Genomic DNA, 57,671 nt, shown 5'->3' on the forward strand with positions numbered 1-57,671 from the left:
ATTTGCCTACAAAGGCATCACCGCAGCCGGTACGGCCGCCACGCTCTACAACAGCGCCATCACGGCGTCGCACGATCAGTATAAACTCACCGTCTCACCGGCTTACCTGACGGCCAATGCGATGAAGAACGGTGCTGAGGGCTACACCCAGTTGATGGAACAGAAGTGGATTGCGCTCTATGGTCAGGGCCTGGAAGCCTGGTCGGAATACCGCCGGACGGGCATCCCGACGCTGACTGCTCCCGCCCTGAACACCAACAACGGGGTGATTCCCACCCGCTTACCCTATCCCGGCTCGGAGGAGTCATTGAACTTCAATAATTTCAATGCTGCGCTGAAAAGTCAGGGAGGACAAAACGACAAGAAACTTAAACTCTGGTTTGCGAAATGAAAAACTGGCTATTCCCAACCCTCCTTGCCTGTCTGGCAACCGGCGCGCTGCCGGCATCGGCCACCGACGATGACAAAGCCCTGCTGAAAAAAGCGAAGAAAATCCACGAAAAAGCGTTCACCGTGGATACACACGCCGACACACCGATGCTGCTGTCGCGCGGGGGATTCGACGTCACGAAGGAAAACGACCCCCGCACGACCAACAGCAAAGTGGATTATCCGCGCATGAAAAAAGGCGGTTTGGATGCCATTTTCTGGGCGGTTTACCTCGGACAGGGGCCGCGCACGCCGGAAGGCCACGAAGCTGCCAAACAGAAAGCCCTCGGCATTTTTGATGCGGTTCATGCGACGCTCAAAAGCACGGCTTCGGAAGCCGAACTGGCGACGACGCCCCAGGATGCCCTCCGAATCGGAAAAACCGGGAAGCGGGTCATTTTTATCGGGGTGGAAAACGGCTATCCGATGGGGCATGACGTGTCGATGCTGAAGAAGTTTTACGACCTCGGTGCCCGCTACATGACGCTTTGCCATTCGAGCAACAACGACATCTGCGACTCGTCGACCGATCCGAAAGGAGCCGAATACCAGGGACTTAGCCCGTTGGGCGAACAGGTGGTTGCCGAAATGAACCGGCTGGGCATGATGATCGACGTTTCGCACGTTTCCGATTCGACCTTTTACGATGTCGTCCGGCTATCGAAAGTCCCCATCATTGCCTCCCACTCGGGTGCCAAAGCCGTTTGCGATCATCCCCGCAACCTGACCGACGACATGCTGAAAGCCCTGGCCAAAAACGGGGGCGTGGTGCAGTTGAACCTCTTGAGCGATTACGTAAAAACCATTCCGCCCAGTCCGGAGCGGGAAGCGGCCCAGAAAGCCATGCTGGAAAAATGGGGTGTCAAAGACCGGCGGTCGATGATGGGTGCCATGAGCAAACTGTCGGAGGAGGATCAGAAGAAAATCCGCGCCGATTTCATGGAACTCAACAAAAAATACCCGGTGCAACTCGCCACGGTGAAAGACGCCGTCGATCACATCGACCACATCGTTAAACTGATCGGCATCGACCACGTGGGCATGGGAGCCGACTTCGACGGCGGTGGCGCCCTGGCCGACTGTTTCGATGTCAGCCAGTACGAAAACTTCACGATCGAGTTTGTGCGTCGCGGGTATTCCAAAAAAGACATTGAGAAAATCTGGAGCGGCAATTTCTTTCGGGTCATGAAAGCTGTTGAAAAAACGGCCCCGACAGAAATGATTGGAAAATAAACGGGGCTCCTTCTTTGGAACAAACCGTCTTTCTTAACCTAAACATCCGAAATGCCCCGCTGCAAAGTGGGGTATTTTTTATGGCGCATTCGCCCGAAATGTCCGCAATTTTGGTTAAGCTTGCCGTGGCACAACTTCCTTACCCATGAAAAAAATCCTTAGTCTACTGACCACCCTCCTGCTGCCTGCTTTCGTTTGGGCGCAACAGGGAACCGTCGAATACAAAATGACCATGTCGCAGGGCGCTCAGTCCCGAACGACCACCAGCACGATGTATTTTTCCAACGGCAACGTCCGGACCGACGTCAGCATTCCGTTTCCGGGCGCAGCAAAACCGATGAAACAGACGATCCTGATGTTGGCGAAAACGCCCAACGTGACCTACATGCTGAACGAGTCGAGCAAGACGTACACGGAAAACCGCCCCAATCCGTCGAAAAACACCCCGGCCATGAAGGCTACGGTCAAGGTGGTCGGAAAAGAGAAAATTCAGAACCTGAACTGCACCCACGCGCTGGTCACGTTTGATAAAGGCTCTATGGAAATCTGGACCAGCAAAGACATTCCGGGCTACGAAAAACTGCTGTCGTACTGGCGTTCCAACCAGGATTTTGGCGGAGAGAATCTCTATACCGAACTAAAAAAGAGCGGTGCTGACGGTTTTTTCGTGCGCATGAAAAACGCGGGCATGACGATGGATCTGGTTCGCTATGACACCAAACCGGTGTCGGCTTCGCTGTTCGACATTCCGAAAGACTACAAAAAAGGGGCGGCATTCGACCCGGCGGGCTTCCAGAACATGACCCCGGCCCAACGGCAAAAAATGATCGAAGCGTTCAAAAAACAACCGAAGCCATGATGACCCCGGAAAAACCAGGACGACGCGAATTTGTCGACACGCTCACCAAAGCATCACTACTGTTGACCCTACCGGGAATCACCCCCACAGCCGCCTTTTGGCAACCCGCCGAACCCGTTACGGTGGGTCAGGTGATGGACCTCATTCTGAAAACCATTCCGAACGCTCCGTTTCCGAAAACCGTCGATACGCTGAAATCCGGCACGGCGGATCAGAAAGTGACCGGCATCGTTTCCACGATGTTTGCCACCATGGACGTCATCGAGCAAACCGCCCGGCTGGGAGCCAACTTTATCATCGTTCACGAACCGACATTTTACAACCACGCCGACGAAACCGACTGGCTAGACAAAGACGAGGTGTTCAAGCGGAAGCATGATCTGCTGGCGAAACACGGCATTGCCGTCTGGCGGTTTCACGACTACTGGCATTCGCACCGCCCCGACGGCATCCGGATGGGTGTGGTGACGGCCCTCGGCTGGGAGAAATACATGGATTCAACGAATCCGCGGATCATCACCCTTCCCGCGCCCCTGCCGTTGAAGCAGATTATTACCCACGCGAAGGAGAAACTGGGCATCGCGATGATGCGGGTGGTGGGTGATCCGGCGCAGTCGTGTCGGCGGATTTTGCTCATGCCGGGTGCGTCGGGTGGCCGAAGCCACATCCTGGCGATTCAGCAGGACAAACCGGATGTGATTCTGTGCGGGGAAATCAGCGAGTGGGAAACCGCCGAATATGTCCGGGATGCGCGCCAGCAGGGCCAGAAACTCTCCCTCGGTATTTTGGGGCACATCATGAGCGAGGCACCGGGTATGCAGTGGCTGGTGCCCTGGCTGCAACCGAAACTGCCCGGAATGAAGATCACGTACATCGATTCCAAAAATCCGTTTATGTATCTATGAACGGAATGTAAAATAATAACGGTTCATTTTGCTACACAAGGTTAAAGATCCGGCGCAACGCCTATGGTACATTGAGCAATGGTTACACGGAAGGTGGGGTCCAAATGTGGTGCGCCATACAGATGCTTTCTTTTTCAAGCCTGCAAAACCGAACTAGTTTTTATAAATAAAATGCGTTAAAATTGTACGAATTTAGCAGATCTATGCATCGAAAGACCCACAGCGAAAAACGGACGGAAGAGGATTTGCTTCTCTGGACGGCTTTACGCGCCAGTGACCGCAACGCACTGGGAAAATTGTTCGATGCCTATGTGCGCGATTTGCTGACGTATGGCTACCGTTTTTGCCAGGATATGGCCTTGACGAAAGACGCCGTTCAGGATGTCTTTGTCGATCTTTGGGCTTACCGCGAAACGCTTTCCCCAACCGTCGAAGTCCGGTTTTATCTGTATAGCTGCCTGCGAAGAACCCTGCTCAAACTGTTGAAAGACCGACAGCATCTATCCTCCGATTGGGCCGAAGCCGAAATGACCAGTCCGGCGGAGGACTCCGCCGAAACCCAGTGGATGGAGTCGGAAACGGGGGACCAGCAACAGGCCCGGATTTCCAACGGGCTACAGACCTTATCAAAACGGGAATACGAGGTCGTTTCGCTGAAATACTACACCGGCCTGAAAATCCGCCAGATCGCTACGCTGCTTGACCTGAAGGAACAAACCGTTGCCAATACCCTGCAAAATGCCCTGCTGAAGCTGCGCAAGCACCTCGTCCATCTTCTCTTTTTGTACCTGCTGTTTTAAATTTATTTTCGAAAATTATGACTTCTGCTTTGGTAGTAAACTGAAAATAGGCTCTCTGTACTTAAAATAGGATAATTATTTCCTGACTAAGTATCAATGAGCGACTATTTGCAGTATACACCGGAGGAATTTGCAACGGACGACTTTTTCATCCATTGGGTTCTGTCGACCGACCTGGAAGCCGAAACTTTCTGGCAAAACTGGCTGGAGGTTTATCCCTTCAAGCGCAACGATGTCGAAATCGCCCGCCAACTGGTTTTGGTTGCTAACCTCCTACCGGTACCCGTTGTTCCCGAATCAGAAATCGCGGTGTTAAAACAGTCGGTCTTCGACCGCATCGAGGCCGATGAACCGACTCAAACCGTTAGTCGTCCCCTGTTTGCCAGGTGGTACTGGGCAGCCGCCTTTGTGGCCGGTTTGGTCAGCTTGGGAAGCTGGTACTTTGTGATGCATGAACGCGGAAACAAAGCCGGATACGCCCAATTGGTGAAGCAGGCTACCGAAAAATACGATCTGGTCGAAGTGGAGAACCAGACCAAACCAACCCGTTTGATTGTTCTTCCGGATGGAAGTTCCGTCTTACTGAAAAAAGGCAGCAAACTCTCCTATCCTGCGTATTTCAGCCGGAACGTCCGGGAAATTTACCTGTCGGGCGAAGCGTTCTTCGAAATTGCCAAAGATCCCAATCGTCCTCTCTACGTATTTGCCAACGAAATCGTTACGAAGGTACTGGGGACAAGCTTTAATGTAATGGCTTTCCCCAATGACAAACGTATACAGGTTACCGTTAAAACCGGAAAGGTGTCCGTGTATGAAGCTAAAAGCCCGAAAGCCGCCCAACACGCCCAAACCCCTCAACTGGAAGGGCTAATTCTGAATCCCGGACAAGAGGTGGTTTTTTCCAAAGACGCCAATCCGATGGAAACCCGGCTGGTGAAGCATACCGTGACTCCGGTTGCTTCTTCGCAGTCCGGAACCATTCAGGAAATGGTTTTTGAATACGATGAAACGCCGGTCAGCCAGATTTTTAGCCAACTGGAAAAGACGTATAACATTCGAATTGCTTACGACCAGGCCCTGCTTGGAAATTGCCCGGTGACGGCCTCCCTCACGGATGAACCGCTGTACGAAAAACTGAAACTGACGTGCCGGGCCATTCGGGCACACTACGAGATCGTGAACGGCGAAGTCGTTGTAACCGGAAAAGGCTGCAACTAACCCATTCATTCATAACCCTTTGTCTATCCTAAACCCTTATTCTTAAACCCTTATGAAGTAGCGTGCCGCATTGAAGAAGGGCGTTGAAAGTGCCGTTTCAACGCCCTGATAAATCCCAACTCATCGTGCCGGATGAGCCGGATTTGTATTGTCAAAATATCTGGATTTTAACAATCAAAAGTATGAAGAAGAAACTACAACTTCAGCATTGGTGTACCAAAATGCTCAAACTAACCCTGTACCAACTCCTCCTGCTGGGACTGTGCATCAACCTCGCTTCGGCCCACATCATCCGGGCGCAGAACGTGCTGGATCAGGTCGTGAGCCTGAAAATCGTTGACCGGAAGTTTAAAGACGTTCTGCAACTGCTGGAAAAAAAAACGACGGTGAAATTCGTCTACAGTTCCCGGGTGATCGACGTCAACCAGCCGGTGACGCTGATCGTGACGAACAGCACCATGCAGGAAACGCTGGAAAAACTGTTCCGGCCGCTGCGGATTAAATACGAGTTATCGGGCCGACAGATTATCCTGGATCGCATTGAAACCGGTTTTTTGCCTGAAAATACGGCTCCCCTTGAGAAAAAACAGACGGATAATACCGTTACCGGAAAGGTAACCGATGAAAAGGGCGATGGCTTGCCGGGCGTCAGCGTGCTGGTGAAAAACACGACCCAGGGCACAGTGACCGACGCCCGTGGGCAGTTCCGAATCCAGGTCCCCAACCCATCGGCCACGCTGGTTTTCTCGTTTCTGGGCTACGAAACCAGGGAGGTTGTCGCGGGCAATCAAACCAACGTGACGGTTCAGCTCGTGCCCGGCTCCCGGTCGTTGAATGAAGTGGTGGTAGTCGGTTACGGTACCCAGACGAAGCGGGAAGTAACAAGTGCCATTTCCAAAGTCAATACCAAAGAATTGAACGAGTTGCCGGTGGCTGAAGTCGGGCAGGCCTTGCAGGGCCGCGTGCCGGGGCTAACCGTCACCAACGTCAGTTCGCCGGGAACCTCCCCCAATATCCGCATCCGGGGGGTTAGTTCGGTGAGTTTTTCGACCGATCCGCTGTATGTGGTTGACGGTTTTCCAACGACGAATCTGGCGAGTTTCGATAACAAGGATGTCGAATCGGTGGAAGTCCTGAAAGACGCCAGTGCTGCGGCTATTTACGGGTCACGGGCCACCAACGGCGTGATTCTGCTGACCACCAAAAAAGGCCAGAAAGACAGCAAACTTCGGGTCAGCCTCGATTCGTACGCGGGCGTCGAATCGGCCTGGCGGCTGCTCGACCCGATGAATACCGGCCAACGCAACCGTTTCATGGACAGCATGTATTCGGGCGATAACCTCGAAAATGCTCCGGCCCGACCAAGTCGCTATACGCCCACCGAAATGAACAAATACCCGTATCCGGGCGCGACGCAAACTTACGGCCAGACCAACACCAACTGGCAGGATTTGTACTTTAAAACCGGTTTTCTGACGAACAACAATGTGTCGGTTTCGGGCGGAAGCAAAACATCGACGTTTTACAGCTCGGCGGGGTATATGAAACAGGACGGCATTCTCAAAGGCGTCGGTTTTGAGCGGTATAACTTTCGGGTCAATTCGACGCACGACTTGGGTTCCCGGTTTACGTTCGGGCAGAATCTGTTGGTAGCCTACACCTCGCAACTTTACAACAACGCCGACGGCCAGACCGGCGATCAGGGCACGCCCCTTTCGTTGCTGCAATTTGCGCTACCGCACTTGCCGGTTAAAGACCCGAACACCGGTATCTGGATCAAAGCCGGGGGCGACGCGATCGACGGACACCCGTTTCCGAACCTGATTGCCGACATTGAAAACATTGTCTTCAAGCGGAAAACCGTCAAGATTCTGGGCAGCGCCTTCCTGGATGTGAAACTGCTGGAATCGCTGAAATTCCGGAGCACCTTCGGGGTGGACTACGCCAACGGGCTGGAAGACGGTATCGATCAGAGTTATATGGTCAACGACGGACAGAATATCTTCAAAACCAACGATGGGCTTTCCAGCATCACCAACAACCGGAACGCCTATTCATCCCTCCTGTTTTCGGAACAACTGACCTACGACAAGACGTTTTCGTCAGCTCACCATCTGAACGCAGTCGTCGTTTTTGAAGGTCAAAAAACCAATATTCGCACCGAACTGATGACCGGAAAGCAATCGAACCCGGCCATTAAAACGCTCAATGGGGCTACAAATGTCAGCGCACTCAACACCATCGAGGAGAACATGCTGCTGTCGTATGTCGCCCGGGTCGGGTACGCCTACAAGGGAAAATACATCCTGAATGCCAGCATCCGGCGCGACGGTTCGTCGGTCTGGGCACCGCGCAACAAATACGCCAACTTCCCGGCGGCTTCCATCGGCTGGAACGTGGGTGACGAGCCTTTCTTCCGGAAAGCAGCGGTTTTCTCCGACCTGAAACTGCGGGCCAGTTACGGCGTCACGGGCCTGAATCCGTCGGCACTGAGCAACTATCCCTGGCAATCGCTGATTTACAATTCGTCGTATCCGTTCAACAACAACCCGGTTGTCAATACGGCTTTTTACAACAAACTGGCCAACCAGAACCTGGAGTGGGAAAAAACGAACCAGTTCAACGTCGGGCTGGATGCCAGTTTATTCAACAACACGGTTTCGCTCACCGTCGAGTATTTCGACCGGGTGACCGACAACCTGATTCTGAAAGCGCCCACCCCGCCCTCGTTCGGCTACGTGCAGTTTACGGACGTCAACATCGGGAAAATGCAGAACAAAGGCTGGGAATTGCAATTGGGTTACCGCGCACCCCGCAAACGGGAATTTAGCTGGGGCATCAGCGGGAACATCAGCCGGGTACGCAACAAAGTCCTGCGGCTCGATTCGCCGAGCGGGGCCATATTCGGGGGCGATGGCAATTACTTCTCAAGCTGGGGCGTTCCCGTGACCCGAACCGTCGCGGGCGATCCGATTCAGTCGTTCTACGGCTGGGATTTGGACCGGATTTATCAGACTCAGGCTGAGGTCGATGCCGACAATGCGGCCGCCCGTTCGAAAACCGGCAATGCAACGGCCTATTACCAAAACCAGGCCACGGCCCCCGGCGATGTGCGGTTTCGCGACCTGAACGGTGACGGTTTTGTGGACGACAAAGATCGCAAAGTGATCGGTTCCTTCCTGCCCAACTTTACGTATGGAATGAACCTGACGGCTTCCTACAAGCATTTCGACTTGTCGATTCTGTTTCAGGGGGTGCAGGGGGGTGAAATCTACAGTGGGATTGGGGTGTATGCCGGGGCCTTCCGCTGGCCGTTGGGAGGGAGTCTTTCGGCCTACGAAAATGCGTGGACGAAAGAGAATCCGAGCACGACCAATCCGCGCATCAAGTGGAGCGACCCGAACGACAATTCCCGGGTATCGACTCGCTGGTTGCAGGATGCGTCGTACCTGCGGTTGAAAAACATCAACATCGGTTACGAATTACCGGCGGATATCCTCGCGGCCAAAACGAACGGAGCGATTTCGAAATTTCGGATCTACGTGGCCTCGCAGAATTTGCTCACGTTTACCGGCTACGACCTGGGCTACGACCCGGAAATCGGGATGAAGATCGGCAGTAACCGGGGTGCGGGTAACCTGACCAACGGCATCGACTACGGACAGTATCCGGCCGCCCGTTCCTTCTCACTGGGGTTGCAAATCGGTTTTTAACTTCCAACGACATCACTTCCATGAAAAAACAGACACTACTCATCGGACTGATCGGCTGGTTTATCGGGCTGAGCAGTTGTGAAAATAGCCTGGACAAGGTCAATCCGAACGCGGTCACGGCGGAAACGTATTTTAAATCCAGCGCTGAATTGCTAAAGGGCGTCAATGGGGCCTACACCACCCTGAACGGCAGTTATTTAGTCGGTAACGCCTACATCTGGCTGCACGACCTGCGGTCGGATGATTTTGTGGGCACGACCCTGGCCGACGATCGGGGCGAGATTCTGCGCGGGACGCTGGGCGTCAACAACGCCTACACCGAACGGGTTTGGAAAGGCTTTTACATTGTGATTCACCGCTGCAACGTGGTGATTAACAATACCGTTACCAGCGACCCGGATGATCCGTCGGGTCAGATCAAAAACCGGGTAGTGGCCGAAGCCAGGTTTCTGCGGGGATTGGCGTATTTTGAACTCGCCAGCCTGTGGGGCGGGGTTCCTTTGATAACGAAACCCGTGACCGATTTTGGCGGTTTTGTGCCCCGTTCGACGCAGAAAGCCGTTTATGAAGCGGCCATTCAGGATTTGAAAGACGCGGCAGCCACCCTGCCCCCAACCTACGAAGCGGCCGATAACGGCCGAGCCACCAGCGGAGCGGCCAACACCCTGCTGGGCCGGGCGTATATGCAGATGAACGATTACGCCAACGCCAAAACCGTGCTCGAAAAGGTTCGAAGTTCGGGTTTGTACGCGCTTTCTCCGACCAGCACGGAGAATTTTCAGGAAGAAACCGAATTCAACAAAGAGTCGGTTTTCGAGTACGTTTTTGCACCTTCGCCCTCGGCGGCTGAAGACGAAGGCGACGACTACGCCCAGGGCCAATACCGCGAATCGACCAACGGAACCCGGCAATACGACATGAACACCGGCAACGGGATCGTTCTCCCTTCGCCGGGACTCAAAAGCGAATTTGAACCCGGCGATCCGCGCAAAAAAACGACGATTTATGAAGTCGGCGATCAGTGGGCCGGGGGCGTGATGACCCAGGAATCCTGGAAAAAATACACCCTGAGTTACAAGAATCCAACGCCCGGTAACGTCACCAGCGCCATGAACCGCCGGATTCGCTACGCCGAAGTGCTGCTGATGCTGGCCGAGTGCGAGAACGAAACCGGTACGGCCCAGGCCGCCATCGCCCGACTGAACGACATCCGAAACCGTGCCGAGCTAAAAACCGCCGGTTTGCCGACGTATCCGAATACGAAGTTTCCGTGCAATACCAAGGATGAAATCCTGAAGGCCGTCATGCACGAGAAGCGGGTGGAACTGGCGGGAGAGCAGGTACGGAACCGCGACCTGCTGCGTTGGCGGGCGGCTGGCAAACTGGCGTTGCTGGGCGGAGAACCCATTCCCTATTTTCAGGCCAATAAACACGAGTTATTGCCGATTCCCCAATCCGAAATTGACCGAAATACCGCTCTGGGTTCAGGGGGTGTAACGGCACAAAATCCGGGCTATTGATTTGATCCACACCACTAGTAAACCGCCTTTGAGCAGGCCGAAACCTTTCGGCGGCTGGCTTGTTCAAAGGGGCTTTTCTTTCATCCCATGAAACGTACGCTGGTAAGTTTTTTTCTGGTTGGCTTTTTCTATTGCTGGTTTTTCGAAGCCTGCTTCGCCCAAAATGCGATTATCCGCGAATTTAACTCCCCCGACCGATCGCTGAAAGTGGTTCTCAACCTGGCCTCCACGATCACATACCAGGTTTACTACCAGAACCGGCTGATTGTCGCACCATCCGAAATCGATCTGGTTTTGCAGGATGGAAAAAAGCTGTCAGCCCGCTCCGGAAATCCGAGGTTTACAAACCGACAGAACCGAGGGACGATCGTTTCGCCCATTCCGGAAAAAAGGAGAATCATCCCGGATGTCTATCAGGAACTGACGGTTGACCTCCGCAATTCGTTTGGCTTGGTTTTTCGGGCGTACAACGACGGAATTGCCTACCAAATCACATCGACGTTGAAAGACAGTATTATCGTAAAAAGCGAAACGGCCCGGTTTCAGTTTCCCGAAAACCACCGCCTGTATTTTCCGGAAGTTGTCAAACGGCCAGACCAGGATCGTTACCACACCAGTTTTGAAGAAACGTATACCGTCAAACCGCTGGATAGTCTGACCAGCCGGAACCTGTTTTTTACGCCGGTTTTGGTGGCGCCGACGACCACGCCCAAAATCGCCATTACCGAATCCGATCTGGAAGATTATCCGGGGATGTTTTTGACCGGAACCGGTTCCCAGGCTTTGCAGGGCGATTTTGCACCCTATCCGTTGGACGAAGCCGTAACGGGTGGTGAATATTCCCAAAAGTACGTGACCAAACGGGCCGACTTCATCGCCAAAACCGCCGGAACACGAAGGTTTCCCTGGCGCGTGCTGATCGTGGCCCCAAGTGATAAAGATTTACCCGGCAATGATCTGGTGTACCGGCTGGCGTCACCTTCGCGTGTGGCCGACGTTTCGTGGGTAAAACCGGGAAAAGCGACCGACGAATGGATTATTTCCTCGAATCTGTTCAATGTGCCCTTCAAAAGCGGCATCAACACCGAGACCTATAAGTTTTACATCGACTTCGCCAAACGATTTGGTTTCGAGCGGATTATGATGGACGCGGGCTGGAGTGATACGCAGGATTTGTTCAAAATCCGGCCGGAAATTAACATGGACGACATCATGGCCCATGCCAAAAAGCAAGGCATCGGCGTCAGCATGTGGACCCTGGCGATGACCCTCGACCGTCAATTAGAACCCGCCCTGGAGCAATTCAACCGCTGGGGGATTGATTTCATCATGACGGATTTCTTCGATCGCGACGACCAGAAAACCGTCCGCCTGATCCAGAAAATGGCCGAAGCCTGCGCGCGGCATAAGCTCATGATTATGTTTCACGGGGCTTACAAACCCGCCGGTTTCAACCGCACCTACCCGCACGCCATAGCCCGCGAAGCGGTATTGGGTTCGGAGTTCAACATCTGGAGCGACAAACCCTCGCCCGACCACAATCTGTTGCTGCCGTTCATCCGGATGCTCAGCGGGCCGATGGATTACGAACCGGGTTTGCTCGCGAATGCGACGCCCAGGACCTTCCGGCCCATTGGCGAAAACGTGATGTCAATGACCACGCGTTGCCAGCAATTAGCAATGTTTATCGTCTACGAAAGTCCGATTCAGTTTTTCTCCGGCAATCCATCACAGGGCCTGACCGAACCGGCTTTTATGGAATTGATGGGCAGCATTCCGACAACCTGGGATACGACCCGGGTGCTGGACGCCCGCCTGGGCGACTACCTCGTGACGGCTCGTAAAAAAAATCAGGATTGGTTCGTGGGCGCAATGACGGATTCAACGGCTCGGGATCTGACGTTCCCCCTAGATTTTCTGGATATGGGAACCTACGAAGCCACCATTTGCGAAGACGGTGTGAATGCTGACCGTTACGCTTCCGATTATAAATTATCGACAAAAACCGTCACCAAAAATACCGTGCTACCAGTCCACCTGGCACCGGGGGGCGGTTACGTAATCCGATTGCGAAAGAAATAATTCCGTTCGAAACCCTATTTCCAATGACCCGCCTGATCCGCTGCCTGCTTGCCTTTTTTACGTTCACCTCCGTTTACGCCCAGACCGACCAACCCGTTTATCCCGGAGCCGACGAAAAAACACCTTCGATGGCCATGTATTTCGACTGGATCAACCGGAATTGGAATGGCTCCAACGAGCATAAAACCCTGCGAAACCTTGACTTCTTCGGCTGGATGAAGCGGCAGTATGGGATGCAACTCGACGTGTTTCTGCTCGACGCGGGCGTGTTCGACAACGGGCCAAACTGCTCGTCGACGCCGAAAGAAATGGCGTATGGCAACCTGAACTCGCCCTGGTTCCGAAAAGCGTTTCCCAACGGCTTCAGGACCATTGCCCAACGCGCCGACAGCATCGGAACGCGCCTGGGCTTGTGGATTGGTCCCGACGGATACGGCAACACGCCCCAGGAGGCTCAACAGCGCGTGGATCTGCTCGCCAATCTTTGCCGGGACTACCGGTTCAAAATCTTCAAAATGGACGCCTGTTGCAGCGATTTACGTCCTGAAAAAGAACCGTACTTCATTCAGGCGATGCAAAAAGCCCGGCAGTATTCGCCCGATCTGATCGTACTGAACCACCGCATTTCACTGAGTGAAGCGGCTAAAAAATATACCACGACCTTTTTGTGGGAAGGCAAGGAAACCTACATCGATGTCAATAATTTCAATGATGCGACGGCCATTCATCACCGGCAGGGGAACATGAAACGGGCGTACCCGCCCAACCTGCTGCGCCTGACCGAAGACCACGGTATTTGCCTTTCCTCCGCGCTTGATTTCTGGGAAGACGACCTCATTCTGCAGGCTTTTAACCGCAGCCTGATCATGGCGCCGGAGATTTACGGCAATCCGTGGCTGTTGCGCGACGACGAATTTCCAACGCTGGCCCGCATCTACAACCTGCACCGGCAATACCGGTCTATTCTTACGCAAGCCATGCCGTTACCCGAAACAGATTACGGTTACAAGGCGGTTTCCCGCGGAAATGCCACCACGCGGTTTATTACGTTACGAAATCTGGGCTGGACCAGTGAAACTCGTGCCATCCCGTGTGACCGTTCCATCGGCTTGGAACCAGCACCACGTTACACCGTCAAACAGATTCATCCCACCGAAAAAGTCATTGGCGTTTTCGAGTACGGCAAACCGGTGCCGGTCGAGGTTCAACCGTTTCGGTCGGCTTTGTTCATGATAACCGCCGAGGATACCGATTTTTCGGTCACCGGAATCGAATATAAAATCATCAATGACCAACCCGGCAAACCACTGGTGATGCAGCTACTGGGGAAACCGGGGACAACGCATACCGTCCGGATCAAGGCCGGAAACCGTGCGTTCACCAAAGCGACGCTGCATGGAAAAACCACCAACGCTGTTGGTTCAGAAATGAAGGTGTCATTTCCCGGAAAGATGCAAAAGGCGGCTTCCCATCGCTTCATTGGCACGCTTTCGCCAATACCGGTGCCGTCCTCGTATCCGTCGATGTACGAAACAATGTGTTTTGCCAACGACAACAATGCGCTGGAAGTACGCAGTCTGGCGCGTGCGGGAAAAACGCAACACCCGGAAGTCCAGGCTGCCCGCGACGCTTTTTTCAACGATACGACCTTTGTTCAAACCGGTTCGTGGGATCGTTACGCCTTTGATGGCGATACTGGTACGGCCTTTAACGCCTACGCCAGTACCTACACAAAAGGTGTCATCCAACCCGGTGCGCTGCGGATCGATTTGCAAAATCCGACGCGAATCGATCAACTTGTTCTCCGCCGGATTCCCGCTGACTACCAACCCGGTTCCGTTGCTTTTTCCAATGATCTGGTTCGCTGGCAGTCGGCAACGGTGAAACGAACCGGGGACGATTTGCACCTGACAGTTCCGGGGGGTGGATCTTATCGGTATGTAAAAATTGCCAATGCTCCGCTGTCGGTTCGGGAAATCGAAGGGTTTTATCAGGGCCGGAAACTTCCAGCCCGCTCGTGGAAAGCCAGCAATTTATTCGAAAAAGAGAAAGAAGCGAAGCTGGCCTGGGCGCATTCTTTTTCAATCGCGGAGGCCGATTCAGGCAGCTATCTGGCCCTGGCCGTACCAGGAAATTACAAAACTGAGGGGTTGTTTGCAGCCATTCGTTTCGGAAATGAGGTGATCGCTCCCAACGATCGGAGCCCTTCGTTTCCGTACAACAACTGGGAACACATCGATACGGTCGATGGCAATGTGACCTTTTACTTCCCGCTTAAAAACCACCTGCTGAACCAGGCATTAACGATTTCGTTATTTTCAACGGATGGTACATTGACAACGCTTCAACCTGCCCTTTGGCTAACGACGCACCCAAACTCGTTTCTGAAAAAAGAATTAATTCTTGAATAAACGTCTGCGCAATGGAGTATTCCATGCGTTGGTAATCTTGGTTTCTTACCAGTTCTCAAACCCAAAGGGCGTCCCCGTTAAAATTTTACATTCACCTATTCTCTTTCAAATAAAGCTATCGTCAAACTCGTCAACAATGGTCAGGTCATTGACATCGAACCATTCTTCCGAATCGTCATCCAGTCGGCAGAGGATCTGCGTTTCTTCTTCATTCAGGCTCGAAACCGTCAATGTATGGCCGTTGTTGACGCTCGCATCTGCGTGTTTTACTGTATCTCCGTAGTGCATAAATTGTGAATGTTGCCAGCTATTGAATGGCCTCAAGTCTGTCCAGATATACCTTAACCAACTTATTTTGTTTGCTTAATTCACAAACAGCAGGCCAACAGGCCATAATACGTTCATGGAAATGGCGCATTTTAAGGTTCCCAAAACCAATCCAAATAATACGTGGTGGCGGTTCTTTGAATAAAATACGATTGAAAAAATCAGTATCCTTCGTAATAATTGTCAACGAATTGGTTTTAGCATATTCCCAAATTTCAGTGTCTGACATTTCGTCGTCAATATCTCTCTGATGGGTATATAATTCGTTCCTCCAAAGCGAAAAATAATAGGGATGATTGACATCGAGCAAATACGTCGGCATATCCTCAGGCAGCCTGTAGCGGGCGAATCGTATAGTGCCGGTTCATTAACTCAGCGGCAAATCGTACGCAAGCTGTGATATCATCCGGTTCCAGTGAGGGGTATTGGTATAGAATTTCTTCGGCACTTTCGCCCGCACCCAGAAATTCCAGAATAGTCTGTACGGCAATCCTTTTCCCCCGGATGGTTGGTTTTCCGTTACACAAATCGGGGTCGATCGTAATCCGTTCTGCAATGTATTCCATAACTAAATATACTGAAATTTTTAAAAACCGCCTTCCTGACTATACTGAAAGTTCCCGTTCTTAGGGCTTCGGAGTAGAAATTAACCCCAAATCCCACGCATCCGTTCGGAACGGGATCACCGGCAGTCCTTCCTTGCTGAAGAGATTCGGCACCGGAGCATCGCGGAACGCAAATCGCACTGCCACCGGATTTTTGATGTTCTCGGCCCAAACCTCCAGCGTGTTTCCTTTGATGCGGGCCTGCGCTTTGGAAAATACTTTGTCGGCTTCCGCAATTTCCAGCTCGGCAATGTCTGCTCCTTTGGCGATCAAGCCGTTGGGCGCGTTGTCGAATGTAATCCGGATTTTATTGCCGTCCACCTGCATTGAGCGGTATTGCGGGCTTTTGTACAGTCCTACATTCTGGCCGTAGGTTTCCGCCAGGGCCCAGTTCGCCAGCCGGTTACCCACTTCTTTTTTATAAGCCGGGTGAATATCCTTCAGGTTGTCTACCAGATCCGTCGTCACGATCATCCCGGATTTCGGAATGTCCATCGCTTTCGTCTGGCTTTCCCGCGTGGCTGCGGTCTGGTACTTATCCCCGTAGGTATAGGGGGCAATCTGGACGTAATAAAACGGAAAATCCTTCTGCCAGACGCCCCGCCAGGCGTCAACCAGCGCGTGCGTCAGTTTGTGGTAGGCCGGTGCATCGTGGCGGTTGGCTTCACCCTGGTACCAGATTACGCCGGCAATCGGAAACGAGGTGATCGGTGCGGCCATGCCGTTGTAAAGCACGCCCGGTTTATTGGGGGCCCAGGGCGCTTTCGGCATCGTTTGGGCCGACCGGCGGGTTTCCGGGTAAAGCATCGCGATGGGTTCCGGCACCCAGGAATCCATGAACGAACCACCCCACGACATATCGATCAATCCGATGGGAACGTTGAGGGTGTTCTGTAGTTTTTTTCCGAAAAAATAACCGACCGCGCTGAAATACTTCATCGTCAGCGAATCGCAAACCGCCCAGTTGCCCCGAACATCGACCTGGGGTGAATCCGCGGCCCGTTTCGGAATTTTGAAAAACCTCATGTTGGCGTTGAACGCCGTCGGCGATTCGGCGCGGGCATCTTTTGCACCCCCGCTCGCCGTCATTTCCATGTTCGACTGCCCGGAACACAGCCACACCTCGCCAATCAGGATGTTGGTCAATTCGACTTTATTATACCCATTGATCGTGATCGTGTAGGGTCCACCGGCTTTGGGAGTTCGGAGGCTCACCTTCCAGATGGCATTGTCGGCGCAGGTGGTGCTCACCGGCTGGCTTTCCCAACTGGCCGAAACCGTCACTTTCTCCGTCGGATCAGCCCAGCCCCAGATCATGATTTCGGTCTGCTGTTGCAGCACCATGTTGGAATTTAACACAGACGGCAAGGTGACATTAGCCCAGGCGGTCGTAGCCAGCAATACCAGCGCGAGTATCTTTTTCATACAGTTCATCGAAGACGGTTCAGGAAGTTCCTGACAGGATCGCAAAGTAAGCGGTATTCCGTCATAAAACCGTCTATTTCTCCACGATGGCATCCAGCAAGGGCGCTACCGGCACCACTCCCGCCCGGTGTTTTTCAAACGCCTTTTTTAACTCCTCCAGAATTTCGGGGTGTTTGCGGCCCACCTCATACCGCTCGCCGGGATCAACTTCCAGGTTATACAACCAGGCCGGGTCGTGCGGCACCGGAGCTTCCGGCGAATACGACGGATGGGTTGTAAAATGCGCTTTCCAGGGGCCTTTTCGAATGGCGTACAAACGGTCGGAATCGTAGTAATACACCAGATCGGTCACCTTGTCCTTTTGGCCGGTCAACAGGTCTTTGATGTTCTGCCCATCCAGCGCCTGATCGTTCGGCAGTGGCACCTTCGCCAGATTCAGAATGGTTGGAAACAGATCCATCGACGTCGCCACGGCGGACGACACCGTATTGGCTTTCACCAGGCCGGGTGCCCAGATAATAGCCGGGACGCGCATCCCGCCTTCGTAGGTTGACCCTTTCGCTTCAAACAACGGCCCCGCCGAACCGCCGTTTTCTTCCAGCCGGTTTTTGATCAGCCACGGGCCGTTATCGCTCAGAAAGACGACATACGTATTTTTATCCAGCTTCAAATCCTTCAGTTTTTTCAAAATCTGCCCCACGCTCCAATCCAGTTCCTCGACCACATCGCCATATAAACCGCGTTTGCTCTTGCCCCTAAAATCGTCCGAAGCATACAAGGGAACGTGCGGAAACGGGCTGGCGTAGTACATAAAGAACGGTTTTCCCTGGTTCTTCGAAATGAAGTTCAGCACCTCGTCGGTATACCGTTTGGTTAGTAATCGTTGATCAGGTTCAGTTTCGATCACGGTATTATCCCGGTACAAAGGTAGGAGCGGATTGTTGTTCGGGGGAGCGGTCTGCGTCGGAAAGGAACCTACCTTTCCCATGTCGTTTGAATACGGAAGTCCGAAATACGAATCAAAACCGTACTGCAAAGGCAGAAACTCCGGTTTCGAACCCAAATGCCATTTCCCGACGATGCCCGTTCGATACCCCTTGCTTTTCAGGGCTTTCGCAATCGTCATTTCGCTGTGCGGTAACCCGTTGGCCGAGTTGGGAAAAAAGACCGCCCGCTTGCCGAAAATGCCGTTCCGAATCGGCAACCGCCCCGTCAGCAGAGCCGCCCGGCTGGGTGTGCAGACGTTGGCGGCCACATAAAACTGGGTAAAGCGGGTTCCTTCGGCGGCCATCCGATCCAGGTGGGGCGTTCGAATGGTCGGGTGGCCGTAGCAACTCAGATCACCGTAGCCTAAATCATCCGCCAGAATGATGATAAAGTTGGGTAGTTTGGCCGATTGCGCCCTAGCAATACAGATAGACGATAGAATCAGTAGAGAAATTAACCAGGCGGTTTTGTAAAAATGATTCATGAGTGTTTGGTCGTTAATCCAAACGCAAATAAACGGTTTTAAACGTGATTAGTCCACGGGAAACCGCATCTTATTTTGTCTCCATGCCAAAAACATTTACTTTAGCACAACCCTAAATTCAACCTGAAATGCGATCTTCGTTTGCCGCTCTTTCGTTGCTCTCTCTCCTTTCCCTGCGCGTGGTTGCCCAACCGAATCCCGACCGGCCCGAGTTGCGGCAGGGGGCCTACTATAGCGAACCCGACGGCGCAAAAGCCCTCCAGAATTGCGCCATTGCCTACTCTGACCGGGCTTCCTGGGAAAAACGGGCTGCCCAGATCCGGCAAGGCATCCGCGAGGGGTTGAAACTTCCGGAAAAACCGGCCTTCGCTCCGCTCAACCCCATTCGGCACAGTCTTCGGAAAATGGACGGTTATACCGTTGAGAACGTTGCATTTGAAAGTTTACCCGGTTTTTACATAACCGGAAATCTGTACAAACCGGCCGGCATTTCCGGAAAAACAGCCGCCGTTCTATGCCCCCACGGTCACACGGCCAACGCCGACGCCCGGTTTGTGGAGCAGACCCAGCAACGCTGCATCACGATGGCAAAAATGGGTGCCGTGGTGTTCGTGTATGATATGCTGGGCTACGGCGATTCGAAACAATGTAGCCACAAACTCCCGGAAGCCGCCAAATTGCAGACCTTGAACAGCATCCGGGCGCTGGATTTTCTGACCGGTTTGCCGGAAGTCGATCCTGAACGGGTTGCGGTTTCGGGCGAATCCGGCGGAGGCACGCAGACCTTTCTGCTGACGGCGCTGGATTCGCGCGTGAAAGTTTCGGTGCCAGTTGTCATGGTTTCGGCGCACTTCTTCGGTGGTTGTGTTTGCGAAAGTGGCATGCCCATTCACAAACGCCCGACCCACGAAACCAACAACGTTGAGATTGCCGCCCTGGCCGCTCCCCGCCCTATGATCATGATTTCGGACGGCGGTGACTGGACCAAAAACACGCCGAATGTCGAATTTCCGCATGTCCAGCGGATCTACGGGTTTTACAACGCCAAAAACCGGGTCGAGAATGTTCACCTGCCGAACGAAAAGCACGACTTCGGCCCTTCCAAACGGACGGCGGCCTACCGCTTTCTGGCCCTGCATCTCAAGCTCGACCTGAATAAAGTGATGAAAGACGGCCACATTGACGAAAGTCCGAACGTGTTGTTAAAACCGGCTGATTTACAGGTATTTACGGATGCTAACCCGCGCCCGGCCAACGCTGTTGTCGGTGATGATGCCGTGATGGCGTTGTTGAAGTAAATAGTCAAATTCAAAAAATAAATAGGACATATCCCCTATAATACCGAAAGTATATTTTGATAGTTCGAAATTTATAGTAGATTTATTCCGGCCGCTTCATTCCCTTTTCCGATAGCCTGCTCTGGCTATTGACCCGTTTCGTCATCACCCAACCAAACTAAAAACCGGTCGAATCGTCCGGTCTGCGACTATGAACCGTCGACATTTTCTTCACACGGCCAGTCTGAGCTCGCTCGCCCTGGCTTCCGGCGTCTCATCCTGCGCCCCCCGCCTGAGCACCCTGTCAAACCAGCCCCTGCACCGCGTTCCGAAACTGAAACTCTCACTGGACCGGATTGTAAAAGAAACCGTGGGACTACGCCCCTTCCGGGCATCCGGTCCACGCATCGCCAGGGAAACACTGGGCAGCAAAACCCTGGTTCACAACTACGGCCACGGCGGCAGCGGCTGGTCGCTGTCGTGGGGAACCGGCAATCTGGCCCGCGAACTCGTCCTGTCGACCGGCCAGAAAAAAGTGGCGGTTTTGGGATCAGGAACGGTGGGACTGGCTACGGCCCGCTTGCTGCAGGAAAAGGGCTGTGAAGTAACCATTTACACCAAAGACCTGCCGCCCAATGTAACGAGCAATCTGGCAACCGGCACCTGGTCGCCCGCTTCCCGCGTGTGTGACCCCAAAGTAGCCACGCCCGAATTTCACGCTTTGTGGGAAAACGCCACGCGGTTTTCGTTCCGGCGGTTTCAATTTATGCTCGGATTAGACGATATTGTGTCGTGGGTCGATGAATACGGGGTCAGCAACGAACCGTTCCGGCAACAAACGGACCCGGCCATCGGGGGCGAAGTCTACCATCTGGCCGGCTTGATTCCCGAGCGGAAAGAGCTAACACCGAAAGAGCATTCCTTTGGTGCCAAATACGTTTCCTGGCGGTCGAGCATGATGTTCAATATTCCGAGTTACCTCCACCACCAACTCAGTACGTTCATCATGCTGGGAGGAAAGCTCAAGGTGCAGGAGATCAAAAAACTGGAAGATATCGACGCCCTGCCCGAAATGTGCGTTGTCAACTGCATGGGGCTGGGTGCCAAGGAAATCTTTAATGACGAAGAATTGACGCCGATTTCCGGGCAGCTCGCCTGCCTGATTCCGCAGAACGAGGTGACCTACAAGCTCAACGCCCGGGGTGCCAGCATCATTTCGCGAAAAGACGGGATTTACCTGGGGGGCAACGGGCTGGTCGGCAACTGGGATACGACACCGAAGCGGGAAGTAACCGAGAAATTTGTCGATACCATCCAGCAGGTCATGAAGGAAATGAGAAGCTAATAATATCTTTATTATTAACCGGTTATCTACTTTCTATTCACCATAAACTTTACCCTTTGTGAAAAAAATCTGTACGGCTTTTGTTCTCGGTCTATCCATTGTGTCGGGTGTTGCGTTCGGTCAATCGGTCGAAGCCAAATTAAAAGAGCAGGGTATCGAACTGGCTAAACCAACCGCTTCTCTAGCGAATTATGTCAAAGCCGTCCGCACCGGTAACTTGATTTTTCTGTCGGGCCACGTCTCCAACCGGGCCGATGGAACCGGCATCAAGGGTAAACTGGGCAAAGAACTGACAGTTGAGCAGGGCTACGAAGCGGCCAAATTATCGGCCATCGGCCTGCTATCCTCCCTGAAAGCCGAAATTGGCGACCTCAACAAGGTGAAACGCATCGTCAAGGTTTTGGGAATGGTCAATTCCACGCCCGAATTCGCCGATCACCCCAAAGTGGTCAATGGCTGTTCTGATTTATTCGTTAAAGTGTTCGGCGACAAAGGCAAACACGCCCGCTCGGCCGTCGGGGTGGCCGCACTGCCATCAGATTACGCGGTTGAGGTGGAGATGATCGTTGAAGTGGAGTAAGTTGGCTTCCTGTACCGTTTCTTTTGTTAGCTTTGCGGCCTATACTTCGTGCTATCATGAGAAACTTTTGCATTTTCCTAACCTTTATTTGCCTCAACGCTGTTGCCAACCCGAAAGCCCCCGGTGACACCCAAATTGCCATCGAAACCCAAAAGACCGCGCTGGTCATCCGGGTCGATAAAGCGGGCGACCCTACGGTTATCCACCTCGGAAAGCGGTTGCAAAACCCCGCCGAATACGGCCTTTTATCAGACAATGGAAAGCGCGGAGAGGATTATACCCAACTCTACAATTCGGCCTATACCCCAGCGGGGGCGCGCAATTTGCTCGAACCGGCGCTTCAAGTTGCCCATGCCGACGGCAATCCTTCCTCAGACCTCAAATACGTCCGGCACGAAACGCAGACGGTTTCCGACGGCGTTGTTCTGACCACGGTTTTCCTGAAAGATCCCCAGTATCCGTTCGAAGTAAAGCTGTTTTACAAAGCTTATCAGCAGGAAGATGTGATCGAACAATGGTCCAGTATTCGGCATACGGAGAAAAAAACCGTTCGTTTGCAGAAATATGCGTCGGCCAATCTCTACATTCCCGCAAAGAACTATTACCTGACCCACTTCCACGGTGACTGGGCGAAGGAGATGAATCCCGAAGAAATCCCATTGACGGCGGGACTGAAAGTACTCGATTCGAAGCTCGGAACCCGCGCCCATTTGTTCCAGCCGCCCTCGTTTCTACTCTCGCTGAACAAACCGGCGGAGGAAGAAACCGGTGAGGTCATCGCCGGAACACTGGCCTGGTCGGGCAATTATCAGATTCAATTCGAGGTTGATCCGCTGCGAAATCTGCGGCTGATTGCGGGCATTAATCCGTATGCTTCGGAGTATATGCTGGCCCCGGATAAGGAGTTTGTCACCCCGGCTTTTTTGTATACGTATTCGGATTCGGGCAAAGGACAGGCCAGCCGGAATATGCACCGCTGGGCGCGGAAATACCGCATTCCGCAGGGAGAAGGCAACCGGTTAACACTGTTAAATAACTGGGAAGCGACCTATTTCGACTTCAACGAGGAAAAACTGACGGCTTTATTCAAAGACGGCAAGAAACTGGGCGTTGACTTATTCCTGCTGGATGATGGCTGGTTTGCCAACAAATATCCCCGCAACGACGACCATACCGGCCTCGGCGACTGGCAGGAAAACAAGCAGAAACTCCCGCACGGATTGGGCTATCTGGTGAAGGAAGCTGAAAGCGCGGGCATCAAATTCGGGATCTGGCTGGAGCCGGAAATGGTTAGCCCGAAAAGCGAACTCTACGAAAAACATCCCGACTGGGTGATCAAATTGCCAAACCGCCCGGAATATTATTTCCGGAATCAGTTGGTCCTGGATTTGTCCAATCCGAAGGTGCAGGATTTTGTCTACGGCGTCGTCGACGGTATTCTGACCAAAAATCCGACGCTGGGCTACATCAAATGGGACTGTAATGCGGTGATTTACAACGCCTATTCAGCCACCAATCCCAACCCGTCACACCTGTATGTGGAGTACGTGCAGGGTCTTTACAAAGTGCTGGAAAAGCTGCGCGTCAAATACCCGACGCTGCCACTGATGTTGTGCTCGGGCGGAGGTGGCCGGGTCGATTACGGGGCCTTGAAATACTTCACCGAGTTCTGGCCGAGCGACAACACCGACGGCCTGGAGCGCATTTTCATCCAGTGGAATTACTCCTATTTCTTCCCCGCCATCGCGATGTGTAACCACATCACCGACTGGGGCAAACAACCAATCAAATTCCGCACCGATGTCGCGATGATGGGTAAAATGGGGTACGATATTGTGGTCAGTAAACTGGACGAAAAAGAGCTGGCCTTCAGCCAGGACGCGCTGAAAACCTACAGCCGGGTGAAGGATGTGATCTGGAAAGGCGATCTGTTCCGGCTGGTATCCCCGCAGACTTCCGACATGGCTTCGTTGCTGTACGTGAGCGAAAAACAGGATAAAGCCATGTGGTTCAATTATCTGGTCGGAAACCGCTACCGGGAAGGCAGCCAGGGAGCGATTCGGTTGAGCGGTTTGAGTCCGGCGAAGAAATACCGGATTCAGGAAGTGAATGTTTATCCGGGCACCACTTCGCCCATTAACGGCAATCAGGTGGTTTATTCGGGCGATTATTTGATGACCGTCGGCTTCAATCCGGCGGTCGATGCGCGCCGGGCCAGCGTGGTGCTGGAGATCACGGAAGCAAACTGAGTTCGGCTGTCGTTTCACCGGTTCGAACTTCCATTTCACCACCGGTTTTTGTCAGTTAATACCGGATTCGGATGAATTCGGGAAGGTTTGCCTACACATTTGAGAAAGTAAACAACCGACTTTCTCATGAAACCAACCCTTCTCGCGCTGCTGACCGTCGCATCGCTCAGCCTTTCCTCGTGTTCCAAAACCAAAGACCCCGTTGAACCGGGGGATACGCAGGCCGGTTTCGTGTCCGGCAAAGTGGTCGATTCGCAGGGAAAACCCATTGCCAAAGCCGACATTGTGGCCGATGATACCCGGTATTACAACAGCAACGTGCTGGGGCAAACCGATGCCAAAGGCAACTACAAACTGGAGGTCGGCAATGGTTCGTTTTATGTCCGGGGAACCGTCAAAATGAAGTATGAAGGCCAGAATTACGTGCTGGATCTGTTCGTGGAAGACGACGGTGCTTTTGATGGCTCCGAGGGTGCCGTTAAAAATATGACATTGAAACTGTCGGGCGAGCGAACCGGAAATTTTGGCGACGACGGCGTTTACGGCGGCAAAATCGAGGTGTTTACGCCCATCGGTTTTTACGATACCGAGAATGTGGAATTAACACTGGAACCCGTCGCCCCACTCATCGACGGCACCACCGGGAAGAAGATCGTACAGAAACCGGATTACCTGTACATTGACGACGTTCCCCTTGGAAAGTACAAAATAACGGCCCGGTATGTCCCCGAAAACAAACCCATGAAAGTCCGCGTCCGCAATGTCGGGAGTTTCCAGAATTCCCTCACGACGCTGTTCGTACCGGCCTATGCTGGCGCCACCGGTCGGTATAAAATGGACATCGAGGTTTCCGAGCCGGAATAGGCCTACCGCTTATCGTTCAATTTTCACATCGAACGTAAACGAAGACGATCCGCCCGCTTTATTCACCTGTCCCTGTGTAAAACGGATCAGACCTTTTTTGCCCTGCTGGGTGCGAAACGACCACAAATACGGTGTGAGTGGAGCCGACGTGCTGAGATCCGTCAGTCCTTTGACGAGTTCCGTTTTCTCGTCGGCTCCCGCATCGAACGTCCAGGCTTTGCGCAGGGCCGCAGCATCGCTGAATGTCTCCCACTGGTTGGCCGGAATGGTGGTGTAGCGCAGGAAGGTGTTCGCGAAAAACGGCCATTTTTGCTGGTCGATCAGCGGCCAGATGGTGTAGGCTCCGCAGGAAACCCCGCAGTTTTGGACCGCCCGCGGACCCGCAAACCAGGGACCGGAATAGTAATCAAATACCACATCGACTTCGTAGGCGACTTTTGCACCATCGGCAAACCGGTAGAACGTGCCGTTGTCGAGATCCAGTAAATTCCGGGTTTGCGGGTCGTTCGACTGCCCTTCTTTCAGGTCCAGTTTCAGGTTGGTGAATACCCGGACGTCGGGGCTGGCCGGAAATTCCTGCTGACCCAAAACCGCCGACCGCGCCAGCCGTTCGTCGCCCGTAACCGCCACGTCAAAAATGCAGTGGCCGAGTTCGGGCTGGCGGTTGACGCCCGCAGCCTGACACACGCCTTCCGCCCATTTGTATTTTTCGGGGTCAATCACCGGAAACGTTTTGGGAAAGGCCCGATCGGTATACGAGTCTGTATTTTTCCCGTTTTCGTACACAAAAAGCGAGTTGGGGCCGGAAATGCGCCAGCTATCGGCAAAGGTGGTGTGGATCGTCGGAAAGCTTCGTTCGATGGCGGTTCCATTGGCCAGTTTAAAATCATTTTGGTCATCCCCGTCGAAATTGCCCATCAAGCCGGTCACATTTCCCTTGCGGGCATCGCCGAGCATGACGGCATAGTCGAGGTAGGGCGTATTCCAGCGAATCGTGACGCCCTCGCCCTCGGCATTCGTAAAAACCAGCTTTTCTTTTGCGGCTACCCGCAGTTGGTTTCCGTTGGCGAGCGTCAATGGGGTAAAGGAGGACAGCGCGGTTTCTTTCTTGTTGACAAAAAGCCGGGGCGCATCGAGCGAAGCGGGGTTTACCAGAAAACAGATTTCATCGGTGCCGATGCGGGCCGCAACGCCCGTCGTAACGGTTGCCCGGTTGGTCTTGTAAGCATCTTCCTGCCGGGCCTGAATTTCAATCTTCTCGCCTTTGGTGGCCACAAACTCCCCTACGGCCTGAAAACCGTAATCCAGTCCATCGTGCGTAATGACATGAGGGTCACCCATAGCCCGGCCTGCCGCAGCCGCAGCATTGCCCAAAGCATCCCCCAATCGATCAAAAATACCGTTGAAGGCATCGCTGACACTCCTCGGACCGCGGTTGGTGCGTCCGGCCTGGGCGGCTGCCCGGGCGGCTTCTTCGCGGGCGGCTTGCTCGGCGGGTGTTTCCCCCCGCGAGTTTCGTTGCACCGGGGTGGCATCGGAAGGCATTTTTGCCTGCGGAACCGGATTGACAAACCGGTATTCGGGCAAGGACGAACCGGGCTGGGGTGGTGGCGAGTAGAAGTATCCACTGTGGTAGTTGACACCCTGATTTCGTCCCAGCGTCTGTGCCCGGGCGGGTGTTGCCAGCAGGGCAACCAGAAATTCCTCCAGATCGAACAGGCTGGACTTCCGGTGCAGATCGGCCAGTACGGTTTCTTCATTCGCCAGAATGCCCCAGATGGTGTTTTCGCTCAAATTGGATTTGGTAGTGCTGTAATCAGCGACTTTCGTGAGTCGGCTGACGATGAAATCAGTCATGGTTGAGAAGCTTTTGACTTCGGCAGCTTTAGCGGCAATGTCGGCATTGGCCGTTTGAATGGCCGCATCGATGGCGGTAAAGCGGGTGGTTTTGTAGGCCAGGTATTGCGCCGACATATAACCGGCCACTTCCTGATTCGCATACACATCAAACCGAAAATCCAGGATGGCCACGCCCTTGTTTTGGGTCGTTGCTTCTGTACACTCGATGATAAGCTGGTGATACCGGATTCCTTTGGGGCCGTCGGAAGTGAGAGCCGGATCGGAGTCCTTCTGTTTACAGGATTGCGGGAGGAGCAACAGGAACAGTACGGCCGCCCCGAGCCCGTGTCGCAAACCCATTTGCCCGGTTTTTTTCTGGAAAGTAAGACCCATCATATTTTACAAATTCTACGGTTAAATGACGCCCATCCAGACACTTACTCAATCGCTTAAATCACCCAAAACAGACTCAAAGCAAAACGTTTTTTCATGATTTTACCCGTGAAAAATGAACAGTAACTTTTTTATCAAACCGTGGGTCGGCACTGCTCGAATAGCCCGAACCGGTGGCCGTCGTGTACGTAAAAGCGAGCGTGAGCGTCAGGCTGTCGTTTTGCCATCGACCGCCGTCGACCGCCGACAGGACATTGAAATTTTTGCGTAGTTGCTGTTTTTCATCCAAAGCCCGAAAATGAATCGTGTTGAGCCGACTTCCGCTTTTGTCTTTAACCGCCCCGTAAAATTCATACTCCTCAATGCCCAGTTTGCTGGTGACGGTCGCAAACCCGTCGAACCGCTGTTGATCGGACCGGGAACCCAACCCTTTCCGGCGCCGGGTTCGGCGGCTGGCTTTTTTGGCCCGGTCGTCTTCCGTCATCGGCACCAGAATCTTGAGCCGGATGGTTTTTCGCACGCCGTCGGGGTCCAGAAATTCGCCCTGCCATTCGCCCACCAGCAAGTTCGCAGCCTTGTCCTCGCTGTAGGCCCACGGACGATCCGCCAGATCCCGCCGGTAGCTGACATAGTAGTTGCATTCGTACACCCCCCAGCTCAAACCCGCCAGAACAGCCAGCAACAGAACGATCGTTTTGCCCTTCGTCATAGACTGTCAGATTCTTTTTCACCCCACAAGCGGTTTGGTCAATATGACCCCAAGGTGGGCGCGGACTTGCTTAAAATCCAATGCGTTGAGGAAACGGATGCCGCGATTGAGGAAACGGCACAGCCGGGCGTTGACAACGTAGAAATCCGGGCGTACCTTGTGGGCGAAAGCCTTTCCGGATATGAAGCGCGTTGCCCGGCTGTTGATGGGGTTGATGATGAGCCTGTTGCCCTTCCTTTCGCAGGGACAGACGGAGTCGTTTGTGATCGAAACCATCGGGTTGCGTCAGGGTTTGCCGACCTCCGATATTCACGCCTTGTTCCGGGATGCTAACGGCTACCTCTGGCTGGGCACCGACATCGGGCTGGTTCGCTACGACGGCTACGGTTTTGAAACCATCAGCGTGGCGCAGGAAGGTCGCTGGCTGGGCCTCGTCAATGCCATCACCGAAGACCGCAACGGGCAGTTGTGGGTGGGGACGGAAGACGGTTTGTTTGTGGTTCAACACGGCATCGCTCATGCGGTTCGGAGCCTGCAAACCGGTCGTTTCGTGCGTATGAATCACCTGCTCTTCGATCATAGGCAAAACCTCTGGTGCGCCACCAGCAGCGGGGCTTACCGGATCGATCAGGCGGATCTGCAAACCCTCACCGCCAATCCAGCCGCGACCATTCAACCCAAAGCCTTGCCGGATTACGAAAAATGGGTTCCGAAATTGGCGGACCGGCGGGTGTTTTCGCTGGCTTTCGACGAGCAAAACCGGCTCTACATCGGCGGGAAGTTCGATTTATTCCGCTACCAACCGGAAAAACCGCTGGAACGAATCTGGCAAAGTCCGGGAACCAAAGTGGAGATTCAATCGCTGGCCGTGCGATCTTCCAACGACCTGATGTTCACCACCCTCGGCCTGTCCTGTGTGATTCGGCTCCGGAACGGCCGGGAAGAACGGCTGTTGACCGACCGGATTTCCAGCGATGTCATCTGGCAAAATAACCAGTTCTGGCACCTCTCCTACGGACTTTACCGCCAGGGCGCCGACGATGCGCGGCCCATTCAGGAAATCAATTTATACCGAAAAACCAGCGGCAGCTTCACCAAATTACTGCTCGATCAGGAAGGTATTTTCTGGATTGCCACCAACGAAGGGCTGCTCAAACTCCGGCGTTCGGGCTTCGAACGGTTTCCCCTCCCGATCTCGGTGGCTGGCAACGAAATCAGCGGTTTTGGCCGGTTCAGGGGTCAACTGCTGGTCGGTGCGCCCCACGGACGGTTGTTTGTCCGAAAAGGCCATCAGCTTCAAAAAATAGGCCGGGATCTGACAACGATTGCCGGCATTAGCGCCATTCGGGAGGATGCGCAGGGGACGCTTTGGCTGGCCACTACCTACCAGGGCCTGTTTTCGTTCGACGGCAAAACCGCCAGACCGTACACTTCCGCCGACGGGCTGGGCGACGAAGGATTCAACGATATCTTCCCCGACCAAACAGGTAATCTATGGGCCGTGGGCGATGTCGGCATCACCCAAATTTTGGCTGACAGCGTAGCAGACCGCCGGTATCGGCTGCGGTTTTACGAACCAGTCACCAACCGCTACAAGTTCACCATTTTTTATTCGGGACTGGCCGCACCGGACGGCACACTCTGGCTCGCCAGCGACTACGGTCTGGTTTCTTTTCGACACGGTAAATTTACGCACCACCGCCTGACCATCGGGCCGGTGACGGTTCGCTCCATCCGCAAAATTGCCCTCGACAAGCTGGGTCGGGTTTGGCTGGCGACCGAAGGACAGGGGCTGCTACAGGGTCAGTTTGTGGGCGGCCTTTTTCGACCCGTCCGCCAATACACCACCCGCGACGGCTTGCCTTCCAATACATTCAACGACGTATTGGTGGACAGCAAAGGGCGAATCTGGGCGGGTGGTTCAACGGCCCTAACCTGTTTGACTTCAGACACAGCCGCCACCCAAATCCGCAATTTTGACTACAAGGACGGTTTTTTCGGCGAGTCGTTCCAAAACCCGCATCTGTTTGAGTATCCGAACGATACACTCTGGATCAGCAGTTCGGAAGGACTCCTGCGCTTCCCGCTCCGGCAACTCGACCCAATCCGGAAAGCCCCGTCCAGTCTGATTACGCGGGTTCGGCTGCGCGACGGGAAAGACGCCATTTTTCAGTATGCCGAAAGCCGGGACGCCCGCAGCGGTTTGCCCGTTCGTTGCCAGTTACCGGCTTCCCTGAACGCCCTGACGTTCGGTTTTGCTTTGCCGAGTCTGGTCAATCCGTCGTTCAACCGCTACCGGTTTCGGCTCGACGGCAGTGGCGAAAGCTGGCGGCAGGCAGCGGGCAGTGATCGGTCTGTGACCTACGCGGGTCTGAAACCAGGTTCTTATACCTTCCGGATGGTGGGGGCTTCGGCCAATGGAATCTGGCGTTCTGCCGTTTCGTTTCCGTTCGAGATTTTACCGCCCCTCTGGCAACGAACGTGGTTTATCGCGCTGGTGCTCGCCGGGCTGAGTCTCGGAATTTGGGGATTGATCCGCTACCGCGAACAGCAAATCAAGCGCCGGGAAGTGGAGAAAAACCGCCTGGCCCAGTTGATTGCCGACCTGGAAACCCGGGCCATTCGGGCGCAGATGAACCCGCACTTCATTTTTAATTGTCTCAATTCGATTCAGGAATGCATTCTGGCCGATCATACCGATGCGGCTTACCGGTATTTATCGAAGTTTTCGCGGCTCTTGCGCATGGTTCTGGAAGAATCCGCCCGGAATTTTCACGCCATCCAACATGAACTGGAACTGATTCGGCTTTATCTGGAACTGGAATCCATGCGCTTCGACCAACCGATGCACTACAGCATTGACGTCGATCCCGCCATCGATACGCAAAACTGGCAAATACCGTCGCTCCTGCTGCAACCACTGGTCGAGAATGCCATCTGGCACGGCCTCATCCACCAGTCGGAACCGCGCCAGCTTCGGCTGGAAATCCGGCAAAATGACGACCAGACGTTGACCTGTACCCTCGAAGACAACGGCGTCGGTCGCCAGCGCGCGGCTGCGCTTTCGGCCCAAAAACTGGTAACCCGCACCACCCGCGGACTCGCGCTGGTCACGGAACGTTTGCAATTGCTCGAACCGGCGGGTCACGGGCGCGGCACCTTGCAGATCGAAGACCTTGTCGACGCTGAGGGACATCCCGCCGGAACCTGCGTCCGGGTTCAACTGCCGATCATCACCCAGATTGCCGTCCGGGCCAGCCCCCTCTATCCTCCTGCTTATGTATCGCGCCCTGGTCATTGATGACGAACCCCGAGCCTGCCACGTCCTCGAAATTCTGGTCGGAAAATACCTGCCCGAAATCACGGCCTTCAAAACCGCCTTAAGTCCCCAGGAAGGCATTTCTCTCGTTCATTCCTTCAAACCCCACCTGGTTTTCCTGGACGTCGAAATGCCGGTTCTGAACGGTTTTGACGTATTGAATGCCATTGATACCTGGAATTTCGACGTAATATTTACCACAGCCTACCACCAGTTTGCCTTGCAGGCCATCAAAGTGAGTGCGCTGGATTATTTGCTAAAACCGATCGATATTGATGAATTGCGGATTGCCTTTGACAAGTTTCTGCGCCGACAACCGCAACCGATTCCGCCCGGTGTTCTGATCAAAAACCTGGTTCATAACCTCAAAACACCCAACCCGAGTCAGCACAAACTCCCCATTCCGACCACGGAAGGCATTCACCTTCTGACCATTGCCGACATCATCCGCTGCGAAGCCGACAACAACTATACGTTCTTTTACCTGACCGGAAACCGCCGGTTTTGTGCCTCCAAAACCCTGAAAGAATTCGAAACCATGCTGCGGGAACACGATTTCGTGCGGGTTCATAAATCCCACCTCGTCAACCTGCAGTTTGTCGAACAGATCGACCGGGATGGAACGGTTCAGCTAACGAACGGCACCGCCATCATGATGTACCGGCGCGTCCGGCAATCTTTTTTCTCCAAACCGGGCTAACCCTTCGGCTACCATCGGCGGTTATTCGCAAAACCGAACCTCGCCACACCGACAGAAAAGCCCAACGGGCTGACCATCACTAGCCCCGGATAAAAGCCGGGGGACAATGACAAACCTCATCCCACACCGACAGAAAAGCCCAACGGGCTGACCATCACTAGCCCCGGATGTAATCCGGGGATTTGGAACGCGTCACCCCAAACCGTGTATAAACCCTGAAAGGGTTGAATCCCTCCTACCATGACCGTATTTAACCCATTCAGGGTTGGGACTGTTACGATGCCTATTTTGTCCCCCGGCTTTTATCCGGGGCTAGTGATGGTCAGCCCGTTGGGCTTTTCTGTCGGCGGAGTTGGGGTTCGTCTGCGTCATTGTCCCCCGGCTTTTATCCGGGGCTAGTGATGGTCAGCCCGTTGGGCTTTATCCATTGTCCAAATTATTTTACATACATATACTGAATTAATAGTTTCATTTTACATACATTTGGTGAATTAATATAAACCGCTTAACGAACGAGCCCATGAAGGGGACGAATCTCGGAGAATTTGAAGAACTGGTGCTGCTGACCATTGCCGCCCTCATCAGCGATGCCTATAGCGTGGCCATTTGCGACGAATTGGAAAAATACACCGGAAGAGCCGCCAAGTTGGGGGTTGTTCATGCCGTCCTGAACCGCCTGGAAGAGAAAGGCCTGGTGAAAAGCCGGATGGGCGAAGCGACCAACACCCGGGGTGGCAAACGCAAACGGTATTACGAAGTTACCCACGCCGGAAAAGTCGCCCTAACGCGTTCCAAGGAGGTTCGTGAAGCCCTTTGGCGCATTATTCCCGGTTTTAATCTGGAGGGTTCCGTATGAAAACGACTGCCCAAAAACCGCCTGAACCACCGCGCTGGGCCCGAAATTTGCTCCGCTGGTATTGCCGACCCGACTTGCTCGAAGATCTGGAAGGCGACATGAACGAATACTTTGAACGCAACCTGAAAACCAAAAGCGTTCGGCGCGCCCGGTGGATTTATATCCTCGATGCCCTCAAATTTTTCCGTCCCTATACCATCCGCAAACCCGAATTCCTCAACTTTTTCATTCATTGGCTCATGCTTGGCAGCTATTTCAAAACCTCCCGGCGCAGTCTGGTGCGCAACAAATTATTCTCCTTCATCAACATCATCGGGCTGGCCGTCAGCATGTCCGTTGGTTTGCTGGTGATCGCGTTTCTGGCCGACCTGTTTTCCTACGACCAGTTTCAGGAAAAAAGGCATCGGACATACCGTATTCTGACCCGAAACGAATCGGCTGACAAATCTGTCATGGAACTGGCGTCCACCTCCCTAAAAGCGGGTTTCAAAATCCGGGAAACGATTCCGGGCGTTGAAGACGTAACGCTGATCCGCCGGGGGTTTTACAGCGACGCGAAAGTCAGCGACGAAACCATCATTCCGCTGGAGGCAACCTGGGCCGATCCGTCGTTTTTCAAGGTGTTTACGTTCCCGCTGCTCAAAGGGAATCCGGCTACCGCTCTGAAAGAACCCTATTCGCTGGTGATTACCGAAAAAACCGCCCGGAAGTTATTCGGCGAAACCGAACCCATGGGAAAAACCGTGCGGTTCGATACGTTGAATTACACGGTGACCGGCATTTTGAAAGAACTTCCCAAACTGTCGCACATCCGGTTTGAAGCCCTGATTTCACTGGCGTCGACGCTCGGCCAGAAAGCCGATTCTGATGGAGGGATCATGGACTGGAATAACATTTTCCAAAATTACGTGTATCTGACGGTTCCTGAAAACGCGAATCTTCAGGCCATTCAGGCCGGTCTCGATAAACTGAGTGCTGCCGAAAACACCAGGCTTGACCGCCAGAAAATTACGCTTTCCCTCCAACCGATGGACAAAATTGTCCTGGGGGGGCGGTTTTCCAACGAGATTGGTGTCAATATTCCCAAAGCCGTGGTCTGGACGCTGGTTGGGCTGGCACTTGTTGTGATCCTGTCGGCTTGTTTCAATTATACCAACCTGTCGATTGCCCGGTCGATGCGTCGGTCGCGCGAGGTGGGCATTCGCAAAATCGTTGGCGCGCTGAGAGGCCACGTGCTGGGACAGTTTCTGGCCGAATCGGTCATTATTTCCGTGATGGCGCTGGTCTTTTCTTTTCTCCTCTTTCTGGTCCTGCGTACTCAATTTCTCGCGCTCGCTCCTCCCTTAGCAGAGGTGGTTTCGCTTGAACTATCACCCCGTTTAATCCTTTATTTTTTGCTTCTGGCCGTTGTCGTTGGGCTTGCCGCTGGCTTTTTGCCCTCCCTGTTTTTCTCGCGCATCCAGGCGGTTCAGGTGCTGAAAGATGCCTCCTCCCTCAAGGTATTCCGGCACGTCAACCTGCGCAAGGCGCTGATTGTGATCCAGTATACATTTTCGCTGATCTTTATTACAGCTACCCTGATCGGCTACAAACAGTACCGGGGGTTTCTGTCGTTCGATCTGGGCTTTACCACCGAAAACATCCTGAACATCCGGATGCAGGGGAATAAATCTTCGCTCTTGAAAAAGGAACTGGCCGAAATACCGGCGGTGAACCAGATCGCCACCTCAAGCATGATCACGAGCCTCGGGAGCCTGTACGGAACCCAGATGAAATACCAGGACAAAGGCGCGCAGGATTCGGCGATGGTGTGGCAAAACTTTGTCGATGAAAATTACATTCCGCTCCATCGACACCAGTTTGTTGCCGGTACTAATTTCAAAAACCACCCGACCAGCGACAACGAAACGAAAGTCGTTGTAAACGAGCAGGTTTTGAAACGATTTCACATCATCAAAAGCCAACCGGCCGAAGCAATCGGCAAGCAGGTGACGATCGACAACAAGACGATGACGATTGTGGGAGTTTTAAAAGACTTTCACTACGGCACGATGGATCAGAAAATTGAGCCAACCGTTTTCCGGTATTCTGCCGACCAACCCGGTGGTTATCTGAACGTTGGTATCAAATCCGAAGACTACCCGGCGGCTCTGTCCAGCATCGAAGAGGCCTGGCGCAAAATCGACAAAGTGCATCCGCTGAAAGCCGTCTTCTACGATGAGCAGCTTGAAGAAGCCTACAAGCAATTCGAGGTGATGGTGAAAGTGATCGGTTTCATTACCTTCCTGGCCATCTGCATCGCGTCGATGGGATTGTTTGGAATGGTGGTGTTCACGACGGAAACCCGGCTGAAAGAGATCAGCATCCGCAAGGTGCTGGGTGCCAGCGAAAGGGGGCTGATTTTTCACCTGAGCAAAGGCTTTTTGGTGCTGCTGCTCATTGCCACACTGATCGCGTTGCCAGTTACGTACCTTTTCTTCGACCAGTTTGTCCTGACGAAATTCGTTTATCACCAGCCGATCGGGTTGAGTGAATTGCTGATGAGCGTGCTGGTCGTCATGGCACTGGCTTTCCTGCTCATCGGCTCCCAAACCTTGAAAGCGGCAAGGAGCAACCCGGCGAAGGTTTTGAAAAGTGAGTAAAAAGAGTTGTATCGCGGAGTTGAGCGGAGAAAAAGGGAGTTACGCGGAGAGATTATAAAAAAACTCTGCTTAACTCCTTTTTTCTCCGCTCAACTCTGCGAAATAACTCTTTTTCACTTCTTATACGTACACTTCGCATTATCCGCCACCCGGTAATACGACTTGTAGTTCAACGCCTTCTTCACCATGCAACCCTTCAGATTCAACACTTCGATGTTCCGGAAGTCGATGGCGTGGCTTTCACTTTGCAGGGCGATGTAGCCGCCCGTCAACAACGTATTGTCTTTTTTGAGCCAATAGTCCGGGTTTCCCACGTGACCGGAGGCAAAGTCATTCTGTTTGCTGATGTACCCACCGCCCACTTTCGGTTTTTCGTAGGTCAACACCGTGTCGCCTTCGATGATGTGGTGAATGATTTCTCCGCCCAGCACCACCGCCGTTACGCTGACCCACTGATCGCCGTCGTAGGTTTTGGATTGCGAGTCGATGCAGTGATCGGGAATCACTTTGCCGCCCATCTCGACAATGGTTCCCGGTGTACAGAGGTTGGCCGTGTGCCGAACGCCCTTACCCAAACCGCCCAGCGTCTGAATCTCCAGTGAAATCGGAAAATCCTGGTCTTTGGTCAGGCTTTTCGCCGACTGTGAGTGAATCATCACCCCGCTGTTGCGCACATTCCAGTTGGCACCGCCCGGCACCTGGTCGCCCAGAAACCGGTAGTCAAACTTGAGGATGTAATAGGAAAAGGGCTCTTTGTAATAAATGTGGCCGTATTTGTTGTCGAAGGTCTTGTATTGGTCATACATGATCCGCATCATGCCGTTTTCGGCCCGAAACGTATTCTTGTAGTTGACATTCAGGTCTTCCCCGGCAATCTTTATATCCCAGCCGCTCAGGTCTTTGCCGTTGAACAGTTGAATCCATTCCTCCTTTTTCGGGTCGTTCTTCTGGGAGAAAGCGGGTTGGAAGAAAAGAAGGAAAAGGCTGTATCGCAGAGTTGAGCGGAGATGAGCAGAGTTAAGCAGAGAAACTCCGCTCAACTCATTTTTTCTCTGCTTAACTCTGCGAAATAACATTTGGAAGAACGATACCATGTGTGTGTAGCTTAAAAGTAGACTGCTGCCATAAGAAAAAACGAGATCGAGTCTACTCAGGTCAGGGCATTCGTTGTTTTTTTTGAACCAGTTTCGTTGGTCCCAACTCCTCCACGGCAGGCAGACCGGTTTTATACGAGCGGTGGAACGTATTTTCGACCAGTTTGGGATACGGTTCAAACGTAATCCAGCGCAGCGGCCCTTTCCGGAGCCAGAACGAAGCTTCCAGCAATCCGCAGAACCAGGCCGGCGGTTTCTGGTAGCCAAACGCTTCCCGCAGTTTGTCGTTGATCAAAGCAGCAAAAACCGGCTTCACGACCGGGCGCAACGGTTTGGGTACCCAGCCCTGCACAATTCGGACGGTGGAATCGGCGACCTGGCGGTTGCTGTCGGCATACCGGAAATGTTCCGCTTCGTAGGCTTCCGTGAAGATTTTCAGATCGTCGATGGTTTCGGGAATATCTGTTAAATTCATCCGCTGCCCGACTTCCCGGAAAAACAGAAAGAAAGCCTGCTCCTCCGCCGGAATCAGCTTTCGCCAGCCGTAGCGGTTGATCCAGTTGATGGGATAAAAAATGAAGGTGGCCAGCACCATCAGAAAATCCTCGTTCGGGATGCTGTAAAAACCGTGGATGCGGTTCATTTGCGTAATGGCGCGCAACCCGGTTTCGGTGTTCAGCCCGTATTGCATGAACCAGGCAATCAGGATGCTGGTGTCATCATACCGCTTCTGGCCGTGTTTCTCAAACTCGCCCGTCCGCATCAGCAAGGCCGAGGTGCGGGGACTGGCGTAGGTGTGAAAAAGGGCCAGTTCGAGCGCCCGCGTGATGTCGAACGGAAATTCGTAGCCCACCAGCAATTGCACCATGCGCTGGTAATCCCGCTGCGGATTGAGTTGTTGCAGTTCGCGACGAACCGCCGGATTTCGGAATACGCCCGCTACTTTCGAATAAACCGGTGCCGTCATAGCCGTATTTTTCAATGAATTGTGGATGGGAACGCTGATTAAACGGATCAAAACAGATTTAAACAGATAAAATCCGTTTTAATCCGTCCCATCCGTTTAATCAGCGTTCCCATCCAAATTGAATCAGCTTTTAAAATTAACAGACAATAGACCTCAAACTGCATAAATTCGGGCAAATCTTCCGTATTCGTGCACTAAATTTGTAATTTAGCTCCGATTCCAAACTCACTCCTTCACTATGGCCTTGTTCAAACTGCAAATCAACGGCAAAAGCTACCAGACCGAAGCCGAAGCCGACACCCCATTGTTGTGGGTATTACGCGATAATCTGGGGCTGTTCGGCACCAAATACGGTTGCGGAATTGCCCAATGCGGTGCCTGCACCGTCCACCTCAATGGCGAAGCCACCCGTTCCTGTATGTTGCCGGTTTCGGCCATCGGCACGTCCAAAGTTACTACGATCGAAGGATTGTCCAAAAATGGCGACCACCCGGTTCAGAAAGCCTGGGATGAAGTGGACGTGGCCCAGTGTGGCTACTGCCAGGCCGGACAAATCATGACGGCGGCTGCGTTGCTGAAACGCAAACCCCAGCCCACCGATGCCGAGATTGAAGCCACCATGTCCGGGAATATTTGCCGCTGCGGAACCTACCACCGCATCAAAGAAGCCGTGAAAGTAGCCGCAACCAAAAAATAGTTTACGGTTTACCTTAAACCAAAACCCGACATGTCTTCACAACTCAACCATAACCGCCGGAATTTTCTAAAAATTGCCGCAGCAACCGGAGGAGGTCTCTTGCTGGGCTTCAACTGGACTGATTCCGAAGCCGCCGTTTCCGGCGCTCCTCTCAAAGGCGTGGCCGCTCCGGCCATCGATTTCAATAGTTATCTGTCCATCAATCCGCAGGGCGTCATCACCATTTTGTCGCCCAATCCGGAAGTGGGCCAGGGCATTAAAACCGCCTTCCCGATCATCGTGGCGGAGGAACTGGATGCCGACTGGAAGAACGTCGTCGTGGAACAGGCTCCACTCGATACCCAGAAATTTGAACGGCAGGTCGCCGGGGGCAGCGGTTCCATTCCGCACTCCTGGAAACGGCTGCGCGTGGCCGGTGCCACCGCCCGGCACATGCTGCTGGAGGCTGCCGCCAAACGCTGGAATGTGTCGGCATCGGACTGCACCACCAGCAAAGGGTTCGTGCTCCATGCCGCCAGCAAACGCAAACTGAGCTACGGCGAGTTAGCCACCGAGGCTTCAAAAATGCCGGTTCCGACGGATGTAAAACTCAAAGAAATCAAAGACTTCAAGCTGATCGGGCAAACGATCAAAAACGTCGATAATCCCGGTATTCTGACCGGAAAACCGCTGTTCGGGCTGGATTTCCACCGCGAAGGCATGTTGATCGGCATGTTGCAACGCCCGGCTTTTGGCTATAAACTGAAGTCGGTCGATTCGGCAGCGGCCAAAGCCATGCCTGGTATAGTCAACGTCGTGACGATCAACAACAGCGTGGCCGTCGTCGGCAAATCGACCTGGCAGGTCAAGAAGGCCAAAGATGCGCTAAAGATCGAATGGGAAAAAGATGGCAATCTGGAAAGCACCTCGGACCACAACCGGATTTTCAAAGAAATGCTGGACAGCCCGACTACGACCGTTCGGCGGAAAGACGGCGATGTCGAAACCGCTTTTAAAAATGCCGCCAAAGTGATCAAAGCCGAATACCAGTGTCCGTTCCTGCCGCACAGTCCGCTGGAACCGATGAACTTCTTCGCCCACGTCAAAGCCGACAGCGCGGAGTTGGTGGGACCGAGCCAGACGCCGGAAGCTGCCCGTAATCAGACAGCGAAACTGCTGGGTTTACCGCCCGAAAAAGTAAGCGTGCAACTGACCCGCATGGGGGGCGGTTTTGGTCGACGGCTCAACACCGACTACGCCATCGAAGCCGTTCAGGTTTCCAAAGCCGTCAATGCACCGGTGAAAGTGATGTGGACCCGCGAAGACGACATGACCGGCGGCATTTATCGCCCGGCGGTTCGCTATCGCTTCGAAGCGGCCCTGGATGCGCAGAACAACCTGATTGGCTATAAATTGCGGGGCGCCAGCATCAATGCCGGCAACGCCACCCGCGAAGACAACTTCCCGTCGGGCGCCGTTGAAAACCTGCTGATCGACAGCATCGACCACAAATCGCCCATTACGACCGGCCCCTGGCGCGCGCCGATCACCAACTTCCTGGCGTTTGCCGAACAGGCTTTTCTGGACGAAGTGGCCCAGGCCGCCGACAAAGATCCGGTGCAGTTCCGACTCGAATTACTGGACAAAGCCAAGCAAAAACCAACGGGTAAAGTCACCTATGATGTCGACCGCATGAAGGGTGTGATTCAACTGGCGGTTGAAAAATCGGGCTGGGGTAAAAAGAAAGGCGTTTCGCAGGGATTCAGCGTTTATTTTTCCCACCGTTCCTACGTAGCCCAGATTGGCGAAGTGGTGGTTGAAAAAGGCAAACCGGTTTTGAAAAAAGTGTATTCGGCCGCCGACTGTGGCATCGTGATCAACCAGAGCGGAGCACAGCAGCAGGTTCGCGGTTGCGTCGTCGACGGCATTGGTCACGCCATGTACGGCAACATGACGTTCAAAGACGGCATTCCGGATCAGAAGAATTTCAACGATTACAAGCTGATTCGAATGAACGAAATCCCGGAGATTGACGTCCATTTTGTTCAGAATGAGATCGATCCGACCGGTTTGGGCGAACCCTCACTCCCACCGGCGGGCGCTGCCGTGGCCAACGCCATTTTCAAAGCCACCGGCAAACGATTGTATAACCAGCCTTTTGTAGAAACGGAGGTTTTTAAAGGCGTTTCGTAATTGACTTGTGCTGATCGTGCGGACCGTTCCCGATCCGCACGATCAGCAAATACCGTATTCTTTCCCCTTTATTGCTTACTCAACGACCCGAATGCAAACCACAATGGGGGTAAAACGTGCCAGTTGGTACTTGATTGCTACTTTATTTATCCTGAGCTGGCAAGCCTGTACGACCAAAGAAAATGCCCAGCCCGACACCAGTTCCACCACGGATTTTCTCTACCAATACTCCATCATCAATGCGCTGCTGGCGGGCGTTTTCGACGGCAACCTGACATTCGGCGAGTTGAAAAAACACGGCGATTTTGGCGTCGGCACCTTCAACCGGGTGGATGGTGAACTGGTGATCAATGAGGGGAAACGGTACCGGATTCGCTCCAACGGCAGCGTTTCCGAGGTGGCCGACCGCGACAGTACGTCGCTGGCGTTCGTGAAGTTTTTCAAAGCCGACTCCAGTTTTACCGTCCAAACCGCCGGGATGACCCTGCAGCAGCTTCAAAAAAAGATCGCGGCAGCCCTGCCCGTCAACGAAATTTACGCCATCCGCATCAAGGGCACTTTTTCGAAAATGACCACCCGCGCACCCGCCCCTGCCCAAAAACCGTATCCGACTTTAAACGACCATCTGGCCCGCACGCAGGTGATTTTCAACCTGACGAATACCACCGGTGTTGCGGTCGGCTTTCTGGTGCCGACGTATATGGAAAAAGTAAACGTCCCCGGTTTTCACTTTCATTATTTAGCTGATGACCTCAAATCGGGCGGCCATGTATACGATTTTACGGCCACCCAGGTTACGGTCGAAATCGACCGAACCAAAGGCTATTATGTAGAACTGAACACCCATTCCGACTTCGGGAAAGTGACGTTATAGGCTAATCAAGATTTGCAATCTTGATTACTTCTGTCGCGGATTTGCAATCCGTACCGAAAGAAACTATGCGGATTATAATCAGACGCCTGGTCTCGATTAGTGCCATCCGATTCCAATTAAAACAATTCATCTTCCCGACTGTTTTTCACTTCTGGACAAGACCGTTTTTGTTCGTAATGAATTACCTGGAATGAGCAGTGCCTTCTTAAAAAACGAAACCGCCGATGCGCCGGTTGTGATCCCCGCAAGGGCACCGCTACCACCCGGCGTAACCAATTATGTAACACCACGAGGACTGGCGCTGCTGCGTGATGAAATGATCGAACTGGAAACGGAACACGCTCACTTACAAGCCAGTGAGGTACCCGATGGAAACGAACGCAGTCGTCAACTGGCTTTGCTAAACGGGCAAATCAGCAACCTGAACCAGCGGATTTCCAGTGCCCGCGTAGTGGATTCGCATCCTCAGGACGAGGTTCGGTTTGGTGCTACCGTCGTCTTGAAAACTCAAAAGGGAAAATCGGCCGGTTCCGAACGCCGGTTTACCATTGTTGGCGTCGATGAGGCCGATGCGTCGCTGGGATTTATCGCTTTTACGGCTCCCATTGCCCGGGCCATTCAGGGGAAACGGGTAGGCGATGCGGTTCCCCTGCGAACCTTGCAAGGAGAAGAAATTCTGGAAATTACGGCGATCCGGTATGAAATGGAATAGAAAAGAACCGGCATAAATTGCGGTTTGACGCAAACAACCGCAAATAAACCGTAGTTTGTATTCATAAGGTTCTTTGCTTACGGCCTTCCCTCTTGAATGACTATACGGTTTCTTTTTCGCCTGACCCTCGGCCTGGCCCTCCTTCTTACGTTGACGCGGTGCCAGAAGACCGCCCCTCAACCACCCAAAGCCGAAGGCTTTGACCCCGCCATTCCCGGCGACACGTCTTATCTGGCCGGCCCAATCACATTTACACTGAAGGAATTACAGGAAAAAATTAACCAGGAACTTGATCCCGTGCTGGTTGGTAAAGGCTCGTCGAGTGGAAAGCCGGGCGGTATTTTCCCGTTTAAGGTCGTTCGCTCAGGGCCGGTTCACATTCAGTATGTCAACAACCAGGTGAAGTTTTCGGCCCCTTTGGGACTGTATATCAACTCGCCTTTCAGCGCCGGCAAAACCTCCGAACAGCGGCCGTTCTGCTCGCTACAGGTCAACTTTCAAAGTTCGCTGACGGTGACGCCGAACTGGCGGCTGGCCAGCAAGGTGCAATTCACGAATTATGAATGGATTGTCGAACCTGAGATCCGGTTTCTGGGCAAAGACATTTCGCTGACCAATTTTGCCAAAAAACTTCTTGACAAACACCAGTCGGCCATAGAATCGGCCATCGATACGGCGGTTTACAAAGAACTTCGGCTCGACCGGATGGTAATGCCGATCTGGCAGAGCATTCAGGAACCGCTGCTGATCGACCGCTCTTTTGGCCTCTGGCTGTTGCCTAAACCGCTCGGTGTCGAGGCCAGTCCCATCGACGGCGATTCAGTCAAAATAACCACCCATCTGCGGATTGCTTTTGCCACCAAAACCGTGTTACAACCCGAAAAACCGGATCATTCGGAAGTTAAATTGCCGCTTTTGCAGAAACGGGACCAGGTTTCTCAAGTCTCGGACCTGCGGCTGCTGAGTGTGATTCCGTATGCCGACATCAACCGGATGCTGGCCCGCACTTTGGCTAAAGAGAAAAAGAAGCTGCTGCTGGGCGCGCTGACCATCCAGAAAGCCTCGGTGTATGGCGGTCAACGTTCGTTGATTGTCAAAACCGAGGTCAGTGGGCTGCTCAACGGAACGCTTTACCTGAAAGGCCGCCCCACGTTTGATACGCTGTCTAACACGCTCCGTATAAAAAACCTGGACTTCGACGCCGGAACCGTCCGTGAACTCTCCAAATTTTCAAACTCTCTCGTCCACAACGGCCTCATCAAAGTGTTGGAAAGTTTTCTGACGATTTCGCTGGGCGGTGAAATCGAAAAGCTCCCGCAAACCATCAGCGAGTCGTTTAAAAAAGGAGAAACCGGCAAAAAAACCGATCTCGGCATCCAGGCTTTCCGGTTTACCCCCCAGAAAATCGCGATCCGGCCCGACGGGATTCAGGCCCTGATCCATGTCCAATCGAAGGTGGCGGTTCGGGTCAAGCAGTTGTGACGGTTTACTGAAAACTCTGGTTAATGAACTGCAGCGCATCCGGCAAACCCGTGCGCCAGTATTCCCAGGTATGACCACCATTCCGAACCCGGTATTCGTGCGGAATGTTCACATCCCGCATCAGGCTATGCAATTCGGAATTACCCCGGTAGAGCAGTAAATCATCATCTCCGCAATCGAGGTAAAACCGGACGGCTTTCTTCTGCGCTTCCGGCATTTTCTGTACCAGATACAGAATACTGTTCTGATTCCAGAAATCGGTGATGCGGTTTTCGTCTGCTTTTAACTCGCCCATCGTGGATCGGTACCGGCGCAAATATTCCTGATGCGGCATTTCCTTGATCTGCTGATCGGTCCGAACGCCCGAGCTCAGGGCCGCACAGGAACCGAACAAATCGGGATGGTGAATCGCATACAGGAGCGAACCAAAACCGCCCATCGACAAACCCGCCACCGCCCGAAACCGTTTCTCGGTCCGGCATCGGTACGTTTTTTCAATAAAAGGAATCAATTCTTTCATGAAGTAATCTTCATACTGGTATTTCCCGGCAACGTTGTTCATGTAGAACGTCATCTCGGCATCCGGCATCACCACAATCACCGGCGAGATTCGACCTTCTTTAATCTCTTTATCGACAATGGCTTGCATATTTCCCGACTGGAGCCAGGCTGTCTGATCGTCGCCCCCGCCGTGGAGCAGATACAAAACCGGGTAGGCCCTCTGGGAAGTTTCGTAACCGGGTGGCAGGTATAGCGCAAACTTCTTGTCTTTTTTCAGGAGAGAGCTTTTGATCGTCAGATCATCGAAAACCCGGCTCTCCTGGGCATAACCGGACCAGGAAACCAACAGGCAAATCAACCAGAGAAACCGCATGGAAAGTGAAACGTTAAAGATTGGAACCGGTCGTACAGGCCGTTAAAATTGGGGCAAGGTAACGGTTTTCTGACTTTCTTCCTTATCTTACTTCCCGTTCATCGCTCAATCAATCGAATACAATCATGAAACGTCTTTACTGGATTCTGCTGGCCTTGCTGCCAGTGTTCGCTCACGCCCAAACGCCCGACTCTACCTGGTTCCGAAACCACTACACCAAACAGGAAATTTACATTCCGATGCGGGACGGAACGAAGCTTTTCACCTCCATTTACGAACCCAAAGACAAGTCGGAAAAACACCCGATTCTGATGTCCCGAACGCCCTATTCCTGCGCTCCCTACGGCGACAAGGCATACCGAAATTTCTACTCCAATCACTACAAAGAATATCTGAAAGAAGGCTACATCCTGGTGGTGCAGGACGTGCGCGGTCGCTGGATGAGCGAGGGCGTTTTCGAGGATATTCGTCCGTATAATCCGACCAAAACCGCCAAAACGGATGTCGATGAAGCCAGCGACACGTACGACACCATCGACTGGCTGGTGAAAAATCTGCCCAACAACAACGAAAAAGTGGGCGTGTTCGGCATTTCGTACCCCGGTTTTTATTCGACCATGGCGGCTCTGAGCAAACACCCGGCCCTGAAAGCCGTCAGCCCGCAAGCCCCGGTGACCGAGTGGTTTAAGGGAGACGATTTCCACCACAACGGCGCCTTGATGCTCATGGATGCGTTCAATTTCTACATCCGGCGCGGTTTTGGAGCGCCCCGACCCAAGCCCACCACCGTGGGTCCCAAAGGCTTCTCGCCCCCGACCAAAGACAGCTACGATTTTTTTCTGCGCACCGGAGCCATTCCGAACTTCACGAAGTATGCCGGTGACAGCATCCGTTTCTGGAAGGACCTCACGCAACATCCGAATTACGACGCCTTCTGGAAGAGCCGCAACGTTGGCAACTTCGTCGGTGACATTGCCCCCGGTATTGCCACACTGATCGTCGGCGGTTTGTTCGACGCGGAAGACTGCTACGGTGCCTGGGCCACGTATACCGACATTGAAAAAAAAGCCAAAAATAACAACAAAATCATCATGGGCCCCTGGTTTCACGGGCAGTGGGCCGGGCGCGGCAGCGATGGTTCTTCGCTGGGCAACGTGCAGTTTGGCAGCCCCACCAGCGAATGGTATGCCAGCAAAATGGAAGTTCCGTTTTTCAATTTTCATCTGAAAGGCAAAGGGAATATCGACCAGATCAAGGAAGCCAACATTTTTTTTACCGGCGAAAACCAGTGGCATCAGTTCGACAAATGGCCCCCGGTCAGCACCACCGAAACCGCCCTTTACCTGCAACCCAACGGCGCGTTGAACTTTACCAAACCGACCACCGCCACGCCCTCGTTTACGGCTTACGTGAGTGATCCGGCCAAACCCGTTCCGTATACGGACGGCGTCATCGTCAACCGGACGCGCGAATACATGACGGACGACCAGCGGTTTGCGGCTACCCGCCCGGACGTGCTGGTTTTCGAAACCGATGATCTGAAAGAAGATCTGACGCTGGCCGGGCCGCTCACCGCCGATTTGCAGGTAAGCATCAGCGGCACCGACGCCGATTTTGTGGTGAAGCTGATCGACGTTTTCCCGGACGATTTCGAGTACAGCAAAACCGATCAATACCTGATGAACGGCTACCAGATGCTGGTTCGGGGTGAGGTGATGCGGGGGCGTTTCCGCAACAGTTTCGAAAAACCGGTCGCTTTTGTACCGGATCAGGTTACCACCGTCAAGTATACCCTGCCGGATGTCGCCCATACGTTCAAGAAAGGACACCGGCTGATGGTGCAGATTCAAAGTAGCTGGTTCCCGCTGGTAGACCGGAATCCACAGAAATTCGTGGACATCTACCACGCCAAAGACGCTGATTTCCAGAAAGCAACGATCAAAATTCACCACAGCGGAAAAGCCGCCAGCCGCATCGTGCTACCGGTTTCGAAGTTCTAAACACAGTACTTTCGCTTTTTGCCCCTAAATCCCCTGAAGGGGACTTGGACGCAGCTTAAACCGGATGCTAAAAGTCCCCTTCAGGGGATTTAGGGGCAAAAAGCGAAAATCTGATCGTAAAAATGGCCTATTTGATTTTTGGTCTTGCTGCTCTGCTGCTCGGCGGGCTAATCTGGCACTACCGGCGACGGAGCCGCCCGATTAGCCCGCCCGCAACGACGGATTACCGCCCGTTGTTGCAGGAACACGTCGCGTATTACCGCGCCTTGAGCGACGACGATAAAAAGAAATTTGAGGAGCGCGTCATCCAATTTTTGGGTCAAACCCGCATCGAGGGCGTCGGCACAACCGTCAATGAGCTGGATAAAGTACTGGTGGCCAGCAGTGCGGTGATCATCCTTTTCGGCTTCAAGGACTGGTCATTTTACCGGCTGACGACGGTTTTGCTCTACGAAGACCGCTTCAATGCGGCTTTTGAAACCGACGGAAAAGGGCGCAATATCCTAGGCATGGTGGGCGAAGGGGGCGCGTTGCAAAGCACGATGGCGTTGTCGAAACCGGCGCTGCACGAAGGCTTTGCGGATGAATCCAGCACCGAAAATACCGGCATTCACGAGTTTGTCCACCTCCTCGACAAAGCCGACGGCGCCACCGACGGAACCCCACGGTTTTTCCTGGACCGCAACCACGTCAAACCCTGGCTGCAACTCATCCACGCCACCCTGGCCGACATCCAGGCCAACCGCTCCGACATCGACCCCTACGCCCTGACCAACGAAGCCGAATTCTTCGCCGTGGTGTCGGAATATTTCTTCAAACGCCCGGACTTGCTGAAGGAGAAACACCCGGAATTATTTGCCCGGTTGGAAGAGATTTTTCAGCAGAAGCTTGGGGATTAAGTTGGCGGGTTGTTTTTAATGGATTCGAGGATTTGGTTGAAGCGTTCTTCGCCGATTTTTTGAATGATGAGATTGAGCCATCCTTCAGGTAAATTAACTTTTGGAGAGTCAATTTGCCTTAAAATATTTAATCCCAATAATAGAAAGCGAATTGCATTCTCAATGTCCCGTAACTTTTGAAGATAAAGTATACCTATGTTATATAGTGCGAGACCTTCGGATGTTTTATCTCCTACTTTGCGGTGGATTTTTCGACACTGTTCTAAATACTCTAATGCATGACTATAATCCCCCCGGGCAGAAAAAATTTGGCTAATATTATTAAGGCAAATGCCTTCTTGACTTATATTTCCAGTTTGACGGTAAATTTTCAAACTATTTTCAAAATGTTCCAAAGATAACTTGTACTCCTTCTGATAAAAATAAATATATCCAATATTTGTGATGGTTGTACCTATACCATCTTTATCTCCTATTTGTTGGCGAATTTTTAGACTATTTTCAAAATAGTCAATTGCTAATGTGTATTTTTTCTGGTACATATAAATTTGCCCAATGTCATTTAGAGAAGACCCTTGCCCACGAATGTCTCCAATTTGACGATGAACTTCTAATCCTTGTTCCAAATGCTCCAATGCTTTAGGATAGTTCTCTTGTTCTATATAGACAAGGCCAATATTATTCAATGCAGCCCCTTCCCCTATTTTGTATTGACATTGACGATAAATTTTCAAACTTTCCTCTAAATGTGCCAATGCTTGGACATAATTTCCTTGTTGATAAAAAATCCGCCCTATACTTTCCAAGGCAACACCTTCTCCTTTTTTGTATCCTTCCAGACGATATACCTCCAAGGTCTTTTTTAAGTATAAAAATACTTTATTATATTCACCCCATGCTATATAGATATGGCTAATATCTGCAAGTATTTTATGCTCTCCCTTTATATCTCCTATTTGGCGCATTATTACCAATGCCTGTTCCAAACACTCTAAAGCTTTCGCATAATCTCCAATAGAAAGTCTAATTAAACCTAAATTATTCAGCGCTCTGGCATTGTTCTCAGGTGAAATATCCTTTTTTAAAACTGTCTGATTTAGGTCATTCCCATTACTATACAATCCGATTAAGTAAAAATGATTTTCTAACCAAAATACGGTTTCTACATACCTAGCCCAAGCGTCAGCATTCTCAAAATACTGTATTGCTTTAAATCCTGCTTCCACGGTTGATTCTTTTCTAAAATAATTCCCAGCACTCTCCGATAAACTTTTAAATTGATTTTGATCTGGTTTTCCTTGTCCCCTCATCCAAGCCCTCGTTAAAGCATGTATTTCAAACGTCTGTGCCGTTTCATCCCAAACACAAAGCGACCAGTCACGCAAAGAAGCCAAAACCGGTATTAACTCCTGATTTTTATTTTCCATAACAGCACTCAAAGCTGATAAAGGCGTTCGGCTGAAAAATACAGAAGCTACCGTAAACACTTCCCGTTCGGCTCCGTTTAACCGGTTCAGGACGCGTTCCAGCAGCAGGCTTTCTGATATTTTACCTTCTACTTTATCTAAAACCGACAAATCGAAGGACTGGTCTTTCGTATACAGGCTTTCCAGAAATTCCAAAGCACGCGGGTGTCCATCAATCCGGCGGTGAATAATATCTCGTTCCTTCGTCGGGAGTCGGCGGAGCGTTTCCGAGAAATTTAGATACCGGTATTGCTCGGCATAGCTCATTTTATCGATCGCCAGATTGGTAACCAGATCCGCCAGGTCTGCAATCGCATAACGGGTTGTAAACAGAATGTGACAGACAGGAGGAATATGTTGCAATAAATACCGTAAAAAAGAGCGCAAGCTTTCCGAAACAATTCCCTGCTGCTGCGTACCGTCTTCGTCGGTCTGCACATCTTCGAAATTGTCGAAAATCAGAATAGTTCGGTGCCCATTTAGGCAATTGTCAATCAGGTATTGTAGTTTCTGCTCAATTCCATTTTTTGGATCATCCAGGGATGCTTTTACCTCATTCGCCAGCCAGTCTTCCGGTTTTGTACGGCTTTTCCATCGCTCGTAAACAGTCTCCAGAATAACGGCTTCCTGAATATTGGCCCCGTTACGAAATATCAGGATGTCATGAACGCTGTTCCGTTTGCGATAATGTTCGGCAAAAGCTTCGGCGGTAGTAGTTTTTCCCAAACCGCCCAACCCATGCAGACAAACGGCTTTGCCTTGTTTAAACGATTGCCGTAACCGAATCAATAACCGCTTTCGCCCAATAAATCCCTCGCCAATCAACCGGGTGTGGCTTCCCCGAATGAATGCCGGTTTGGGATAAAACCGGTTCAGGGTTTCCGTGTGGTATTGTCCTTTTTTCACCAGCGCTCCAATCGCCTGATTCTGATACAGCACAGGTGTAAACCATTCTGCCGGTGTAAAAACCGTTGGCGCATTCTTCCGTCTTTCCTGGGCATGCTCCCACAACGCCAGCCGGGCATCATGCACCGATTTTGTCAACGTATAACCGTAGGCAAGCCGCTTATACAGTATTTCCGTGAAAAGTCGCGCTCCGGCATCCGTTACGGAAAACCGCATGGCCAAAACGGCGGGCAAACCCACGGCGGCCATTTGTTCGGCAGTGCTCCCCACCGACCCGCCCACGGCGGTTTCGCAGGCACTCAACACCAGCAGTTTGATCGACGAAAAACCGTTCAAGGCCTTCCCCAATTCGCGGCCCGTTGTTTGGCGTTCGTTGCCATCCTCATCTTCCAGATACAAAACACCCTCTTTCACCGCATCTACGTACGAACCGTGTCCGCTGATGTGGACAATATCATGGCTTCGTGCTGCTAATGCTTCCTTAATTTCTTCCAGATTGGCACAATCCAGAATTTCCATGACCAGTTTGGGCTGTTGGTCGCCCGTAGCTTCCAGTGAGCGCACGGCTTCGATGATTTTCCGCTGCTCCTCCTCGATTTCCAGCAACTGGCTCTTTCCGGGCAGGTTTTCGGGCAAGGCCGGAATGAACAACAGTTTGAGCGGGGCGGCTTCAGCCGTTGGTCCTTGCCGGTTAAACCGCTGCAAGGTTTTTTCCCGGCTGCGAATCAGTCCGAAGTTATCACGCGGCAATTCATTGGCACCGCCGGGCGTTAGTTTTGGCAAAACCATCTCCCAGGGCAGGTTCTGGATCTGTTCGTCTTCCGTCGAAATAACCAACAGCAACTCGTTGATTTTGTGCGATTGCAACAGCGAAAGGAAGTCGCAGCAAACGGTGCCGATATCTCCCGAGAAAAAGGTATTGTAAAGTTCTTCCGCCAGCACCATTTCCCAATTTTCGGGCGAATGCGTGTCAAAAGCACTTCGGTAGCGGTTTCCATCTCCCCCACGTCTAAAGCTCTGAAATTCGTCAACTCGTCCAAATAAGCTTTCGGAGATGACTACTTTCAGCGTTTCCCGAAACAGATTGATTGTTAAGTCATCTTCGGATTTTATCGATAACATGGCTTCATAGCCCGAAGCTCCTTTTTCGATGCGGAGAAACAGAATGCTGTGCGGAAAGTCCCGCTCGATGACGTAAATCTTGTCGCCATTACGAACATCACCACCCGCCGTGAGGCTGCCATAAACGATGTTTTTTTGCATGGGATAGGAAGAGAACCGGTCAAAACCGAAGATACCGAATTATCGACAAGCAGATGATCCAATAGGATGATTTTACACAAATCGAATCCCCCTTAAACCCAAAATCCCCCAAACCAGAATTTGTCCTTCCAGCTTGGGGATTGATCCTTAAAAAGCAATGCTACAGTTTCTGTATTTTCAGCGTAACCTGGCTTCCGCCCCGGAATACCGGTGGTGAATTTCTTTCATCAGCACATCCTTCTCCAGCAGCAAATCCGACTGTTCGGATAGGGAGCGCTTCAACTGGACGGTTCGTTCGTTTACCGTTTGCTCCAGCTTCTTTTTGTCGGCCGCCAATTGTTTTATTCTCAAACGAATGAAGAGGGAAACGGCCAGAAGAAACAGCAGGATGGCACCGGAAATAAACCACCATTGCCAGTAAAACGGCTTTAAAACGATCAGGGGAAGGATTAACTCACTTTTACTCCACGCTCCCTCCCCGTTTTGTCCTTTGATGTGGGAAAAGCCGCCGTCAGTGTTTTAACTTCCTGCGTCGTGGCATCCATCACATCCACTTTCCCATTGGTGGTGAGTTGAAAACCCGCACTGCTGTAGGCAATGAACAGGTGATTGGCATCATCTTTTGCCAGTTGCACCACTTTATTATCCTGCAAATGATTCCGTTGCCGGGTAAAGAGCAGACAATCCTTCCCGTCATAACGGTTCAAGCCGTTGCGGGTGCCAAACCATAAAAAACCGGCGGCATCCTGTAGCCCACAAAACACCTCATGAGAAGCCAGGCCATTTTCAATGGAAAGCAATCGTTTGGTAATGGTGTAGTCCGAAGGCGCTGGTGTCAAGTCGTTCTGCCCCGGCAACGAATGACCGATCATCAGAAAAACCAGAACCAGAGGGATGCGAAAAAAAAGAGAAAAGAGGTTTCGCTTTGGAAGCCAAACGAACCGGGCCATTTTAAAGGGTCTTAAAACCGCTGGCTAGATACGATAGATGTTCATAAAGCGCAACAATTATTTCGCTAATGTTCCCGTAGAACCATCGCTGGTTGCTCCTTAACCCCTGAGGAGCAACCAGCAAAAAGCCGGTGACGTTTCAATTAATTGAAACGTCACCGGCTTTTTCAGACCCAATTCCCTCTTTTAAAACCGCCCAAATTCTTTGTAGACGTCGAAGGGATCGCGCCCGGTTGCCATGGCTTCCCGGCTTCGGGATTCACTGGCAAACCACTTTTCGGCCAGTTCCAGAACCGGAATGGTCAGGTCGGACGGCACCACCACCACGCCATCGTTGTCGCCAAAAATGTAATCGCCAGGGTTCACTTTCAGCAACCCATCCATTCCCTTCACAAAAATGGGAATCTGGTAATCCACCACCATAAACCGCCCGAAGGCTTCGACCGGATTCCGAAACCGGCAGAACGTCGGGAAGTCCATGTCGATCAGGTAGTTGGAATCCCGCGTGGAACCGTCGATAACTGCACCGACGCAGCCGTGGGCAGCCGCAGCCGTGGCCGAGATTTCGCCAAAATGCCCGCAGGAAGTGTCGCCCTGCGTGTCGCGGATCTGGACAATCCCCGGTTTCATGCTTTTAAACATGCCAAGCCGGATGTCGTGGACTTTCGTGTCCCGGCTGGGCGTCGCCACCCCGTGGGCCGTAAACGCCGGGCCGGCCACTTTCATGGTGTGGGTCAGCGGATACACCCCGCTGGCCATGCATTGTTTGTGATACCCGAGGTGTTCAAGGGCGTCCGAAACCAGGCCCGTATACAGCGTGAGATACCGACTCTGGATTTCCTGCCAGTCATAGTTAACATCCACTTGCCGAACAGGATACGAATTCGTCATTACTTCCATTATGCTACGTAGTTAGTGAGTTTATACTCGATTTATTGTTGTTAACCGCCGTTCCCGACCGGGTTCGGCAGTGGATGATTTTGATGAATCTGCTGAATTTCTCCGGCGGACAACGCCCGGTCGAAAACCGCCAAACCGCCCAGTTGTCCGACAAAATCGTTGCCGATGGCCCCCAGCCGGTGGACGGCCCCCACCGTGAAGTCGGAGCCGGTTTCGCCCCCGTCGAAAATACCTTCGGCATACGGATACGGATTTCGGCCGGGCCGGGCGTCGAACAGGCCGTTGCAGTACGACCGAATTTCCCGGCCGTCGTATGTCATCGCCACAAACGTCCACGCATCAAACGGCACGGGCGTCTGGCCGATGGACACATCAACGCACCACTTTTCGCCGGGCGTTGGTCCGCCCACACCCGAAATGTGGCCGCACACCTGGTCTGCACTCTGGTGTAGCCGGATATTCAGAAACAGGCAGTACTGCCGCATTTTCCGGGTTTCATTCCACAGCCCGGCAATGGCTTCACATTCAGCGTTGTGGTTGCTTTTGGGTTGGCGTTTCACCCAGGCCAGCACCGTCACCTGCGCATTTTTGCCGTGCATGTTCAGGCCGGGACAGTCGGCGCGGGGAATTGTCAGGAATTCGTGTTCCCTGATATCCAGGGAATAGTTCGACAAAATACCGCCTTTCACCATCGGCACCGGCCCGGTTGGCTCCTGCAACCGGTAGGCATATTTCCCTTTGGAGAGCAAAGGCTGTTTCTCCGAAAAATCCCACAGGCACAGCAAATTCGGAACCGACACAAGGGATTGATCCGAGGGCGTGGCTTTACTGAACGGAATCATGATCATACCGCTGAGCAGGGTGGTTTGCGTTAGAAAAGTTCGTCGCTTCATTCGGTTAATTCGCGGTCTTTGTCAAAAAAACAGAGGGCTCCGCTGCCAATAAACAGGCTTCCCAACACGTAAACACCTGAAAGACTGGCAAGACCGAGCGTCAGGCCCAGCGTGGGTTTCAGAACACCGAGGAGATAGGGTGCCGAAGCGCCAATCAGGAAAGCACAGGCCAGCATCAACCCGTAAGCCGATGAGCGGATTTTGGGAGACACCACCTCATACAGCGAAGCGACAATATTGGAATCGTACCAGCCCCGAAAAATACCAAATAGAAAGAGGGCAATGTAGGTCATGGTTTGCGTCTGGCTCATGCTGATCCAGTAGATAAACGGCGCCCCCAGCAACAAACCCAGCGCCTGAACGACCAGCCGGCTGCGGGGGTTGGTTTTCGCGAAATGATCGGAAATTCTGGCACCCGACAACACGCCCAGAAAAGCTCCGAGGTGGTGGTAGAACAGGGCCGAAAAACCGGCATCGGTCAGGCTCATCCCAAACTTGTCGACCAGGAACGAAGGCATCCAGGTCAGGTAGCCGACATTGACAAAAACCATGCAGCCAAAGCCCAGCGTCAGCATGATGACGGTCGGTTTTCGAATTACAATGCGGGCGGTTTCGCCGATTTCGGCCAGCAACGGTTTTTGCGGACCAGATTTCACAATGGGATTGTCTTTCGGAATCCGGATGAAAAACACAACCGCCAGCAAAATCCCCAACCCACCGAAGAGGTAAAAAGCTTTCTGCCAGCCGTATTGCTCCCCGATGTACCCGGCAATGATGCCGCTCAGAATAATCCCGAAATACACCGCCGTCTGGTGAATCGACAGGGCGAACGACCGACTTTCCCGGTATTTTTCGCCCAGCAGGGCATTGGCCGAGGGCGCATAAAACGCTTCGCCCCCGCCCGTCGCAATGCCCCGCAGCAGAATAAATTGCAAAACTGTCGCACAGAAACCCGTCAGCAGGGTTGCGCACGACCAGAACAGCAGGCAAAATCCAAGAATGTTCCGGCGCGAAAACCGGTCGCCGACAAAACCGGCGATGGGAACCAGCAGCCCGTAGGTCCAGACCAGCGCAGAAGCAATCAGGCCCAGTTCAGCGTCGGTCAGGCCGAGGTCCTGGCGGATGAGGGGCAGCACGACGCTGAAAATCTGCCGGTCGGCCTGGTTCAGAAAAAACGCCAGCCAGAGCAGCGTCAGCAACTCCCAGCGAAAACCGGTCGGTTTTTGCGTTACAACGGGGGCGGGTTCGGTCATCATCAGGGAAGTTTAGCGGTGATCGTTGGGGCATTCCAGGCACTGACCGACAGGGTGGCATTTTTGCGGGTTTCGGGTTCCCGCCAGAGGACATCGAGCGTCAGTTCCTGCGTTTCGCCGGGGGCTAGCCAGTTGTAATTGTCCGACGCGACGATGGCCCGTTTGGTGCCGGCAATGTCGACTTTGGTCATGAAAGCCGGGACGTTTCCGGTATTGCGGATTCGGACCCGAAGGCGGCTCCGGTCTTTCCCGAGCGGTTCGCCGGACACAACCGCCGAGGTCAGCGACGTAGCGGTTTTGGCAACGGTGGCCTTCAGAAACGGCCCTTTTTCCAAAGTCGGCCACGGAATGGGCGTGCTGACGTATTTCTGATAAAAACCGTCTTCTTCCAGCATCGAAAGGCTGCGGGGGAAATAAAACGAACGGGACAGCAGCTTTCCACCGGCATCGCGCAGTTCAATGAGAATCAACAGAAACCGGTCGCGGTAGTCGGCAGGAATCGGGTAATCCCCGGCGTTCACCTCGCTCACCGAAGTGCCTGCGCCGACGTTCACCGACTTCTCCTGTTGCCAGAGGGTTTTGAACGTGTCGTCGAACACCCGAACGCTTACTTTCGCACCGGCGATTCCCGTTGGTACTGAATTCGTTATCTTCACAGGAAGCGCCAGGCGTTCCCCCGGTTTCCAGAGCAAACGCGGCAGGTCGATGGCCACGTGGGTGGGTTCATAGGTTCGTTTCAGGAAGTAATACGGCGCTCCGGCATTCCCGAACCAATCCAGCATCTGAATGGCAATCACGGGCCAGTGGCGTTTAAAAACCCACGGCATCAGCCCCGCCGTGACAGGGTAATTGCCCTGCATTTTTTCCGACAGAATCTGGTAGAACTCCCCCGCCCCGATTTGGGATGCCTCCGCAATGGATTCAATGGTGGGGTCGGCCATGTCGGCAACGTGCGACGCCCGGCTTAACATCCGGGGAACACGACCGGGGCCGTATTCCGTAAAATGGTGGATAAATTCCGGGTGAGCAGCCCCAAAACTTTTGTCCCACATTTTACCCAGGCCCGTAAACTCCTTGTTATCAACCGTTTCGTAGAATAAACTCGCTTCTGGAATGCTGTGCATCCCGGTTTCCGACACCCAGGGTTCGAACTGGTAACTGCGGTTATACCAGGTTGGGTCCATGTCGGGATAGGCGTGCATGGAGCCGTCGTCGGGTGTGGTGCGTACAAACAGCCGCGATTTGTCAAAAATATCCAGGTTGCGTTCCAGAATCCCGATGGACTTCGCATTGCCGGACGAATACGGATTGAATTCGTTGCCCCCGCACCAGATCACCAGCGAGGGGTGATTGCGCAAACGGGTGATGTTCTGAACGACCTGTGCTTCCCAGATGTCCTGCGGAAAATCGGGCGTGTCCTGGTTGCCGATCGGAAAATCCTGCCAGACCATGATGCCCAGTTCGTTGCAGATGTCGTAGAAGGTATCGGTTTCGAGCAGGCCACCGCCCCAGATGCGGATCAGTTGCACGCCCATTTTTTTCGCTGCTTCGAGCGTCCAGCGGTAGCGTTCTTTCGGCAAATCGAGCAGAATGTCCTGGGGCGTGAAATTCATCCCTTTGACAAAAATCTTCCGGCCGTTGACCACAAACTGCCAGTTTTCCCAGCGGTCGGCAATGCGTGGCCCGGCGGTGGCGACCCGGTCGATGGTGCGAATCCCGTAGTCGAATTGCAGGACATCGGCGGTTTTCCCGGCCCGTTTCAGGATTATTTTTACGGTGTACCGGTTCGGCTCTCCCAGCCCGTTCGGCTGCCAGAGTTTGGGGTTGGGCAGGGTCAGGTCGTGTTCAAACCAGTTGCGCCCTTCATACACGCTGAGCGGGAATTCCTTGGACAAAACCGTGCTTTGGGCCGAGATCAGTTCGACCAGCAGGCTCAGTTTCTCGTTGACCGGGCTAAAAACCGTCCCTTTTTCGTTGGGATGGTTCAACTGCGAGTTGTTCCAGGGGTGCAGTTGCTGCTGGAGTGAATGGCGGTTGGCAAACACTTCGCCCGAAAGGTGCAACTCGGCTTTCCCGTTCGTCACGGTTTTGGTGGTCAGATAGGGCCGCTCCAGGTGAAACGGCGGCACAATTTCCAGACGCGCCCCCTGCCACATGCCCACGCTGAAGAACGCTTCCCCCCCCGAACCACCCGAGATTACCCAGGGTTTGATGATCCGGCCACTGGCCCGCGGGTTGAAACCGGTTCGTTTGGAAAAATCGTAGTCGCCGGTCGAGGTTCGGGGCAGATTTTCGTAATCCGTGGCCTTGTTGCCCCAGTTTCCGGCGCGCACTTCCACCGTAATCTCATTCGCCTGACCCCACCTGACCAGACGGCTGATTTCAACCGAAGGTCCGCCAAACATGCCCTCGTGAACCCCCACCAGGCTGTCGTTTACCCAGACTTTCGAGAAATAATCGACGCCATCGAAGCACAGAAAGAGCAACGAGCCCTGTGC

Annotated in this window: 43 protein-coding genes (2 of these 43 running past the window's edge); 26 read left to right on the top strand and 17 right to left on the bottom strand. The window is 52.9% G+C overall.

The window, feature by feature from the left end:
- The 10 genes from DUE52_RS14040 to DUE52_RS14085 form a co-directional block, all read left to right on the top strand.
- Positions 1-391: the end of a SusD/RagB family nutrient-binding outer membrane lipoprotein gene (locus tag DUE52_RS14040; RefSeq protein WP_114406641.1), read on the top strand. The gene continues 1,070 nt to the left of window position 1, outside the view; the window shows 391 of its 1,461 coding nt (coding positions 1,071-1,461); its start codon lies beyond the left edge, outside the window; it ends in the stop codon at positions 389-391.
- Positions 388-1,662, top strand: coding sequence for a dipeptidase (locus DUE52_RS14045; RefSeq protein WP_114406642.1), 1,275 nt, complete (start codon positions 388-390; stop codon positions 1,660-1,662). Before DUE52_RS14040 ends, DUE52_RS14045 begins: the two co-directional genes overlap by 4 nt.
- A gap of 145 nt (positions 1,663-1,807) precedes the next feature.
- Entirely contained in the window at positions 1,808-2,521 is a 714-nt protein-coding gene (locus tag DUE52_RS14050) for a DUF4412 domain-containing protein (protein WP_114406643.1), read from the top strand.
- Positions 2,518-3,426: a Nif3-like dinuclear metal center hexameric protein gene (locus tag DUE52_RS14055; protein ID WP_229312166.1), complete on the top strand. Its 909-nt coding sequence runs from the start codon at positions 2,518-2,520 to the stop codon at positions 3,424-3,426. Before DUE52_RS14050 ends, DUE52_RS14055 begins: the two co-directional genes overlap by 4 nt.
- A gap of 203 nt (positions 3,427-3,629) precedes the next feature.
- A complete protein-coding gene (locus DUE52_RS14060; RefSeq protein WP_114406644.1) occupies positions 3,630-4,226 on the top strand; it encodes an RNA polymerase sigma factor in 597 nt (198 codons plus the stop codon).
- A gap of 96 nt (positions 4,227-4,322) precedes the next feature.
- Entirely contained in the window at positions 4,323-5,444 is a 1,122-nt protein-coding gene (locus tag DUE52_RS14065; protein WP_114406645.1) for a FecR family protein, read from the top strand.
- A 182-nt stretch (positions 5,445-5,626) separates the two neighbouring features.
- Positions 5,627-9,157: a TonB-dependent receptor gene (locus tag DUE52_RS14070; RefSeq protein ID WP_133299837.1), complete on the top strand. Its 3,531-nt coding sequence runs from the start codon at positions 5,627-5,629 to the stop codon at positions 9,155-9,157.
- 20 nt (positions 9,158-9,177) lie between these two features.
- The gene (locus DUE52_RS14075; protein WP_114406647.1) at positions 9,178-10,677 is read left to right on the top strand and encodes a RagB/SusD family nutrient uptake outer membrane protein; all 1,500 of its coding nucleotides are present in this window, start codon (positions 9,178-9,180) and stop codon (positions 10,675-10,677) included.
- A gap of 87 nt (positions 10,678-10,764) precedes the next feature.
- A complete protein-coding gene (locus DUE52_RS14080) occupies positions 10,765-12,759 on the top strand; it encodes a glycoside hydrolase family 97 protein (RefSeq protein ID WP_114406648.1) in 1,995 nt (664 codons plus the stop codon).
- A gap of 23 nt (positions 12,760-12,782) precedes the next feature.
- The gene (locus tag DUE52_RS14085) at positions 12,783-15,170 is read left to right on the top strand and encodes a hypothetical protein (RefSeq protein ID WP_114406649.1); all 2,388 of its coding nucleotides are present in this window, start codon (positions 12,783-12,785) and stop codon (positions 15,168-15,170) included.
- Positions 15,171-15,275: 105 nt separating this feature from the next.
- Here DUE52_RS14085 and DUE52_RS32090 read toward each other — a convergent pair whose 3' ends face one another.
- The 5 genes from DUE52_RS32090 to DUE52_RS14105 form a co-directional block, all read right to left on the bottom strand.
- Positions 15,276-15,458, bottom strand: a complete 183-nt coding sequence (locus tag DUE52_RS32090) for a hypothetical protein (protein WP_133299838.1) — start codon at positions 15,456-15,458, stop codon at positions 15,276-15,278.
- Between the two features lie 19 nt (positions 15,459-15,477).
- Positions 15,478-15,819: a DUF5615 family PIN-like protein gene (locus tag DUE52_RS14090; RefSeq protein WP_114406650.1), complete on the bottom strand. Its 342-nt coding sequence runs from the start codon at positions 15,817-15,819 to the stop codon at positions 15,478-15,480.
- Positions 15,820-15,823: 4 nt separating this feature from the next.
- Positions 15,824-16,063 (bottom strand): DUF433 domain-containing protein, encoded by a 240-nt coding sequence (locus DUE52_RS14095; protein ID WP_114406651.1) that lies wholly within the window; start codon positions 16,061-16,063, stop codon positions 15,824-15,826.
- A gap of 60 nt (positions 16,064-16,123) precedes the next feature.
- Positions 16,124-17,527: a sialate O-acetylesterase gene (locus DUE52_RS14100; RefSeq protein WP_114406652.1), complete on the bottom strand. Its 1,404-nt coding sequence runs from the start codon at positions 17,525-17,527 to the stop codon at positions 16,124-16,126.
- 73 nt (positions 17,528-17,600) lie between these two features.
- Positions 17,601-18,998, bottom strand: coding sequence for a sulfatase family protein (locus tag DUE52_RS14105; protein ID WP_114406653.1), 1,398 nt, complete (start codon positions 18,996-18,998; stop codon positions 17,601-17,603).
- A gap of 128 nt (positions 18,999-19,126) precedes the next feature.
- On the opposite strand from DUE52_RS14105, the gene DUE52_RS14110 reads away from it, so the two are divergent.
- The 5 genes from DUE52_RS14110 to DUE52_RS14130 all read left to right on the top strand — a co-directional run bounded on the left by DUE52_RS14110 (position 19,127) and on the right by DUE52_RS14130 (position 25,313).
- Positions 19,127-20,296 (top strand): alpha/beta hydrolase family protein, encoded by a 1,170-nt coding sequence (locus DUE52_RS14110; protein ID WP_114406654.1) that lies wholly within the window; start codon positions 19,127-19,129, stop codon positions 20,294-20,296.
- A gap of 190 nt (positions 20,297-20,486) precedes the next feature.
- On the top strand, positions 20,487-21,620 hold the full coding sequence (locus DUE52_RS14115) for an FAD-dependent oxidoreductase (protein ID WP_114406655.1): 1,134 nt from the start codon (positions 20,487-20,489) through the stop codon (positions 21,618-21,620).
- Positions 21,621-21,678: 58 nt separating this feature from the next.
- Positions 21,679-22,200, top strand: coding sequence for a RidA family protein (locus tag DUE52_RS14120; RefSeq protein ID WP_165840934.1), 522 nt, complete (start codon positions 21,679-21,681; stop codon positions 22,198-22,200).
- 56 nt (positions 22,201-22,256) lie between these two features.
- Entirely contained in the window at positions 22,257-24,449 is a 2,193-nt protein-coding gene (locus tag DUE52_RS14125) for an alpha-galactosidase (RefSeq protein WP_114406656.1), read from the top strand.
- A gap of 126 nt (positions 24,450-24,575) precedes the next feature.
- A complete protein-coding gene (locus tag DUE52_RS14130) occupies positions 24,576-25,313 on the top strand; it encodes a carboxypeptidase-like regulatory domain-containing protein (RefSeq protein ID WP_114406657.1) in 738 nt (245 codons plus the stop codon).
- Between the two features lie 9 nt (positions 25,314-25,322).
- Here DUE52_RS14130 and DUE52_RS14135 read toward each other — a convergent pair whose 3' ends face one another.
- Both DUE52_RS14135 and DUE52_RS14140 read right to left on the bottom strand, forming a co-directional pair.
- On the bottom strand, positions 25,323-27,548 hold the full coding sequence (locus DUE52_RS14135; protein ID WP_114406658.1) for a VWD domain-containing protein: 2,226 nt from the start codon (positions 27,546-27,548) through the stop codon (positions 25,323-25,325).
- A gap of 91 nt (positions 27,549-27,639) precedes the next feature.
- Positions 27,640-28,254, bottom strand: coding sequence for a hypothetical protein (locus tag DUE52_RS14140; RefSeq protein ID WP_114406659.1), 615 nt, complete (start codon positions 28,252-28,254; stop codon positions 27,640-27,642).
- A gap of 181 nt (positions 28,255-28,435) precedes the next feature.
- Between DUE52_RS14140 and DUE52_RS14145 the strand changes: the two genes are divergently transcribed.
- The 4 genes from DUE52_RS14145 to DUE52_RS14160 all read left to right on the top strand — a co-directional run bounded on the left by DUE52_RS14145 (position 28,436) and on the right by DUE52_RS14160 (position 35,771).
- Positions 28,436-31,555 (top strand): sensor histidine kinase, encoded by a 3,120-nt coding sequence (locus tag DUE52_RS14145; RefSeq protein ID WP_133299839.1) that lies wholly within the window; start codon positions 28,436-28,438, stop codon positions 31,553-31,555.
- The gene (locus tag DUE52_RS14150) at positions 31,533-32,273 is read left to right on the top strand and encodes a LytR/AlgR family response regulator transcription factor (protein ID WP_114406661.1); all 741 of its coding nucleotides are present in this window, start codon (positions 31,533-31,535) and stop codon (positions 32,271-32,273) included. The genes DUE52_RS14145 and DUE52_RS14150 overlap by 23 nt, the downstream gene beginning before the upstream one ends.
- 520 nt (positions 32,274-32,793) lie before the next feature.
- The gene (locus DUE52_RS14155) at positions 32,794-33,129 is read left to right on the top strand and encodes a PadR family transcriptional regulator (protein WP_114406662.1); all 336 of its coding nucleotides are present in this window, start codon (positions 32,794-32,796) and stop codon (positions 33,127-33,129) included.
- On the top strand, positions 33,126-35,771 hold the full coding sequence (locus DUE52_RS14160) for an ABC transporter permease (protein WP_222930280.1): 2,646 nt from the start codon (positions 33,126-33,128) through the stop codon (positions 35,769-35,771). The genes DUE52_RS14155 and DUE52_RS14160 overlap by 4 nt, the downstream gene beginning before the upstream one ends.
- Positions 35,772-35,884: 113 nt before the next feature.
- Here DUE52_RS14160 and DUE52_RS14165 read toward each other — a convergent pair whose 3' ends face one another.
- Positions 35,885-36,811 carry a 3-keto-disaccharide hydrolase gene (locus tag DUE52_RS14165; RefSeq protein ID WP_374755901.1) on the bottom strand — a complete coding sequence of 309 codons (927 nt, stop codon included), beginning with the start codon at positions 36,809-36,811 and terminating at the stop codon, positions 35,885-35,887.
- Between the two features lie 115 nt (positions 36,812-36,926).
- Complete coding sequence (locus tag DUE52_RS14170; protein WP_310587807.1) at positions 36,927-37,847, bottom strand: oxygenase MpaB family protein; 921 nt, start codon at positions 37,845-37,847, stop codon at positions 36,927-36,929.
- 223 nt (positions 37,848-38,070) lie between these two features.
- Here DUE52_RS14170 and DUE52_RS14175 point away from each other — a divergent pair, with 223 nt between their 5' ends.
- The 5 genes from DUE52_RS14175 to DUE52_RS14195 all read left to right on the top strand — a co-directional run bounded on the left by DUE52_RS14175 (position 38,071) and on the right by DUE52_RS14195 (position 43,769).
- Positions 38,071-38,529: a (2Fe-2S)-binding protein gene (locus DUE52_RS14175; RefSeq protein ID WP_114406664.1), complete on the top strand. Its 459-nt coding sequence runs from the start codon at positions 38,071-38,073 to the stop codon at positions 38,527-38,529.
- Between the two features lie 30 nt (positions 38,530-38,559).
- On the top strand, positions 38,560-40,701 hold the full coding sequence (locus tag DUE52_RS14180; protein ID WP_114406665.1) for a molybdopterin cofactor-binding domain-containing protein: 2,142 nt from the start codon (positions 38,560-38,562) through the stop codon (positions 40,699-40,701).
- A 130-nt stretch (positions 40,702-40,831) separates the two neighbouring features.
- A complete protein-coding gene (gene budA / locus DUE52_RS14185) occupies positions 40,832-41,575 on the top strand; it encodes an acetolactate decarboxylase (protein WP_165840935.1) in 744 nt (247 codons plus the stop codon).
- Between the two features lie 190 nt (positions 41,576-41,765).
- Entirely contained in the window at positions 41,766-42,287 is a 522-nt protein-coding gene (locus tag DUE52_RS14190; RefSeq protein WP_114406667.1) for a GreA/GreB family elongation factor, read from the top strand.
- A gap of 96 nt (positions 42,288-42,383) precedes the next feature.
- Positions 42,384-43,769: a DUF4403 family protein gene (locus tag DUE52_RS14195; protein ID WP_114406668.1), complete on the top strand. Its 1,386-nt coding sequence runs from the start codon at positions 42,384-42,386 to the stop codon at positions 43,767-43,769.
- 4 nt (positions 43,770-43,773) lie between these two features.
- Here DUE52_RS14195 and DUE52_RS14200 read toward each other — a convergent pair whose 3' ends face one another.
- Positions 43,774-44,643 carry an alpha/beta hydrolase gene (locus DUE52_RS14200; RefSeq protein ID WP_114406669.1) on the bottom strand — a complete coding sequence of 290 codons (870 nt, stop codon included), beginning with the start codon at positions 44,641-44,643 and terminating at the stop codon, positions 43,774-43,776.
- 125 nt (positions 44,644-44,768) lie between these two features.
- On the opposite strand from DUE52_RS14200, the gene DUE52_RS14205 reads away from it, so the two are divergent.
- Together DUE52_RS14205 and DUE52_RS14210 are read left to right on the top strand one after the other, a co-directional pair.
- The gene (locus DUE52_RS14205) at positions 44,769-46,643 is read left to right on the top strand and encodes a CocE/NonD family hydrolase (RefSeq protein WP_114406670.1); all 1,875 of its coding nucleotides are present in this window, start codon (positions 44,769-44,771) and stop codon (positions 46,641-46,643) included.
- Between the two features lie 122 nt (positions 46,644-46,765).
- Positions 46,766-47,542, top strand: a complete 777-nt coding sequence (locus tag DUE52_RS14210; RefSeq protein WP_114406671.1) for a M90 family metallopeptidase — start codon at positions 46,766-46,768, stop codon at positions 47,540-47,542.
- On the opposite strand, the gene DUE52_RS14215 is transcribed toward DUE52_RS14210, so the two are convergent.
- The 7 genes from DUE52_RS14215 to DUE52_RS14240 all read right to left on the bottom strand — a co-directional run.
- A complete protein-coding gene (locus tag DUE52_RS14215; RefSeq protein ID WP_114406672.1) occupies positions 47,539-51,177 on the bottom strand; it encodes a tetratricopeptide repeat protein in 3,639 nt (1,212 codons plus the stop codon). The genes DUE52_RS14210 and DUE52_RS14215 overlap by 4 nt on opposite strands.
- Positions 51,178-51,354: 177 nt before the next feature.
- On the bottom strand, positions 51,355-51,528 hold the full coding sequence (locus DUE52_RS32420; protein ID WP_165840936.1) for a hypothetical protein: 174 nt from the start codon (positions 51,526-51,528) through the stop codon (positions 51,355-51,357).
- Between the two features lie 98 nt (positions 51,529-51,626).
- Positions 51,627-52,127 carry a hypothetical protein gene (locus tag DUE52_RS14220; protein WP_114406673.1) on the bottom strand — a complete coding sequence of 167 codons (501 nt, stop codon included), beginning with the start codon at positions 52,125-52,127 and terminating at the stop codon, positions 51,627-51,629.
- 186 nt (positions 52,128-52,313) lie between these two features.
- Entirely contained in the window at positions 52,314-53,027 is a 714-nt protein-coding gene (locus DUE52_RS14225; RefSeq protein ID WP_114406674.1) for an RraA family protein, read from the bottom strand.
- 41 nt (positions 53,028-53,068) lie between these two features.
- Positions 53,069-53,920 (bottom strand): LamG-like jellyroll fold domain-containing protein, encoded by an 852-nt coding sequence (locus DUE52_RS14230; RefSeq protein ID WP_222930281.1) that lies wholly within the window; start codon positions 53,918-53,920, stop codon positions 53,069-53,071.
- Positions 53,917-55,176 (bottom strand): spinster family MFS transporter, encoded by a 1,260-nt coding sequence (locus DUE52_RS14235; RefSeq protein WP_229312167.1) that lies wholly within the window; start codon positions 55,174-55,176, stop codon positions 53,917-53,919. The genes DUE52_RS14230 and DUE52_RS14235 overlap by 4 nt, the downstream gene beginning before the upstream one ends.
- On the bottom strand, positions 55,176-57,671 hold the 3' portion of the coding sequence (locus tag DUE52_RS14240; RefSeq protein ID WP_114406676.1) for a glycoside hydrolase family 2 protein. It continues 384 nt past the right edge of the window; only the last 2,496 of its 2,880 coding nucleotides appear in the window; its start codon lies off the right edge, out of view; it ends in the stop codon at positions 55,176-55,178. The genes DUE52_RS14235 and DUE52_RS14240 overlap by 1 nt, the downstream gene beginning before the upstream one ends.

Source organism: Larkinella punicea (assembly GCF_003334855.1).
GTDB classification, from domain to species: Bacteria; Bacteroidota; Bacteroidia; order Cytophagales; family Spirosomataceae; genus Larkinella; species Larkinella punicea.

Excerpts from the sequence above, each read along its gene's own strand:
- DUE52_RS14045 (WP_114406642.1), top strand. The coding sequence starts at position 388 with ATGAAAAACTGGCTATTCCCAACCCTCCTTGCCTGTCTGGCAACCGGC.
- DUE52_RS14050 (WP_114406643.1), top strand. The coding sequence starts at position 1,808 with ATGAAAAAAATCCTTAGTCTACTGACCACCCTCCTGCTGCCTGCTTTC.
- DUE52_RS14055 (WP_229312166.1), top strand. The coding sequence starts at position 2,518 with ATGATGACCCCGGAAAAACCAGGACGACGCGAATTTGTCGACACGCTC.
- DUE52_RS14060 (WP_114406644.1), top strand. The coding sequence starts at position 3,630 with ATGCATCGAAAGACCCACAGCGAAAAACGGACGGAAGAGGATTTGCTT.
- DUE52_RS14065 (WP_114406645.1), top strand. The coding sequence starts at position 4,323 with ATGAGCGACTATTTGCAGTATACACCGGAGGAATTTGCAACGGACGAC.
- DUE52_RS14070 (WP_133299837.1), top strand. The coding sequence starts at position 5,627 with ATGAAGAAGAAACTACAACTTCAGCATTGGTGTACCAAAATGCTCAAA.
- DUE52_RS14075 (WP_114406647.1), top strand. The coding sequence starts at position 9,178 with ATGAAAAAACAGACACTACTCATCGGACTGATCGGCTGGTTTATCGGG.
- DUE52_RS14080 (WP_114406648.1), top strand. The coding sequence starts at position 10,765 with ATGAAACGTACGCTGGTAAGTTTTTTTCTGGTTGGCTTTTTCTATTGC.
- DUE52_RS14085 (WP_114406649.1), top strand. The coding sequence starts at position 12,783 with ATGACCCGCCTGATCCGCTGCCTGCTTGCCTTTTTTACGTTCACCTCC.
- DUE52_RS32090 (WP_133299838.1), bottom strand. The coding sequence starts at position 15,458 with ATGCACTACGGAGATACAGTAAAACACGCAGATGCGAGCGTCAACAAC.
- DUE52_RS14090 (WP_114406650.1), bottom strand. The coding sequence starts at position 15,819 with ATGCCGACGTATTTGCTCGATGTCAATCATCCCTATTATTTTTCGCTT.
- DUE52_RS14095 (WP_114406651.1), bottom strand. The coding sequence starts at position 16,063 with ATGGAATACATTGCAGAACGGATTACGATCGACCCCGATTTGTGTAAC.
- DUE52_RS14100 (WP_114406652.1), bottom strand. The coding sequence starts at position 17,527 with ATGAAAAAGATACTCGCGCTGGTATTGCTGGCTACGACCGCCTGGGCT.
- DUE52_RS14105 (WP_114406653.1), bottom strand. The coding sequence starts at position 18,998 with ATGAATCATTTTTACAAAACCGCCTGGTTAATTTCTCTACTGATTCTA.
- DUE52_RS14110 (WP_114406654.1), top strand. The coding sequence starts at position 19,127 with ATGCGATCTTCGTTTGCCGCTCTTTCGTTGCTCTCTCTCCTTTCCCTG.
- DUE52_RS14115 (WP_114406655.1), top strand. The coding sequence starts at position 20,487 with ATGAACCGTCGACATTTTCTTCACACGGCCAGTCTGAGCTCGCTCGCC.
- DUE52_RS14125 (WP_114406656.1), top strand. The coding sequence starts at position 22,257 with ATGAGAAACTTTTGCATTTTCCTAACCTTTATTTGCCTCAACGCTGTT.
- DUE52_RS14130 (WP_114406657.1), top strand. The coding sequence starts at position 24,576 with ATGAAACCAACCCTTCTCGCGCTGCTGACCGTCGCATCGCTCAGCCTT.
- DUE52_RS14135 (WP_114406658.1), bottom strand. The coding sequence starts at position 27,548 with ATGATGGGTCTTACTTTCCAGAAAAAAACCGGGCAAATGGGTTTGCGA.
- DUE52_RS14140 (WP_114406659.1), bottom strand. The coding sequence starts at position 28,254 with ATGACGAAGGGCAAAACGATCGTTCTGTTGCTGGCTGTTCTGGCGGGT.
- DUE52_RS14145 (WP_133299839.1), top strand. The coding sequence starts at position 28,436 with ATGAAGCGCGTTGCCCGGCTGTTGATGGGGTTGATGATGAGCCTGTTG.
- DUE52_RS14150 (WP_114406661.1), top strand. The coding sequence starts at position 31,533 with ATGTATCGCGCCCTGGTCATTGATGACGAACCCCGAGCCTGCCACGTC.
- DUE52_RS14155 (WP_114406662.1), top strand. The coding sequence starts at position 32,794 with ATGAAGGGGACGAATCTCGGAGAATTTGAAGAACTGGTGCTGCTGACC.
- DUE52_RS14160 (WP_222930280.1), top strand. The coding sequence starts at position 33,126 with ATGAAAACGACTGCCCAAAAACCGCCTGAACCACCGCGCTGGGCCCGA.
- DUE52_RS14175 (WP_114406664.1), top strand. The coding sequence starts at position 38,071 with ATGGCCTTGTTCAAACTGCAAATCAACGGCAAAAGCTACCAGACCGAA.
- DUE52_RS14180 (WP_114406665.1), top strand. The coding sequence starts at position 38,560 with ATGTCTTCACAACTCAACCATAACCGCCGGAATTTTCTAAAAATTGCC.
- DUE52_RS14190 (WP_114406667.1), top strand. The coding sequence starts at position 41,766 with ATGAGCAGTGCCTTCTTAAAAAACGAAACCGCCGATGCGCCGGTTGTG.
- DUE52_RS14195 (WP_114406668.1), top strand. The coding sequence starts at position 42,384 with ATGACTATACGGTTTCTTTTTCGCCTGACCCTCGGCCTGGCCCTCCTT.
- DUE52_RS14200 (WP_114406669.1), bottom strand. The coding sequence starts at position 44,643 with ATGCGGTTTCTCTGGTTGATTTGCCTGTTGGTTTCCTGGTCCGGTTAT.
- DUE52_RS14205 (WP_114406670.1), top strand. The coding sequence starts at position 44,769 with ATGAAACGTCTTTACTGGATTCTGCTGGCCTTGCTGCCAGTGTTCGCT.
- DUE52_RS14210 (WP_114406671.1), top strand. The coding sequence starts at position 46,766 with ATGGCCTATTTGATTTTTGGTCTTGCTGCTCTGCTGCTCGGCGGGCTA.
- DUE52_RS14215 (WP_114406672.1), bottom strand. The coding sequence starts at position 51,177 with ATGCAAAAAAACATCGTTTATGGCAGCCTCACGGCGGGTGGTGATGTT.
- DUE52_RS14220 (WP_114406673.1), bottom strand. The coding sequence starts at position 52,127 with ATGGCCCGGTTCGTTTGGCTTCCAAAGCGAAACCTCTTTTCTCTTTTT.
- DUE52_RS14225 (WP_114406674.1), bottom strand. The coding sequence starts at position 53,027 with ATGGAAGTAATGACGAATTCGTATCCTGTTCGGCAAGTGGATGTTAAC.
- DUE52_RS14230 (WP_222930281.1), bottom strand. The coding sequence starts at position 53,920 with ATGAAGCGACGAACTTTTCTAACGCAAACCACCCTGCTCAGCGGTATG.
- DUE52_RS14235 (WP_229312167.1), bottom strand. The coding sequence starts at position 55,176 with ATGATGACCGAACCCGCCCCCGTTGTAACGCAAAAACCGACCGGTTTT.